This is a genomic window from Blastococcus saxobsidens DD2 (assembly GCF_000284015.1).
In the GTDB taxonomy this organism is placed as follows: domain Bacteria; phylum Actinomycetota; class Actinomycetes; order Mycobacteriales; family Geodermatophilaceae; genus Blastococcus; species Blastococcus saxobsidens_A.
Genome location: NC_016943.1, coordinates 630791 through 687847, shown reverse-complemented (window position 1 = coordinate 687847; position 57057 = coordinate 630791). Strand labels below are relative to the sequence as shown.

The following is a 57057-nucleotide window of genomic DNA, read 5'->3' as shown; positions in this document are numbered from 1 at the left end:
GACCTGGCGGGCGGGCAGGTGCACGCCGACCGGGCGCTGGTGCACCTGCTGCTGCTGGCCGGTGTGCTCCTGATCTCCGTGGTGGCGTGGCGGGGACGGCGGCCGCGCGGGCGGGCGGTCGTGGCCGTGAGCCGCCGGCGGGCCGCCGCGTGAGGCGGCTTCGGGCGCTGCTCGTCGCCCTCGTCGGCTGGTTGATGGCCGGTGTCGTCCTCGCTGGGCCGGCTGCGGCGCACGCCGAACTGGTGGCGACCACGCCGGGCGAGGGCGCGGTGCTCGAGACCGCGCCCGACGAGGTGACCCTCCGGTTCACCGAGGTGGTGTCGCTGGGCGCCGGTTACGCGCGGGTGCTCGACGCCGACGGTGAGCGGGTCGATACCGGAGCACCGTCTGTCGACGGGGCCACGGTGACCGTTCCGCTGCGCGGCGACCTTCCGGACGATGGCTATCTGGTCACCTACCGGGTCATCTCGGCTGACTCCCACCCGGTCAGCGGCGCGTTCGGGTTCGTGGTCGGCGACAGTGAGCCGGTCGACGAGGCGGTCGCCGACGCCGCCGACGACAGCGACTCGTTCGTCGCCGGCCTGCTGGTCGCCGCGCGGTGGCTGGGGTTCGCGGGGCTGGCACTGGGCCTCGGTGTTCCGGCTTTCCTGCTGCTGTGCTGGCCTTCGGGGTGGTCGGTGGGCCGGCTGCGGCGCCTGTCCGTCGTCGGCGCGGTCGCCGTCGCCGTCGGTGGGCTGCTGCTGTTCCTGCTGCAGGGTTCCTACGCCGCCGGGGCCGGCCTGGGCGCCGTCGCCGACCCGGACCTGCTGGCCACGACCGCGTCCACGGCGTACGGCGCGACGTTGCTGGCTCGGGTCGTCCTGGCCGTGGCGCTGCTGGCCGTGCTGCGCTTGGCGCCGGGCCGGGCCGCGGTCGTGGCGGGCACCGTGCTCGCGCTCGGCCTGGTGGTCACGACGGCGGCGGTCGGCCACCCGGTCGCCGGCTCGATGCCGGTCTTCGCGGTGTTCGTGACTTCGGTGCACGTCGCGGCGATGACGTTGTGGGTCGGCGGGCTGGTCGCGCTGCTGGCCGGCCTGCTGCGCCCGGGTGTGCCGGCCGCTGAGCTGGCCACCGCGCTGCCGCGGTTCAGTCGGCTGGCGTTCGGCTCGGTGGTCGCTCTGGTGCTCACCGGTGTGGTGCAGACCGTGCGTGAGGTCGGCACGCCGACGGCGCTGTTGAGCACGACGTACGGCTGGGTGCTGGTGGCCAAGGTCGCACTCGTGCTGCTGGTGCTCGGCGCGGCCGGCGTCTCCCGGGTCTGGGTGCAGCAGCACCTCGGCGCCTCCCGGCCGCGCCGGGGCAGCCCGCGGCGGGTGACCGCGCACGCCTTCTCCGCCGAGGCCGAGCCGTCGATGGCCGGGTCGCTCGAGGTGGCCGCCCGCGCCCGCGCCGCGGCGCAGGCCGATGGCGCCGTCGCCGACGTCGCCCCGTTCCGCCGCGCGGTGCTGCTCGAGGCCGTGGTCGTCGCCGTCGTCCTCGCGTTGTCGGCGGTGCTGGCCGGCACGCCGCCGGCGCGGTCGGCGCTGGCCCAGCCGGTCGACGCCACGCTGCCGCTCCAGGGTGCCGCCGGCACCGCCGGCAGCGTCCAGCTGTCGCTCGACCCGGGCCGGCCCGGCTCGAACACGTTGCACGTCTACCTGTTCGACGAGACCGGCCGGCTGACCCAGCCGCAGGACATCCGCGTGACCCTCACCGAGGCCCAGCAGCAGATCGGCCCGCTGGACGTCGATCTCGCACCGGCCGGGCCCGGCCACTACGTCGGCGACGGCATGTCCATCCCGACCGCCGGCACCTGGACCCTCGCCGTCACCGTCCGGCTCGACGAGTTCACCGCCACCACCGCGCGCACCACCTTCCCGGTGCGCTGACCCCTACCGAGAAAGAAACAGAGAAAAGAAGGAGAACCGTGTCCCGCACGATCCATCGGCTGGCCGTCATTCTGGCCGCCGCCCTCACCACCCTCATGGCGCTCGCCGGCGTCGCCGCCGCGCACGTCTCGGTCTCGTCGCAGGACGCGGAGCCCGGCGGTTACGGCAAGCTGACCTTCCGGGTGCCCAACGAGAGCGACACTGCCAGCACCGTCGGACTGCGCATGCAGATCCCGCAGGAGGCGGCCATGGCCTCCCTGCGGGCGATGCCCGTGCCCGGGTGGGACGTCACCATGACCACCGAGCAGCTCGACGAGCCGCTGCAGGCCCACGGCCGGGAGATCACCGAATACGTTTCGGTGGTCGAGTTCCGGGCCGAGGACGGCGCCGGCATCGCGCCCGGCGAGTTCGGCGAGTTCGCGTTGTCCGGCGGGCCGTTCCCCGACGCCGAGACGCTGAGCTACCCGACCGTGCAGACCTACAGCGACGGCAGCGAATCCGCCTGGATCGAGCCGACCATCGACGGCGCCGAACCGGACAAGCCCGCCCCGGTGCTCGCCCTGAACGGGGACGCCGGCGGCCACGACGCCGCCACCGGCGCGGAGGAGCCCGCCGGCGACGAGGCCGACGTCCAGGAGGCAGGCGTCCAGGAGGAAGGGGCCACGACCCAGGCCGCGGACGGCGGCTCGGCGACGGCCACGACCGCCCTCGTCCTGGCCATCATCGGACTAATCGCCGGGCTCGGCGGTCTCATCCTCGGCTGGACGGCGCGCCGCCGCACCGTGTCCTCGTGAGTCGCACAGGAACGGCCGCGGAACGATCGCTGTCGCAGCCCGAGACCAGCCCCATCAGTACGAAGGCCATCGACACGGCGAAGCTCGGCAGTGTGCGGCGCGACCGAGAAAACCAGACGACGTGGGAGTAGGAGTCCTTCCCGGCCCCCGCGGAGTTCCCCGCGACCTCTCCGGGGCCGGCACTCAGACACCGTCGGCGGGAACCCAGACCGTGCACGGAGCGACGAAAAGAACATGCATCCATCTACCGTCGACCGCGCCGGCCGGACCGTCCGCCGTCGTCGCTTCGGCGCCGCCGCAGCGCTCGTCGCGCTGCAGCAGGTGCAGGAGCGGACCCCGGTCGTGTTCATCACCCTCGACTCTGAGCGGGACACGCCTGGGGTGATGACCGACTGGCTTGCCCACTTCGACAGCGGCCTGGCCACTCCCTTCGTCGGGCTGACTGGGGCGCCGGGGCAGGTGACCGCGGTCGCCGAGTCGGTGGGTGTCTCGCTTTCCCCGCCCCAGGTCGCCCCGGACGGGACGGTGACCATCCAGCACGGCGTGCAGACGCTGGCGTCCATCGACGGCAGCGCCGGCCTGGTCTGGACGTCGGGCACCACGTCCGATGACTATCGCGCGTACCTGCAGCGACTGGTGGACGGCGCGTGAGCCGCCGCGCCGACGCCGCCGTCCTGCTCCTCGCCGCCGTGGCGGTCGCCGGCTGTGGCGAGGCCGCTGACGGGGACCCGGTGCTGCCGCAGGACGCCGCTGCCGCCGCCCAGGTGGAACTGGTCGACGTCCCCGGCCTCGGACCCGTGCTCGCCGACGGCGACGGCTTCGTGCTCTACATGTTTCCACCGGACGCCCGCGCGCGGGTCACCTGCACCGGGCCGTGCGCCGGCTCGTGGCCACCGCTGGCCGTAGCCGACGGAGTCACCCCCGTGGCCGGCGACGGGATCGACCCTGAACTGCTGAGCACGCTGCCCGATCCGAACACCGGCGGGCACGTCGTCACCTACGGCGGCTATCCGCTCTACCGCTACGCCAGCGATGTCGACCCTGGCACCGCGTACGGCCAGGCGCTGCTGCTCAACGGTGCCCCCTGGTACGTGCTCGACGCCGCCGGTCAGCCGCTGACCACCGATCCGGAGGCGACGCCGTGACCACCGACCCGGCCGCGCGGGCCGGACGCGGGCGGATCACTCGCCGGGGCCTGCTCACCGGCGCCGCCGGGCTGGCCGCCGGGGTGGGCGGCACACAGGCGGTGCACCTGCTCACCGACGCCGACCACGACACCGCACCCCGCCCGCCGTCGCCGGGTGAGGAGCTGATGACCGAGCACGGCGTCCTCAAGCGGATCCTGCTCGTCTACCGCGCCGCCGCCGACCAGCTCGCCGCCGACGCCGTCCCCCCGGTCGACGCGGTCATCGACGCCGCCCGCCTGGTCCACGACTACGTGGAGAGCTTCCACGAGGGACTGGAGGAGGCCTACGTCTTCCCGCGGGTCCGCGACGCCCATCCCGACCTGGTCCGCACCCTGCTGGTCCAGCACCACCGAGGCCGCCACCTGACCACCCAAATCTACCGTGCCGGCGACCTCGACCTGACCCGCCCCGACGCCCGTGAGCGGCTGCGCACCATGCTTGACCAGTTCGTGCGCATGTACGAGCCACACGAGGCCTGGGAAGACACCGTGATCTACCCGGCGCTGCGGCGCAGAACCCCCCAGCGGGACCTCGACCTGCTCGCCGAGCGCTTCGCCGACCTGGAGAACACCCACTACGGCGACGCCGCGCTACAGCAGGTGCTCGACCGGGTCGCCGGCATCGAGGAACAACTCGGAGTCGCTGACCTGGCCGCGTTCACCCCGGCGGGCGAGGACGGCTACTGATGATGAGCGACCACTTGCCGCCTCCGACAGTCCGCGATGTCCTGTTGCCATCTCTGGAGCCCCCATGTGGCCGGCCTGTGACGCCTGCGGCCTCTGGCTTGCCGGCTATCGAGGAGCGACGCCCCGATGACCGGTACAACGCTGGAACCTCACCGTGCCGCTTCTTAGCCAGGCCTGCCAGCGGACAGCGCACCAGCCAGAATGCCGCTCGGCCGGCTCAGTACGAATCAGAATCAGGAGCTAGTCAACCGATGACCCCATGCTTTTCCCGGTCCGGTCTTAGTCGGCTCAGGGCAGCTGTCCTGGGTCTCGCGGCCGTTTTGGCTCTCACGGCCTGTGGTTCGAGTCCAGAAGCAGATCTGGAGCCTCCGGAGAGTCTCTCCGAGCGAGAACTGTCGTCGGGGAGGTCCGCAGACGAGCAGGACGGCCAGGATGAGCCGGCCGCCGCTCCGACGCCCACCTCCGCACGCCCGTCGCCGACCGCTGCGCCCTCCCCGGCTCGGGCGGGACGAACGATCGAGGTCGCCTTCGCCGGCGGGGAGGTCTCCGGGGACACCGGCCGGGTCCCGGTCCCGCTGAACGAGACGGTCACGATCGTGGTGACCAGCGACGTCGCCGACGAGGTCCACCTGCACGGCTACGACGTATCGGCGCCCGTTGCCCCCGGCGAGCCGGCCACCCTGACCTTCGACGCCACGATCCCCGGGGTGTTCGAGCTGGAGCTGCACGAGGTCGGTGAGGAGCTGCTCAGCGTCCAGGTGTCATGACGACGCTGGCGCACGGGATCGGCACGCGCACCGACCTGCCCATCCCGCTGTCCCTGGCGTTGTTCGGAGCAGGGGCGGCCGTGCTGGTCAGCTTCGCCGCGCTGCTGGCGTTCTGGCGCCGGCCGGCGCTCGGCGGCCAGGGCTCGGGCCGGCCGGTGCCGGCCGCCGTCCAGCGGCTCCTCGACGCCGGCCGGTTCCGGACGGCCGCTCAGGCGGTCGCCCTGACCGCCTCGGCGTTCGTGGTGGTCGTCGCCTTTGCCGGTCCGCCCGGCGGCAACAACCTGGCCCCGTGGGTCCTCTATGTCACCTTCTGGGTCGGTCTGGTCCCCGCCAGCCTGCTGTTCGGGCCGGTCTGGCGGGTGGTCAACCCGCTGCGACTGCTGTACCGGCTGCTGAGCAGGGTCACCGGCCCGGCGCCGGGCGCCGGGCACGTGCAGGCGCTGGGCATGTGGCCGGCCGCGGTCTCGCTCCTCGCGTTCGTCTGGCTGGAGCTGGTGTTCCCGGAGCGGACCGAACCGCCGGTGGTCGGCGCCTTCCTGGTCCTGTACGCAGCCGTGCAGCTGCTCGCGGCGCTGTGGTTCGGGGAGGGCTGGTTCTCCCGCGGCGACGGCTTCGAGGTCTACTCCACCCTGATCGCCAAGCTATCTCCCTGGGGACGGCGCGATGACGGGCGGCTGGTGGCCCGCAACCCGCTGACCAACGCGATGACCGTCCGGCCGGTCGCGGGGCTGGCAGCCGTCGTCGTGGTCCTACTCGGCTCGACCGCCTTCGACGGGCTGACCCGGACCGAGTTCTGGGCGACCGGGCCGGGCGCGGAGAACGGCACCCTGTCGGGCACCCTCGGGCTGCTGGTCATGATCGGGCTCGTCGCAGCCTTCTACGTCGCCGCGACCGCGGCCACCGGCGTGCTCGGCGGCCTGCCCCCCGGACAGGAGCCCCGCCGGTACGCGCACTCGGTGATCCCGATCGTCATCGGCTACACGGTGGCGCACTACTTCTCGCTGTGGGTCTTCGACGGGCAGAAGGCCTGGATCCTGGCCAGCAACCCGCTGGGGACCCCCGGGGTGGACCTGTTCGGCGCCTCCGGCGACACGATCAACTACCAGCTCGTCGGCCCGGACACCATCTCCTACGTGCAGGTCGCCGCGGTGGTCCTCGGGCACGTCCTCGGGGTCGTCCTCGCCCACGAGCAGGCGCTGCGGGAGCAGGTGCTGCGGGCGACGGCCCGGACCCGGGCCGTCGAGCAGCTACCGCTGGTCGTGGTGATGGTGGGGCTCACCGTCACCGGCCTCGGGCTGCTGTTCGGCTTCTGACGGCCTCCGGCGCCGGCGCCCCCGGGTCAGAGTCGCCCCCGGGTCAGGGGAAGCCCCGGTCAGAGGCCGGGGTCCTCGGGCGGGCTTGAGCCGGCGCAGGCGATCGGGTCGTCCAGCGTGAACCCCTCGTGCACGACGACCGCCGGGCGTTCTCGTCAACGGTCAGGTCGTGCTCCGCGGTCATGAGACCGGTGCCGGCCGCGTCCGCCGTCCAGGCCAGGTGGATCTCGTTGGGCGGTGTCGTCCCTCCTCCCCGGCTGGAACTGGAAGTACGGGCCGCCGGCGCCCTCCCCGCACGGCGGGAGAGCGGCGGGACGGCAGTCGACGGCTGCCTCCGAACGAGGAGGATCGTTGTACCCGGCCAACGGTCGATCGACTCGGGCACCTCTCGCACAGCCCGGGGCGTTCGCGGTTGGTGCCGGTCAGTCCGTAGTCGACGTAGATCCCCAGGATCGACCCCGAGCGCGAGCAGCCCCTCGCGCTGGGCGGTGAGGTCATGGGCGTCGGTGGACACTCTTGCGTAGCCGATCAGCAGCGCCGTCATGGCGCATCTCCGTGAGCGAGGCCGTTGCTGGCGCTCCGCTGCGCCGGTCAGCGGCGACGGCCGCAGCCGTTGTTCGCGGACGGTCCGGATCGGGGCCGGTCAGCGACGGTACTGGGCCGCTACGTTCACCCGGTCGAGCGATGATCGAGGATCTGGCTGTTTCTCGGGCTCCGCCCTGGAGAGTCAGCCCAGCAGCTCCTTCCGCGCGTCTTACCCGAGGTGAGACACTTCAGAGGTGGCTGAGACGATCACCTTCCGCCCCGACGAAGACGCCCGCCGAGCGTTGGCGCTCCTGACGCAAGACGGCACCTCCGTCTCCACCGCGGTCCGAGCGGCGCTGATCGAAGCCGCCAAGACGGCCGCGCAGGACAGCCTGCGCGCCGAGGCCGCTGCGCTGGCCGCCGACGACGCCGACCGCGCCGAGGCGGCTCAGGTTCTCCGGGACATGGAGACGCTGCGTGCGTGGTGAGGTCTACCGACTGCACTCTCCCCGTGGCGCCCGGGGCCATGAGCAGGCCGGCGTCCGCTATGCCGTCGTCGTCCAGTCCGACCTGCTGCCCCTCTCGACCTGGCTAGTGGCGCCGACGTCCACCTCGGCACGCACGGCCACCTTCCGTCCTGAGGTGTCCATCGACGGTCGCCCGACCCGGGTGCTGGCCGAGCAGACCAGCGCCGTGGATCCACAGCGCTTGGGAGAGTCGGCCGGGCACCTCAGCTTCGATGAACTGCGCCAGGTCGACGCGGCCCTGCGCCTGGTCCTCGGCCTGTGACGAAACCCAGCACCTTCCCCGCCAGCGGCTCACCGCCGAGCACGAGCCCTCCATCAGCAGTGACTCCTTATGATCATCTTCCATGGCACCCGAGCGTTCCGAGACCGAGTGCCGGGACCGACTGTCACGCCGGGCGAGATGTCGACGACGGTGCTCGGGGCCTGGTACGCGACCGTCCTCCGGTGGCGCCGCCCGGCCGCGCTGCTGGTCAACGAGCTGACGCTGCTGCCTCTCGTCATGCCGCTGGCCCCCGCCAGGACGCTGCTGACCCGGTTTCCGGACGCGCTCGCCGAACTGCTATCCGCGCACCGAGTTCCGGCGCAACTGATCGAGGCCGAACGGGCACAGGCCCTGGAACACCGGCTGGCCGCTACGGCCAACCGCAGCCTGGTCGGCGTGATGAACGAGTTCACCCACCTCGCCGACCTCGACCGTGCCGAGCAACCCGACCTGATGCGCCTATCCATGCGGCTGGCCATGACCCCATGCGGTCCGCTCTATCAGCGACACATCAGCCCCGACCGGGAACTCGCGGCTCTCATCGCCGGACTTCCAGAGACTGGGCAACCCGGCTCCCGACCTGACAGCGCGCCCTGAGGTCCCACAAGGGATCCCCTTACGGACGGAGGTGAGATGGAGCCGTCAGCGGGTGATCGGTAGGCGCCCAACGTCATGGAAGCCGCGGAGGCCCAGGACAGAGGCCAGTCGTCCTCGTCGGACCCGACGACCACGATTGTGCTGCACTCACGGGCGAGCAAGTCGATGATCGCGGCGAGCACCGCGTCGCCGTAACCCGGTCGACGCCAGCCAGGAAAGACGTCGATTTCCTGTAGCCGAGCGCGCGGCCGGTTCGGCAGCCGAAACCGGCCCGACCGCTCCTACCAGCCGGTCCTCGTCACGGGCTAAGGAGAGGGCAAGCTCAGCCGGTCACCGCGCGCCCGGAGCGTGTCGACCATCGCTCGGGCGGTCGCCGCGTCGATCCCGAAGCCGGCCTCTACGGCGATCCGCTCATCGTCGTACTCACGCCAATCGTTGTCGGATTTGACCGGGTGCAGATGCACGGCGCGTGGCGCAGCCACCGAATCCACCGTGGAACGCACCAGCAGCGCCTTGCCACTTCCAGGCTCCTCATCGGAACCGAGGAAGCGCCTGGCGCCGAAGAGCAGCCGTTCGGTCGACAGCGCCCAAGCGGCCACGTCGTCTGGCCGCCCGAACATCCGCTGACGGTATCGGTTGCGGCGATGCGCTCGACGTCCCGCGAGCCGATCCGCTACCGGACAGCTCATCGGGTCGCTGAGTCCTGATGAGGCACTACGTCCAGTTGTTCGCCACGGTCGAGAGTACAAACGCCTTCTACCGCCTGCCCGAGCGGGAGACGTTCGAGAAGTGGCGCGAGCGCCACACCGGAGGTCCGCTGGGCGGTCAAGGGCAGCCGGTTCCTCGCCCACATCAGCGGGCCGCGGAAGCCGGTGGGCAGGTTGATGGACGGAGCGCGCCGCCGGGCTGGCCCAGAAGCTGGACACGATCCTGTTGCAGCTGCGCCGACGCCGAAGGCCGATCCCAACCTGCCGTGCGACTGTTTCATCCGGTTCCCGGGCGGCACGAGGATGGCCGTCGAGCCCCGCCACGAGAGCTGGTGAAGCGACCAGATCCGCCGCTACTGGAGCGGTACGGGGTGACGCTGTGCTAGGGCCGACCGCGACGAGCAGCTGGTCGCCCCGCTGTGGCCACCGCCGACTGGGGCTATCTGCGCTGCCACCAGGGTTTCGAGAAGTGGCGCTACCGGCAAGGAAGACGCTGGAGCTCTGGGCCGAGCGCCTGGCGGGCACCTGGACGGTCGGGGAGAGCGACCTCGTCTACTTCAACAACGACTGGTGTGGGGCCGCGACCATCAATACAGTCGTCTTCGCCGACGCAGCCGTTCGTACCGGCCGGACTACACCCGGGTACCCACGGTGGACGAGGCGTCCGGGTTGGCCTGGATCGTGCCCTAGCCCCACGGCAGCAGGGCCCCGCTCGGACGAGCGGGGCCCTGCTGGTGCGTCAGACGCCGTAGGTGTCAGTCGTCGTCCGAGTCGCTGGAGTCGTCGTCCCCACCGCCGGAGCCCGAGTTGGCCGAGCCGGGGCTGGAGTTGTCCGGCTTGGGCGCCATCTCGGCGGCCTCGCGGGCCTGCTCCTCAGCTTCCTCGGCGGCCTCGCGGGCCTGCTCCTCAGCTTCCTCGGCGGCCTCGCGGGCCTGCTCCTCGGCCTCCTCGGCGGCCTCGCGCGCCTGCTCCTCAGCCTCGCGAGCCTGCTCGGCAACCTCCTCGGCCGCCTCGCGGGCCTGCTCCTCGGCCTCCTCGGCGGCCTCGCGCGCCTCCTCCTCGGCCTCGGCAGCCAGCCGAGCCGGGTCGCCGGAGTCATCGGGGCCATCGCTCTCGTCGGTGTCGGGTGCGTCGGGCAGGTCGCCCGGCCCGTCAAGGCCCGAGTCGTCGGTCTCGAGGCTGTCATCCGAATCGGGAAGGTCGAACGGCGACACGGTCTCGACCGCGGCGGCCACCGGGTCCTGCAGCGAGGCCGGCAGGGCGCCGACGGCGCCCGCCCCGGTGACACCAGCCACGGCGATACCGAGGCCTGCGGTGGCCTGCGCGACTGCGCCGGCACCGGCGATCTTGGCCGCGACCGCGGCGAGGCCTTCGAGCAGCAACATGTGGGTGCTCCTCCGAGCATCTGGATCGCGCCTTCTGTCGATCCGTTGCCGTCCCATCGGTGCGCCGGGCGATCAACCTGAGCCGGGGTAACCCCGAAGGGTGGCTCCGCGCTATCCCCGCCGGCGTGCCGCCCGGTAGCGGCGCATCTTCATGATCGAGCCGCAGGAGTTCATGCTGCACCAACGGCGGCTGTGGTTCTTGCTGGTGTCCAGGAAGCCACCGACAGTGCCCGCACCGGGAGAGCTGGTGTGGCCGCCCTGAGCGCACCAGGTCCACCGCGTCGGCGGCGAGGGGCCATAGCGGCTGGTCGAGGGCGTGGCCGTCAGATCGCCAGGCCAGTCGTAGGGGCCGTCGGTTGGTTGGAGGGTTGCGTGGGTCAGCGCGGTGACGTACGCCTGCCGCACCAGGTCGAGGTCACCGCCGGAGGTCGGCTGGCCGGCGAGGCGGGCGCGCAGTACCCGGTCGAGGCTGCCGCGCAGCTGCAGTGCCCGGTCAAGGACGGCAAGAGCGGCCGGGGTTCTCGGTCGGCGGCCCGCCGCAGCTGGTCGGCCGTCGGCGAGCAGGCGGCCGCCCTCGATGAAGGTCACCAGGTCGGCGTAGCCGAACAGGTACTCGTCGTCGGGTGCCTCCGGAAGGCCGCCGAGGGTGTTGACGAAGTCGATCGCCGGATGTCCCCCGACGCGCTGGAAACGGGACAGATCGGCCCTCGTCGTTCCAGCGGTCGCTGGCGAAGCCGCCGGCCCGCAAGACACCGACCTCTGGCGGACGCTGCGCGCTCTCAATGCCCACGAGCTCCCCGCCCCCACCGGGGACCGAGCGGGCTGCTGTCTCTCTTGTGGGGAGCAGAGACTTCAGCGGCCGATCGCTTCTTCTGCACTACCGCCTCCGGGTTGCTGCTGCACGAAGTCGAGTAGCGCTGCAATGTCACTCGGTGCGTGGGCGATGAACTCGGCGTCGACGTCGGCCTGCGCGCGGACGACGGCGCTGCCGTCACGGCCGCGCACCAGAGGCACCTGGTCGCCGGGGGCGTACACGTCACAACCGTGTCGTGACCACGGTCCCTCGGTGATGGCCGAAAGTCGGGCGCGAATGGCAGCGACGTCGACCTCGCGCTGAGTCTTGATCTGCTCCATGGATGAGCGGCTACCCGAGTCGGACCGGCACAAGCGGCGCCTAGCCAAGCGATCCTGACGTTGCGTCGTAACAGGATCGGTAACAGGGCTGGTCAGCTTCATTAGGACCTCTGTGACCGTGCGGCCAGTCCGCTTACTCGCTGGCTGCCTTTTCCCACTGGGGTATTTACTGCGAGTCCCACTTTGTGGCCGTGAAGAGGACGACGCGGCTGCTCGACTTCTGGAGGTCCCGGCGGGGCGCCGGATCCGCGGTTGTCGGCGTGCTGCGGTGTCTGGCCGCGGCAGGATGCGGTCCTGCCGGTGGACAGTCGACGGAATCCTCCGCGGCCCACTCCTCGGCGTCCATGGCCTGGGGTTTGGGTGCCGGATCGTCGGTTGCGGGAGATGGTGCGGCTGGCGGCGCGATCGACTCGCCGTCGGCGGACGTCCCAACGGTATCGATCGGGTGCGGCCCGTCCTGACTGGGCGCCGGATGCGCCGGGGGGCTCGGAGGTGTGGGGACCAGTGCGGCGTCAGCGTTCTCCTCGTTGTCGGCGGGGGGCGTGCTGCCAGGCCCGGCGGCCTGTGGCGCGTTGCTTTGCTCCGCAGGTTCGGTACCGGAAGGAGCATCGAGCCGGCGAGGTCGCCCCAGCCATCGGAAGACGCCGATGGAGGCCACCGCGAGGCCCGCGGCTCCGACGATGACAACGGTCACGACACCCCCGAGGGCGGGACTCCGAGAACCGTCCGGCGCCGCCGTTGACTGTCCCCCCGCGTCCGCCACCGGCGATCGCCCGGCCAGGTCGAGCAGCGGCTGAAATCCGACCCGCGGCCACGAGATGGTGGAGGCGGCCTCAGGCAGCGACGGCACGGCCACGTCCCACGGTAGAAGATGCCTCGCACCAGGGTCTTCCGTTGACTCGGAGCTGGCTGGTTGGCTGGCCTGTACACCCGACGTCATGTTCGGCCGTCCGCCGCCCTCCTGTGCAGCCAGCAGGACGAGCACGGTGAGGATCGCTGCCAGAAGTATCGCGCGGCGGGCCCGCCGCAGCCGGAGAACCCACACCGGCTTGCGCTGTCGCCATCGATCGGCGCAGCGCTGGTGGAGTCGAATCGCTCGGCCGGTGAGCCACATCCCGGCAAGGTGGGCCACCGTGACCCGGCCTGGGTGCGTTCTCATGGCAGGGACCTACGCCTGCTGTTCGCGCCGTCGGTGGTTGCCGGGTGGTCGACGTGGCGTTGGGTGAGCCACCCTTCGAGTGCCGCGGGGTTCAAGGGTCGGCTGATCGCGTAGCCCTGCGCCTCGTCGCAGCCCAGCGCCGCGAGCCGGTCCAGAACGGCGTCGGTTTCCGGGCCTTCGGCGACGACGCTGAGACCGAGGCGGTGCGCGAGGTCGATGACCGCCTGGGTGACCGCCTCGTCCTCCGGGCAGTCGAGGATGTGAGTGACCAGGCTCCGGTCGATCTTCAGCGCGGCGACGGGCAGGATGCGGAGGAAGGCCAGGCTGGTGTATCCAGCGCCGAAGTCGTCGATGCTGACGTGGATGCCTCGGGCCCGCAGCTGGCTCAGCACGAAGGCTGCCCGCTCCGGGTTGGTCATGACCGCCGTCTCGGTGATCTCCAGCTCGAGCAGGGAGGCCGGCAGCTCCGCTCCAACGAGTGTGGCCAGCACCCGGGCGGAGAAGTCCGGCTCTAGCAAGCTGCGCGGGCCGATGTTCACGGCAACCTTCAGCGGCATGCCGGCCCGCCTCCAGCTGGCGGCCTGGTGCACAGCGTGGCGCAGCACCCGCTGGGTCAGCGGCTGCATCAGCCCACTCGCCTCCATCACCGGCAGAAACTCTCCGGGAGGCAACAGTCCGCGGGCGGGATGCTGCCAGCGCACCAGCGCCTCGACACCGACCACCCGCTGGTCGGCCAGTGAAATTTTGGGCTGGTAGTGCAGCACGAATTCGTCGTTGTCCAGAGCCCGGCGAAGCTCGGTCACCATCGCGAGCTGACCGATGGTGTGCCCGTCGGTGCTGGAGTCGTAGACCACGACGCCACGATGTGAGCGTTTGGCCTGGTACATGGCGACGTCGGCCCGCTGCAGCAGTTCCGGTGCCTGCCCGCCGTGCTCCGGGGCCAGGGCGACCCCGATGCTGGCGTCGACGCTGAGCTCGATGCCCTGCACGGTGAAGGTGGTGTCCTGCAACTTCCGCAGGAGCTGATCGGCGCGGGTCCGAGCGGTAGCCACCCCGCGCAGGTCGGTGAGCAGCACGGCGAACTCGTCCCCGCCCAGGCGAACCACGAGGTCACTACCGCGCACCGCACCCTTGATTTGCGCGGCGACCTGCTCCAGCAGTTGGTCGCCGGCGGTGTGCCCGAGGGTGTCGTTGACCGTCTTGAACTGGGCCAAGTCGATGATGCACAGGGCCACGGGAGCCTGGGGTGTCGCGTGAGCGAGCAGTGCCGGTGCGTCTTCCTGCAGCGCCCGGCGGTTGAGCAGGCCGGTCAGCGGATCCTGCCGGGCGTGCTTTTCCCGGCGTAGCACCCGGTATCGCGACCACACGACGGTGCTGACCATCAGGAGGAACAGCACCACGGTGGTGACCTGTTGGCGAAGCAGCTCGTGCTCTTCGGCCTGCGCCAGCGCACCGTGCGGAATGACCACGCCAGCCACAACCGCCGACGAGACCGCCGCCTCAACCCGAGGGTCCATCTCGATCGGAACGAACACGCGCAGCACAGTGCTCCCGTCCGCGGCGGCAGCATGCTCGCTCCAAGACTGTCCGGCGCCAGCACGGGCCAGGTCAGCCGCCGACACCCACTTCCCCAGCGAGACAGCTTCCACGTCAAGGAAAATCGGCGTGCCATCCAGCTGCCAGACGCCCAGGCCGTGCAGGTGTCCGTCGCGGCGCAGTTGCCCGACAGCCTCGCGCAGCGCCGCATCCTGGCCAGCCGCCAGTCGGACCTGCGCTGGCGGGTTCAAGACCAGATGCGGCCGCACCACACCGGCGGCGACGGCCTCGGCCACCTGCAGGCGTGCGGCGTCAGCCCGCTCCGCCCCGCGGTCGCCGATCACCTGCAACAGACCCACCATGGCCGCGAGCGCCCCGCCGACGACCACGACCAGGAACAGCTGTGACATGGCGAGACGCCGCAGGCGCCCCTTTCCGGCTGCTATCACAATTCACCAATCGGTCTAAGGCCCGTACCACTTGACCCGGTCCCTGACAATTCCGCTCCGAGGGTGAGTACCGCAAGGGGAACCACAACAGGGATCACCGCAGGACAGAGATGTGCCCCTCGGCCGCCGTCCCGTAGGACCCGCTCGATGAACCTTCCCGCACGGGGAGGACAACCGGGACCCTGCTGGCGTGGCAGAGCCGCGTCCTCCGCCAGCCGCTCGACACCCACGCCACCGTGTCGCAGGAGGCCGCTGTGTGGCGCGAACCAGTGCATCGCGGAGCTCATCGTCGTCAGCATCAGTGACCGAGAAGACGGCATCCTGCTTGCAGTCGACAATCGCCATGAACGACCAACGAGACGGCGACTTGCACGACTTTACGTCCGTAAAATCCAACCACTTCCATAAATGCTCGGGTCTTCACTAGAGAACGGCACGCATGCTACCTTCGGAGGTAGGTCGGGCCCCGCTTTGCGGGGCCCATCGGCGTCTATAGGGGTGACTTGTTGGTCATTGTCGGGTGGCGTTGAAAATGCACGGCGGGATGAAGATCTACGCCGGTGCGCCCGCGGCTGCCCGGCACTACGTGGAGACCGGCCGGGGCCGGCCCGATGACTACTACCTCACCGAGGGCACCGGGATCGCCCGCCGCTACGCCACCGGCAACGACAAGGGAGTGGAGGAGCTGGCGCCGCTGACCGGGCAGACGTACGAGGCTTGGGTGGCCGGCCGACACCCGGACACCGGTGAGCCGCGGGGATGGCTGCGCACCGACGCCCGAGCGGTGCGGTTCGTCGAGGTCGTGGTCAACGGCCCGAAGTCCTGGTCGCTGGCGGCCGCGCTACACCCGGACGTCGCCGCCGCCTATGACGCGGCCCAGGACCGCGCCGCCGGCCAGATCATCGGCTGGCTCGCCGAGCACGCCACCACCCGCGTCGGCCCGCGCGGCGGCCAGGTGCAGGTGCCGGTCGAGGTGCTGGAGGCGGTAACGGTCCAGCACTACACCTCCCGCGCCGGCGATCCGCACCGGCATCTCCACCTGCAGATCAACGCACGGGCGTACGCCGCCGGGAAATGGCGCGGACTGCACACCGTCGGCATCCGCGACTTCCTGGCCGCGATCAACGGGATCGGGCATGCCGCAGTCGCCTGCGACCCGCAATTCCGGGCCACGCTTGCCGCCCACGGATACACGTTTGACACCGATGGCGAAATACGGCAGCTATCGGATCTCGTCGGACCATTCAGCGCGCGTGCGGCGCAAATCGGCCGGAATGTGGACCGCTACGAACAGGAATGGACCGCCGCGCATCCCGGCGAATCGCCGGGGCCGGCGCTGCGCCGGGCCTGGGACGCCCGCGCCTGGGCCGAGGACCGCCCGGACAAGGTCACTCCCCAAGCCGGGGAGGACCTCACTGCACGGTGGGTCAGCGAACTCGCCACCCTCGGCTACCGCGACCGAGACCAACCGGTCGAGCTGACGACCACGCCGATCGGGGCGTTGGACCGGGACGGCGCGGCGGAGCGGGTACTGGCCCGGCTGGCCGCCGGTCGCTCAGCGTGGAACGCCGCCGACGTCCGCGGCGAAGTCGAGCAGCTGATCGCCGCCGCCGGGATCGTCGCCGATCCCGCCGTGCGGATCGAGCTCGCCGAAGACCTCACCGCCCGCGTCCTGACCCGCTGTGTTCCCCTGCTGCACCGGGACGGCGTGCCGGAGCACATCCGGACGTTGACCTGCCAGCAGGTGCTCGAGGTCGAGGCTGAGCTGACCACCCGGCTCGCCGACCGCGCCACCGGACCTGGCGTTGATCTGACGGGCCCCGACCTGATCCGGCCGGTCGACGGCCTGGCCCCGCACGGTGCGGAGCCGACCTCGTCGGCCCGGCTGGTCGCCGACGCCCATCGGATGGACGCAGGGCAGGCCGCGGCGGTCGCGGCGCTGGCCGGCGACCGAGCGCTGGTCGTCATCGAAGGCGCCGCCGGCGCCGGCAAGACCACCACCCTGACCGTCGCCGCCCAACTGCTGCAGACGCGGGGACAGCGGCTGGTGGTCGTCACCCCGACGCTGAAGGCCGCCCAGATCGCCGCCGCCGAGCTCGGATCGGCAGCCGGTTCGGCCGCCTGGCTGGTGCACCAGCACGGCTGGCGCTGGACCGACGACAGCGCCTGGAGTCGGCTCAGCTGCCACCAGACCGACCCGGTCACCGGTGGTATCTTCACCGGGCCCGAGGACGCCGCGCGCTTGGCCGCCGGGGACCTGCTGGTGGTGGACGAGGCCGGCATGCTCGACCAGGACACCGCCCGTGCCCTGCTCACCGTCGCCGACGAGCGCGGCGTGCGTCTGGCACTGCTCGGTGACCGCCGGCAGCTGGCCGCGGTCGGCCGCGGCGGCGTCCTGGACCTCGCCGCAGCACACGCCGACCCGGTCGCGGTGCTGACCTTGGACCGGGTACACCGTTTCACCCGCGCCGACGGCACCGGCCACACCGTGCCTGACACCGAGTACGCCGAGCTGACCTTGGCCATGCGCGTTGGCGCCGATCCAGCAGCGGTGTTCGACGCGCTGGTCGCCCGCGGCCAGCTCCGGCTGCATTCCGACAGTGCTGCGCTGCAGAAGTCGCTGGCCGCCGCGGCAGCCACCGCCTACGCCCAGGACCGACCGGTGGCGGTAGTGGTGGATACCCGCGAGAAGGCCGCGCAGCTCAACGCCGCCATCCGGGACCAACTCGTCGCCACCGGCCGCGTCGACGAGACGAATTGGTTGAGCACCCGCTCGGGACAGCGGATCGGCGTCGGAGAGCGGATCGCCACCCGCCGCAACGACCGGAACCTGGGCGTCGCAAACCGCGACACGTGGACCGTCACCGCGATCGACCCGCACGGAACCCTCACTGTCACCCCTGCCGGTCCTGTTCCGAAGAACGTCACCCCGGCCGGTGTCACCCCCGCTGGCCCGGCACAGCGGATGTTGCCCACCGATTACGTCGCCGAGCACGTCGAACTGGCCTACGCCACCACCGCACACGGCATACAGGGCGACACCGTTCCCACGGCGCACCTGGTCGTCAGCGAGTCCACCGGTGCCGCGGCCGCCTACGTGGGCATGACCCGCGGCCGGCAGTCCAACACCGCCCACCTGGTCGCCGCCGACCTGGCCGAGGCGCGGGAGCAGTGGATCGCCGTGTTCGCCCGCGACCGGGCCGACCTCGGCCCAGCCCGCGCCAGAGAATTCGCCGCCGCCGAGGCCGCCCGCTACGCCCAACCACGGCCGCTCGATCAGGTGCTCACCGACCTGCACGCCGCGTGGGCAGCCGAGCAGCGCTGCCTGGACGGCCTCACCCTCGCTGAGGTGCACCGCGACGTGCTGGGCGACCTCACCGCGCGCGAGGCGCGGCTCGCCGAGGAGCTTCCGGCGTTGGAGGCGACCTGTCAGACGGCGGCCGACGCAGCCAGCGGGACCAGGCGACTTGCCGAGGCCAGCGCGGCCACCATCGCCACCGAGTCCGGCCGGCTGCTCGAGCAGCTGATCACCGCCTGGGACGCCCAGCGTGAGCCCGCCACCAGGTCCGCCCGCATCGTCCTGGACGGCCCCGGCCTGTTCGGCCTGCGGCGCGCTGCCTGCGCCCGCGCCGGCGCACAGCTCACCGCCTGGGCCGACGCTTGGTGGCCCTACGTACCGACCATGCCCAGCGACCCACATCGGATCGCCACTACAGCCGTCGCGGCCGACGACCGTCCACGTCTCCTGGCCGGCTTCGCCGAGCATGCCCATCGCCACGCTGAGACCGCGCATCCCGAACACAGCCGACTGACCGCCGCAGCCGACGCCGCCCGGGCGGTGCACGACCGCGCCCTGCGCAGCCTCACCCAAGCCCGCCGCGAGCGCGAGGACCGCCTGGCCCGCGTGGACGCGACCGGCCCTGCCGGCGACCTGCAGGCCCAGCTGGACCATGCCGAACGGGATGCCGAGGCGATGCACCGGGAACTCACCGTCGCCCGGACACGAGTCGAGCAGCTGCTCGCCGAGCCGGCCCTCCTCAACCAACCGAGCGACCGGCTCGGGCGGGAGCGCGACCGCTGGCGTACGAGTCATGACCTCGAGGTCTCCCTGCGCCGGCCAACCAACGAGCCGGCGAAAGTGCGCTGCGGCATCCGACCTCCGAGACCGGAGGACGTCCGACTCCTCGCACCGCATCCCGGCAGGCCTTCAGGACCGCCGCGGTGAACCGGCCGCCGCGCAGCGAGCCGCCCTCGGCAGGCAACTTGTCCACACGGGGAGAGGCGTTCCACAGATGTGGCCCGACGGCTTCTCTTGCAGGTTGATCGAGGTAGACCAAGAGGTGGAGGTTGACAACCGATGGCCACGATCCAGGACCGCTGGCACCGGAAGAACCGCGAGACCGGGAAGCTTGAGCGAACCGCGCTCTATGGAAAAGGCAAGCGGTACCGGCCGCACTTCCGCGACCCCTCCGGCCGCGAGGTCACCAAGGCCTTCGACCGAAAGGTCGACGCGCAGCGGTGGCTCGACGAGCAGACCGTGGCCCTCGTGCACGGCAGCTACGTGCATCCGGAGCGCTCGCGTCTGACCGTCGGCCAGTGGGCTGAGACGTGGCTGGCCGGTCGAGCCCACCTCACGCCGAAGACGCTGGCCAGCTACCGCTCGCTGCTGTCCACCCGCGTCCTGCCGACGTGGGAAAGGGTGCCACTGTCCAAGGTGGCGCACTCCGACGTCGTCACGTGGGTCGCAGCCATGCGTGCGGAGGGCCTGTCGGCGAGCCGGACGCGACAGGCCTACCACATCCTGACCTCGATGCTGGACGCCGCCGTCCGGGATGGCCGGCTCGCCCGTAACCCGGCCGCCGGGGTGGACCTGCCCCGCCTCCCCACCACCGACCGGCGGTATCTGACCCACGCAGAGCTGGCGCACCTGGCCGAGCACTGCGGGCCGCACCGGCTGCTCGTCCTGGTGCTCGGCTACACCGGCCTGCGGTGGGGCGAGGCGGCAGCACTGCGCATGCGGCGGGTCGACCTGCTGCGGCGCCGGATCGAGGTGGCCGAGTCGGTGACCGACGTGAACGGCCGCATGGTCTTCGGGCCACCGAAGTCCCACGCGCGGCGGCGGGTGCCCGTGCCGCGGTTCCTGCGGGACGACCTCACCGGCCAGCTCGCCGGCCTGGGACCGGACGACCTGGTCTTCCCGTCACAGGCCGGGACGCCGCTGCGGGTGCAGAACTTCCGCCGAAGGCAGTTCGACCGCGCAGCGGCTGCGGCCGGCCTGGAGGGGCTGGTGCCCCACGAGCTACGTCACACGGCCGCATCGCTCGCCATCGCCTCCGGCGCCTCCATCAAGGGGGTGCAGTCGATGCTCGGGCACGCCTCGGCCGCCATGACGCTGGACCGGTACGGCCACCTGTTCGGCGACGAGCTGGACGCCGTCGCAGACCGGATGGACGCGGCTCGTGCGGACTGGTTGCGGACTGAAGGCGGATCGGCGCCCGTCCGACGCCTCGGCTGAGGCGCCGGGCGGAGCGCTGACCAGCGGCTTTACTGGTGCCCCCGGCAGGATTCGAACCTGCGACACACGGTTTAGGAAACCGATGCTCTATCCCCTGAGCTACGGGGGCGGGACGCATCCCAGGGATGCGGAAGACCGCCCGGCCTTCATCGTGGCATGCCCCGGATCACGGCCCTCGGTCCAGGTCCGGAGCGTCGCCTCGGCGGCGTCCCGGGGCGCCCGGCCGGCCCCGGGGGAGAACCCCACCGGCACACCCGATGTCGGTACGGATGAGCGACGGACTCCTTTCTACGGGTTACGGTGCTGAGACATACGTCGAGCTCTGGCAACGGCGCCGGAGGTCACGGAAGGTGGATGAAGACATGGAGACCACGGTGGTCGACGTCCCCGAGCGGGGCCGCTTCGAGGTCCGGCAGGGCGAACGCGTCGTCGGGCTGGCCAGTTACCACGTCGAGAACGGGCAGATGACGCTCCCGCACACCGAGGTGGACCCCTCTCTGGGCGGTCAGGGCATCGGGAAGGCGCTGGTCGCCGGCGTGCTCTCCGCCGCGCGCGAGCGCGGCCTCACCGTGCTCCCCTACTGCTCCTTCGTGCGGCACTACATCCAGCAGCACCCCGAGCTGGTCGACCTGGTCGCCGTCGGCGACCGCCCGCACTTCGGCCTGGAGACCGCCGACCGCTGACCGGGGCGCCGCGGGCGGGCACCTAGGCTGCGCGGATGCCCGAGGGCCACACCCTGTACCGCCTGGCGCGGGAGCAGCAGCTGCTGTTCGCCGGCCGGCCCGTGCACGTCACCAGCCCGCAGGGCCGGTTCGGGGCCGGTGCCGCACTGCTCGACGGCCGCGTCCTCGACGAGGCGTACTCCTACGGCAAGCACCTGTTCGCCCGCTTCGGGGGTGACAGCCTGCATGTGCACCTCGGGCTCTACGGCAGCTTCACCACCGGGACGGGTACGCCCCCGCCGGCGAAGGGCGCGCTCCGGATGCGCTGGGAAGCCGACGGTCCGGCCGGGGCCGGGGTGTGGACAGACCTGCGCGGCCCGACAACGTGCGAGGTGCTCAGCACGCCTGAGGTCGACCACATCCTCGGCCGGCTGGGGCCCGATCCGCTGCGGCCCCGGACCGACGGCACCCTCGCGCACCGACGGATCGCCGGCAGCCGCACGGCCGTCGGCACCCTGCTCATGGACCAGTCGGTGCTGGCCGGTATCGGCAATGTGTACCGGGCCGAACTGCTCTTCCGGCACCGGGTCTCCCCGTTCCGGCCGGGGCGGGAGATCGATGCGGACCTGTGGGCCCGGATGTGGCCGGACCTGGTCGCGCTCATGCGGTCCGGCGTCCGGATGGGCCGCATCGTCACCACCCGGCCGGAGAACCGGTCCCGGCGCAGCGGCGCCGCGCGGCCCGAGGACGCCCATTACGTGTACCGGCGCACCGGCCTGCCCTGCCGGATCTGCGGCACGGAGATCCGCACCCAGGTCATGGTCGGGCGCAACCTCTACTGGTGCCCGGTCTGCCAGGCCACCTGAGCAGCCGGACGTCGCACCGGAGCCGGGAGTACCGTCGATGGGAATGAGATCTGCCCTGGGATCCGTCGTCGTCACGACCAGCGCCGTGGTCGCGCTGCTCGGTGCACCGGCGACCGCGGGCGCCGCCGAGACCGGCACCCGACCGGAGGCAGGCAGCGAGCAGTCGAGCCAGACGGAGCGCGCGGAGCGAGCGCTCCCCACGGAGCGGGACACCCGATCGTCACGCGCCGAGGCCGAGCAGGACGACGCCGAGCAGGCCGACGCCGACCAGGCCGAGACCGAGCAGGCCGAGACCGAGGCCGACCAGGCCGAGACCGAGGCCGACCAGGACGAGGCCGAGGCAGAGACCGACGCCGACCAGGCCGAGGCCGACCGGACCCGGTCCGGCACCTCCCTCGGCTACGACGTCTCTCATCCGCAGTGCGGCACCGACCTCCCCGACGACCGGGCCTTCGCGATCGTGGGCGTCAACGGCGGGCTCTCCACCCGGGCCAACCCCTGCCTGTCCCACCAGCTGGCCTGGGCGCACGGATCCTCCGGCCGGGTGGACGACCAGCCCGCCGCACAGCTGTACCTGAACACCGCGAACCCGGGCCAGGTGCTCGACCTGGTCACCACGTGGCCCACCGACGGGGACACCCCGTACGGCGACTGCGACGGCGGCAACTCCCTGGCCTGCTCGTGGCAGTACGGGTGGGAGCGGGCGGAGAACAGTGCCCTCTCCTTCGTGCGGCCGGCCGCGCGGTCGGCGCGGGTGGACAGCCAGCCCTCGCGGTACACCTGGTGGCTCGACGTCGAGACGATGAACACCTGGCAGATCGGCTCCGACGACGCCCGCGACCGCAACCGCGCCACGCTCGAGGGCATGGCCGCCTACCTGCTGTCCGAGGATGCCGAGGTCGGCGTCTACTCGACCGGCTACCAGTGGGGCCGGATCGTCGGCGAGGTACCCAGGTACAGCAACCTGGCCGGCCTCGACAGCTGGCTGGCCGGCGCCGACGATCTCGAGGACGCCCGGGACACCTGCGACGACGACCCGCTGGTGCCCGGCGGCACGGTGACGCTGGTCCAGTACGTCGAGGACGACCTGGACCACAACCACGCCTGCCGCTGACACCCCCGGTCAGACCCGGGATCCGCGAGTGAGTGGCGGTCGGACGCGCGACGATCGTGCTGGCCACCCACCACTATCGCGACCCATTTCTGTCAGTGGCCGAACATATGATCGAACACATGGAGCAGGAGCCCACTGTCGCGGCCGGCACATCCGGCACATCCGGTGCACCCGTGGCCGGCTGGGCGTCGGGGCCGTTGGGCGCGGTGCAGGCGGCCGATCGGGAGATCGCCCGGCAGACGGCGGTGCGAGCGCGGGCGGTGGCGGAGTTCGCGGCGTCCCGGCCGGCGTCGGTGGACCGGCAGCCGGGTGAGCCGGGTGCCATGAGCGCCGAGCGGCGGGCGGCCCGGCCGCAGGTGCTCGCCGATGTCAGCGAGTGGGCGGCGCAGGAGCTCGCCGTCGCGCTGTCGCTCTCCACCGAGGCTGCGGAACAGCTGCTGACGCGGTCGTTGACACTCGTGCACCGGCTGCCCGGCACCCTGGCCGCGCTGGAGGCGGGCGTGCTGCACGTCGGGCACCTGTGGACGATGCTGGAACGGGTCGCGCCCATCACCGACGACGCCGTGCGCGCACGGACGGAGAAGGCCCTGCTGGACTGGGCCGCGGATCGGGTCACGACCCCCGCCCAGCTCGCTGCCAAGGCCCGCCGGCTGGGCCTGGCCCGTCAGGACGCCGAGCGGCTGCTCCAGGCCCTGCGCGAGCGCGGCGTCTCCGTCCGGCCCGACCGTCGGGACGGGATGGCGGTGGTCGAGTCGCTGCTGAGCGTGCCCGAGGCGCAGGCGGTGGTCGACGTGCTGGGCCGGTACGCCGACGCCCTCGACGACCCCGAGGACCGCCGCACCCGGGGGCAGAAGATGGCCGACGTGCTGCTCGACCTGGTGCTGCGCCCGGGTGAGAGCCGGCTGCCGCCGGTACAGGCGCAGCTCACCGTCGTGGCCGGGGTGCGGACCCTGGCCGGTGGCGAGGAACCCGGCGAGATCGGCGGTGAGCCGGTGCCGGCCGAGATGGTCCGGGCGCTGGCGCGCGGCCTCGGTCTGCTGGCGCCTGCGGCAGCAGGCCCGGCGGATACCGGGTCGACCGGCGAGGGCCCGCGCCCCGGCCACCTGCTCGCGCAGTGGGAGGTCGAGACGTCGCCGCCGGAGACCTGGCCGGACTGGCTGCGCGACGCCGATGAGCGGTGGTGGGCGGAGATGGAGGCCCGCGTCCTGGCCGGCGGATGGGGCGGTGAGGAGGATCCGCCACCGGAGGTGCGGCAGCGGCTCTGGGACGAGGATGTCCGAGGGGCCGCCCAGCTCCGGGCCGACGATGGCGGGCCGGGCGCAGCGCACGCAGCCGTCCCCACCCGGGAGGGCGAGCGGTGGGCGGCCACGGAGTCCGCGTCCTGCGGGGCCCCGGCCCCGGCCCCGGCCCCGGCGCCGGCCGGGCTGTGGCCGGCCGCGCATGCGGCCGTGGACGAGGCGAGCCTCGCCCTGCTGGCGCTGGACCGGGCGATGAACCGCGCCTCCGGGGCGGTCGACCGGGCGCGGCTGGCCGACCACGAGGACGAGGAGAGCTGGCGGCGCAGCCCGGCCGGCCGGATCGACGCGGCCGGATCGGACCTGGCAGCGTTGGTCGCGGCGACCGCCCCCCAACGCGCCGCGCTGGCCGAACTGCTCGACCGATCCGGTGGCGGCACGCTGGTCGACCGGCCACGCATCGCGGTCGTCGACGAGCTCACCGGCGCCCTGCTGGCACTCACCGACGCCCGCGAACTACGCCGCAGGGCGCACTGCGGCCGACCGGCCTGCACCCGCCGGCCCGAGACCTGCGAGCACGACCTCACCGGTCGGCCCGGCCTCGGCCCGCCACCACCCACCGACGGCTACCGACCCGGGGCGGCACTGGACCGGTACCTGCGCGCCCGCGACCGCCGCTGCCGCTTCGCCGGCTGCCGCCGCCGCGTCCCGCGGGGCGGGGAACTGGACCACAACACGCCCTACCCCGACGGGCCGACCAGTGCGGAGAACCTCACCGGCTTCTGCACCGGCCACCACCGCGGCAAACACCAGGCACCCGGCTGGACCTACGACCTCGACCCGACCGGCACCCTCACCGTCACCACACCCACCGGCCTGGTCGCTCAGACCGAACCGCCCCCGTTCTGACCCGGATCTGCGGCGATCGACAGCGTCGGGATGTGGACCGCGCTGCCGGCCCACGGCCGAGGGCCGACCCGGGCGCGATGCAACCGCCGCCGTGTGGCCACATCCCACCACTCATGGAGCTGGGTCAGACGGCGCCCTTGTCGGCGTCGCCGGCGGGCACGGCGGCCAGCCGGCGCACCTCCGGCGCAGCGGCCAGCTTGTCGGCCAGCGCGGCGCCCAGCGTCGTCAGGGCCTCGGCCTTGCCGTGGGTGCGGAGCGCCTCCGGGCTCTCCCACCGCTCCACCATGACGAAGATCCCGTCCCCCTCGTGCAGCGCGTAGAGCTCGCAGCCCGGCTCGGCATGCACCTTCGGCACGGCGGCCAGGATCGCCTCCCGGACGGCGTCCACCGCGTCGGGCTTGGGCGTGAGAGTGGCGACGACGACGACGGACACGGGGCCTCCTGGAGCGACTGTGATCAGGGAACCTGGGCGGTTGCTCTGGTGGAGCGGCCCCGGCCGGGTCAGGATGCCAGTCGTGGTCGATGACGGTTCCCCCGCTCCCCCGTCCGCCGGCCACCCCCTGCGGGTGGCCGTCGTCGGTGCCGGCCCCGCCGGCATCTTCGCCGCCGACGCCCTCACCCGGCAGAGCGAGGTGCCCGTCGCCGTCGACCTGGTCGACCGGCTGCCCACGCCGTTCGGCCTCGTGCGCCACGGGATCGCGCCGGACCACCCGAAGATGCGGGCCATCCGGGACACGCTGCACCGCAGCCTCGACCACCCGCTCGTGCGGTTCGTCGGCAACGTCGAGGTGGGCACCGACATCTCGCTGGCCGAGCTGCGCGAGCACGTCGATGCGGTGATCTACACCTACGGGGCCGCGCTCGACCGGCACCTGGGCATCGAGGGCGAGGAGCTGCCCGGCAGCCTGGCCGCCACCGACGTCGTCGCCTGGTACTGCGGGCACCCCGACGCGGACCGGGCCATGGTCGAGGCCGCGCTGGTCGGCGTCCGGTCGGCCGTGGTGATCGGCGTCGGCAACGTCGCCCTCGACGTCGGGCGCATCCTCGCCCGGACCGGCGAGGAGCTCGAGCCCACGGACATGCCGCAGCACGCCATCGACGCCCTCGCCGCCGCGCCGGTCGAGGAGGTCACCGTGCTGGGCCGGCGCGGCCCGGCGCAGGCCACCTTCACCACCCAGGAGCTCCGTGAGCTCGGCGAGCTGGCGGCGGCCACCGTGCTGGTCGACGCCGCCGACCTGGACCTCGATCCCGACGCCGAGGAGCGCGCCGCCGGCGACCGCAACGCCACCCGCAACCTCGCGGTCCTGCGCCAGTGGGCGGCGAACACCCCGGAGCCCGGGCGCACCCGGCTCCGGCTGCGCTTCTACTCCCGGCCGGTGCGACTGCTGGGCACCGACCGGGTGACCGGCGTGGAGGTGGAGCGCACCGCCGTCGACGGCGACGGCCGGGCGATCGGGACGGGCGAGTTCGAGGTCCTGCCGGCCGACCTGGTGGTGCGGTCGGTGGGCTACCGCGGCAGCGCGCTGCCCGGGCTCCCGGTCGACGAGCGCTCCGGCACGGTGCCGAACGAGACGGGGCGGGTGCTGCGGGAGGGCCGCCCCTCGCCCGGGGAGTACGTCGCCGGGTGGATCAAGCGCGGGCCCAGCGGGGTGGTGGGGCACAACAAGCACGACGCACGGGAGACCGTCGCCGCGCTCCTGGCCGACGCCACCGACGGTTCGCTGCGCGTGCACGGGGAGCGCGACGACCTGGTCCGCACGCTGCGGGCCCGCGGCGCGGAACCGGTGCTGCTCGACGACTGGCGGGCGATCGACGCCGCGGAGCAGGCGCTCGGCGCCACCCGCGGCCGCGCCCGCACCACGCTGCACGAGCGGGAAGCGCTGATGGCCGCCGTCCGGGCGGCCACGGCTCGCTAGCCCACCGCCCGGATGAGCTCCTCCGCCTCCGCCGCGGAGGAGGCCGCGACGAAGCGGATCTTCGTCGCGGTGTCCGGGTCCAGCCGCAGCGGGCGCCCGTCGCCGGTCAGGGCCACCCCGCCCGCGGCCAGCAGCACCGCCAGGCCGCCGGCGACGTCGTGCACGTGGGTCCCGCTGCGGTCCAGGTCGTGCCAGGCAGATGCCGACCCGTCGGCCACCAGGCACAGGTCGACGGCGGTGCAGCCGGTCACCCGCACCCGCCGCGCCGTCGACGGGACGGCGACGGCCCCGCCCCCCGGCCCGCTGGGGACGACGACAGTGCTGCCCGGCCGCGGCGCGATCGGCACGGCGTCCCGCTCGGCACCCACCCCGTGCACGCCGGTCCACCGCCGCCCCGACGCCAGGTCGGCCACCAGCCCCGCGACCGGCAGCCCGCCCTCCACCAGGCCCGCGGAGAACGCCCACGGCGGCAGCCCGGCGGAGAAGTTGCCGGTGCCGTCCAGCGGGTCGAGGACGATCCAGGGCTCCCCGGCGGTGACCGGGCGGTCGCGGCGCTCCTCGCTGAGCACGGTCACCCCCAGCCCGCCCAGCACCTCGACGGCGGCGGCGTGCGCGGCCTCGTCGGCGGCCAGCGACGGGCTGCCGTCCCGCTTGGTCCGCTCCTCACCGCTGTCGCGGGCCAGCGCGACGGCGACCTCCACCCGGGTGGCGGCCAGCGCGGCCAGGTGCCGGAAACGGTCGGCCAGCGGCGCCTCGGGGCCCGGCCCCGGCACGGCGACCCAGCGGTCGGTGCTGCCGTGCCGGGCGCGTTCGCAGCCCCACCCGGCGGCCAGCGCGCGCAGGGCCGGGTGGTCGAGGGGCACACCGGTACGCCGCAGGACGACGGCCTCGGCGAACCCGTCGGAGTGCCACTGCCGCCGGACCAGCGCCGCCTGTCCCCCGCCCAGCAGCACGCGCAGCCGGGGGTCGTGGACGGCGGGGGCGAGCGCGGCCGGCTGCAGGCCGAGGGTGAGCGCCGCCGCCCGCACGTCGGCCCCGCTGACCGCCACCCGCAGCTCCCCCTCGGGCGCCGGCCGCCGCAGGAACCAGCGTTCAGCCACTGTTGCGCAGTGCGGTCGCGATGCCGTTGATGGTGAGCTGGATGTTCCGGCTGGTCAGCTCGTCGTCGGGGTCCTCGCCAGAGACGGCACTGCGACGGCGCCGCAGCATCTCGACCTGCAGGTGGTGCAGCGGCTCCAGGTACGGGAACCGGTTCCGGATCGAGCGGGCCAGCGAGGGGTTGTCGGCCAGCAGGTCATCCTCACCGGTGATCGCCCGCGTCATCCGGCAGGTGCGCTCGTGCTCCTCGCGGATCCGGTCGAACACGCGGGCGCGCAGCTCCTCGTCGGGCACCAGCCCGGCGTACCGGGCGGCCAGGCCCAGGTCGGTCTTGGCCAGCACCATGCCCATGTTGGACAGGATCGTGCGGAAGAACGGCCAGCGCCGGTGCAGGTCCCGGAGCCGCTCCAGCCGTTCGGGCGATCCGTCGACGAACGACTCCAGCGCCGATCCGGTGCCGTACCAGCCGGGCAGCATGATCCGGGTCTGCGACCAGCTGAACACCCACGGGATCGCCCGCAGGTCGGCGATCGAGTCGCCGGCCTTGCGGGAGGGTGGCCGGCTGCCGATGTTGAGCTCGGCCAGCTCCCCGATCGGGGTGGCCGCCCGGAACCACTCGACGAACCCGGGCGTCTCGTGGACCAGCTCCCGGTAGGCCAGCTGCGCGCGGGCGGCGAGGTCGTCGAGCAGCGCGTAGGCCTCGTCGGCGTCCTGCCCCAGCCCCTCGACGTCCAGCAGCGTCGACTCCAGGGTGGCGGCGACCAGCGCCTCCAGGTTGCGGCGGGCGAGATCGGGATCGGCGTACTTGGCCGCGATCACCTCGCCCTGCTCGGTGATCCGCAGCGCCCCGGCCACCGCGCCGGGCGGCTGGGCCCGGACCGCCTCGTAGCTGGGACCACCGCCGCGACCGACGGTGCCGCCGCGACCGTGGAACAGCCGCAGCCGGATGCCCTCCCGGCGGGCCACCTCCACCAGGTCGAGCTCGGCCCGGTACAGCGCCCAGTTGGCGGCCAGGTAGCCGCCGTCCTTGTTGCTGTCGGAGTAGCCGAGCATGACCTCCTGGACGTCGCCCCGGTTCCCGAGCAGCGACCGGTACAGCGGCTGGTCGAGCACCGCACCGAGGGTGCTCGCAGCAGCCTGGAGGTCGCCGATCGTCTCGAACAGCGGCGAGATGCCGACCGGGCACGTGGGGCCGTCCACGCCGCCCGGGTCGAGCAGGCCGACCTCCTTGAGCAGGACGGCGACCTCGAGCACGTCGCTCACCGACTCGCACATGCTGACCACGTAGTTCGGGATGGTCCGCGGCCCCAGCAGGGCCACCTGGCCGGCGGCGGCGAGCAGGACGTCGAGCTCCTTCCGGGCGCCCTCGGAGAGCTGGGCGTCGGGCCGCACCAGCGGACGGCGCAGCGTCAGCTCCCCGGCCAGCAGCTCGACCCGGGCCACCTCGTCCAGTGCCGCGTAGTCCTCGCACACCCCCGCCCAGGCGAGCAGCTCCGCGACCACCTCCTCGTGCACCGCCGAGTTCTGCCGCAGGTCCAGCCCGCACAGGTGGAACCCGAAGACCTCGACCGCCTCCCGCAGCCGCCGCAGGCGGTCGTCGGCGAGCGCGCCGGCACCGTGGCTGCGCAGCGAGGCGTCGACGACGTCGAGGTCGGCCCGCAGCTCGTCGGGGACGGCGTAGGCCACCACGTCGGGACCGGCCACCCGGCCACCGGGCACGGTCCCCAGGACCCGCAGGGCGGTGGCGGCCAGACGCGCGGTGATGCCGGTCAGCGCCCGCCGGTAGGGCTCGTCGGCGCGGAAGGGCGAGTCGTCGCCCGAGGCGTCGGCCAGCGCGTAGAGCTCCGGGGTGGAGGTGATCAGCCGGTCGGACATGGACAGCTCGCTGCGCAGCTCCGCGAGCTCGGCCAGGTGGTGGCCCAGCGCCGTCTCCGCCTGCCGGGTGGTGGCCCGGCGCAGCGCGTCCGCGGTGACGAACGGGTTGCCGTCCCGGTCACCGCCGATCCAGGAGCCGGGCAGCAGCATCGGCCGGCGCAGCACCCCTGCCCCCGGCCACCGCTCCTCCACCGCCCGGCGCAGGTCGGCGTTGATGGCCGGCACCACGTCGAACAGCGACAGCTCGTAGTAGCGCAGCGCCTCGTCGATCTCGTCCTCGAGCCGGAGCCGCGACAGCCGCAGCAGCGCCGTCTGCCAGAGGGTGAGCACCGAGCGCGACATCCGCGCCGACCACTCGTCGTCGACGTCCCCGCCCCCTGCGCGGTCCCGTTGCCGGATCAGCTCGGCGATCTGGCGCTGCACCTGGAAGACGGTCTTGCGGCGCACCTCGGTGGGGTGGGCGGTGACCACCGGGCAGACGAGGGCGCCGGCCAGCTCGCGGGCGACGGTGTCCTCGGAGAGGCCGGCCCGGTCCAGCAGCTCGAAGGTGGCCGCCAGGCTGCCGCGCTGCGGCGGGGAGCCCGCCCGCCGGTGGTGCCGCCGGCGGCGCTCGTGGTGGATGTCCTCGGCCAGGTTCGCCAGCACGGAGAAGTGGCTGAAGGCCCGGATGATGTGGTTCGCCGAGCGGACGTCGAGACCGTCGAGCCGGGCGGCGAGCGCCACCCGGTCGACCTCGGACCGGCGGACTCCGAACGCCTCCAGCCGGGTGGACTCGACCAGCTCCAGGACGTCGGGCCCGGCGTGCTCGCCGATCACCTCGCCGAGGATGCGTCCCAGCAGCCGGATGTCCTCCCGCAGCGGCTCGTCGTCGGCGCGGCCGCCGGGGCCGGCAGATCCGTGGTGGCGGAGGTCGGCGACGTCGACGGTGGCTTCGGACACCGCCCGAGTATCTCGGACCGAGAGATCCGGGTCACACCCGCACCCGGGTCAGTCGCGCTCGAGCTCCCCCAGGCACTGCGCGGCCAGCTGGTCCCCCGCGGCGGCGCCGAGGCGGAACTGCTCCACCGCGCCCTCGAGGTCGCCCCGGTCGGCCAGCAGGACGCCGAGGTTCTGGTGGCAGTAGGGGTCACCGGCGGCGATCCCGCTGCGGTAGGCCTCCTCGGCGGCCTCCTCGTCACCGAGGTCCTCGCGGTACAGGTTGCCCAGCGGCAGCCAGGCCACCTGCTCGCCGAGCTTCGCCCCGCGCTCGAGCACCGAGCGGGCCTCGGCGGAGCGGCCGGTCTCGCGCAGCAGGTGGGCCAGATCGGCCCGTGCCGCCGGGAAGTGGTGCTGGCCGGCCCGCAAGTCCGCCTCCAGCGAGGGGTCGAGGCTGGAGCACCAGCGCCAGCAGGCGACGACGGCGGCGGCCTCCTCGTCGCCGGCGGCGGCGAACTCCTCCGCGACCACCAGCGCCTGGTCGCGCTCGCCCTGCTCGCGCAGCAGGAACGCCAGCTGCAGCCCGCCCTCCAGGTCGCCGGCGGCGGCGGCGCCCCGGTAGGCGCGCATCGCCCCGGCGAGGTCCCCGAGGTCCTCCAGCACCAGGCCCAGGTTGCGCCAGGCGTCGGCCTCGCCGCCGCGCAGCGCCACCTCGTAGGCGTCGACCGCCTCCGCCCACCGGTTCTGGGCGGCGAGGGAGTTGCCGAGGTTGAACGCGGCGACCGAGTCGCCGAGGTCGAAGGCCCGGCGGAAGCACGTCTCGGCGTCCTCCTGCCGACCGGCGTCGGCCAGGTCGCAGCCGAGGTCGATCAGCGCGTCGGCGTCGTCGGAGGCGAGCAGCCGCCGCAGCCGCACGTCCAGGTCCTCGGTCATGCCGCCGATGATCGCGGCGAGAGGGCGCGCAACGCGCCCCCTCGCGCCCGGACCTCACCCCAAGGGAGCGGCCCGCGGCCGACCGGTCACCCGATCAGCTGCCGAACGCCTCCCGCCAGGCCGGCATCAGCGAGCTGCGCACCCAGTCGAGGTAGGGCTGCTGCTGGTCGCCGCCGATCTGCACCAGGGCCAGGTGGGTGAAGCCCGCGTCGGCGTACTCCTTGGCGCCCTCGATCACGGCCTCGACGTCGTCGCCGCACGGGATGGACCCGGCGACGTCGTCGGGCGTGACGAACTGGCTGGCGGCGTCGAAGGCGGTCGGGCCGGGCAGCTCGGCGTTGACCTTCCAGCCGAGCCCGAACCAGCGGAAGAGGCTGTGCGCCCGCTGCACGGCGGCGTCCCGGTCGGTGCCGAAGCTGATCGGCATCTGCGCGACCTTGGACTTGCCGGCACCGCCGGCGGCCTCGAACTGCTCCACGAGCTCGCTCATCGGGTCGGTCGCGACGAGAACGTCCGCCAGCTCGCCGGCGATCGTGGCCGCCTGCTTCCCGCCCGCCGCGAACCCGATCGGCACCCGCTTCTCCGGCAGGTCCCAGAGCTTGGCCGACTCGACGTCGAAGTGCTTCCCGCGGAAGTTGGTGTAGCCCTCGCCGTCGAACAGGTCGCGGATGATCTGCAGCGCCTCGACGATCCGCTCGTGCCGGACGTCGGCACCGGGCCACCCGCCGCCGACCACGTGCTCGCTGAGGTTCTCCCCCGCACCGATGCCCAGGGTGAAGCGCCCCTCGGAGAGGATCTGCAGCGTCGCGGCCTGCTGCGCCACGATCGCCGGATGGTACCGGAAGGTCGGGCAGGTCACGTACGTCATCAGCGGGATCCGGCTGGTCGCCTGCGCCGCCGCCCCGAGGGTCACCCACGCGTTCGGCGAGTGGCCCATCTCGTCCAGCCACGGGAAGTAGTGGTCGCTGCTGACGGCGAAGTCGAACCCGACCTCTTCCGCGCCCACCACGTGGCCGACGAGGTCCTTCGGCCCGGCCTGCTCGGTCATCATCGTGTAGCCCAGTTGCATGCCCATGCGGCGCGGCTACCCCGGGCCGGTTGGGCCCAACCGGCTCAGCCGCGCTCGGCCCTGAGCGCCTCCCGCAGCGTGGTCTTCCCGCTGGTCCGCAGCAGCGCGCCGGCGTAGATGCGCCCGCCGATGCGGACCGCGGCCACGATCGCCACCAGCATGATCACGACGGCGACGGCGATCTCCCAGACCGCGACCTCGCCGGCGGCCTGCCGGACCGGCATGACCAGCGGCGAGAGGCCGGGCACGTAGGACGTGACCACGGCCATCGTGCCGGCCGGGTCCGAAGCGGCCTGGATGCCGACGAAGAAGCCGGCGACGAGCAGCAGGATCATCGGCGTCAGGACGCTGCCGAGGTCCTCCTGCCGGCTGACCAGGGACGCCGCCATGGCGAAGACCGCCGCGTAGAACGCGTAGCCCAGCACGAACCAGAGGACCACCGAGACCACGGTGCCGATCAGGTCACCCGGCACCGCGACCAGGTCGAAGGCCAGCGCCCCGGCGACGCTGATGACGCCGATCAGCACGATCTGCGCCAGCCCGAGCACGCCGAGGCCGATGATCTTCCCGGCGAGCAGTTGCCAGGGCCGCATCGTCGCCAGCAGCAGCTCGACGACCCGGCTGGACTTCTCCTCCACCACACCCTGGGCGATGAACTGGCCGAACATGATCAGCAGGCCGTAGAGCAGGACGACGCCGATGAGCGCGACGAGCACCTGCTCCTGCTCGCCACCGTCGTCACCGCTCAGCGGGGTGACCTGCAGCTCCGGCACGGCCGCGAGGTCGACGCCGGCCTCGGCCAGCTGCTCGGCGACCGCGATCCCGGCGACCGCGGCGTTCACCACCGCTTCCATCGTCGAGCTGCGGTCCTGGACGAGCAGCTCGGGCCCCGGCCCGGCGGCCAGCAGCGCGCCGTCGACCTCCTCGGCCTCCACCGCGGCACGCGCCGCCGCCTCGTCGTCCAGTGCCACGACCGTGACGTCGACGCCGACGGCCTCGCCCTGCGCCTCGACGGCCGGGCCGAGCGCGGAGCTGCCCCCCACGATCCCGAGCCGCCGCTCGTCGCCACCGGAGCTCATGACCATCTGGAAGGCCATGAGCCCGATCAGCAGCAGGACGGTGACGCCCAGGCCGATGATGAAGTTCCTGTCCCGCAGCCGGGTGGAGATCTCCCGGCCGGCGACCAGCCGGACGAGCTCGGTGCTGCCCGGGCCGCGCTCGGTCGTACTGCTGGGGGCGCTCACGCCGCCTCCTCGTCGGTGCCCGGGTCGGCGACCGCGCCGCGGAACAGCTCGACCAGGGTGGGGTCCCGCCAGGCGAAGTGGGTGACCCGGCCGGTGCGCAGCGCCGCGGCCAGCACCGCCTGGTCGTCGGCGTCGCCGGCGAGTTCGAGCAGCGTGTCGCCGGCCTGCTCCGAGACCACGCGGACACCGGGCAGCGCGGTGGCCCAGCCGGGGGCGGCGTCCGGGGCGACCACCCGCAGCAGCCGGCCGGCCTCCCGGCGGCGCAGCTCCTCGACCGTCCCGGTGGCGACCATGCGGCCACGGGCCAGGATGCCGACGGAGTCGCAGAGCCGCTCCACCAGGTCGAGCTGGTGGCTGGAGAAGACGACCGGGACGCCGGTGCGCACCTGGTCCAGCAGCGCCTCCGCCAGCGAGTCGACGCCCACCGGGTCGAGTCCGGAGAACGGCTCGTCGAGGATGAGCACCTCGGGCCGGCTGACCAGCGCGGCGGCCAGCTGGACGCGCTGCTGGTTGCCCAGCGACAGCTTCTCGACCGGATCGCCCTTCCGTGCGCCGAGGCCCAGCCGCTCCACCCACTCGGCCGACGCCCGCGCGGCGGCAGCGGCGTCCAGCCCGTGCAGCCGGGCGAAGTAGGTCACCTGCTCCCCGACCTTCATCTTCGGGTAGAGCCCGCGCTCCTCCGGCATGTAGCCGACCCGGCGGCGCGCCTGCTGGTCCAGCGGTCGGCCCAGCCAGCGGACCTCCCCGGCGTCGGGCACGACGAGGCCCATGGCGATCCGCATCGTCGTCGTCTTGCCGGCACCGTTGGCGCCGCAGAAGCCGAACATCGATCCCGGCCGGACCGTGAAGCCAACGCCGTCGAGCACCTGGTCGGCGCCGTAACTCTTGCGGAGCCCGTCGAACTCGAGCACCAGTCCTCCTGCCGTCGCCTGTTCCTGCCCCGGACCGTATCGGTCGGCTGCCCGGGCCAGGAGCCGGCTCGCGCCGGCACGCAGCGTGCGGTGTCATCAGGTCATGAGCGAGCGCAACGGGGTGGCCGAGCCGCCCACGGGTGTCGGCCTGGAGCAGCTGCGCACCGCGGCCGCGGGCTGCCGGGCGTGCGAGTTGTGGGAGGACACCACCCAGACCGTCTTCGGCGAGGGTCCCGAGACGGCCCGGATCGTGTTCGTGGGCGAGCAGCCCGGCGACCAGGAGGACCGGAAGGGCGAGCCGTTCGTCGGCCCGGCCGGCCGGCTGCTGGACAAGGCGCTCGACGAGGCCGGGATCGACCGGGCCGAGACCTACGTGACCAACGCCGTGAAGCACTTCGGGCACCTCACCAAGGGCAAGCGGCGCATCCACCAGACACCGGGTGCGGAGCACCTGCGCGCCTGCCGGCCGTGGCTGGCGGCGGAGTTCGCCGTCCTGCAACCCGAGGTGGTCGTGGCGCTCGGCGCGACGGCGGCCAAGTCGCTGATCTCGCCGTCGTTCCGCATCACCCGCGAGCACGGGCAGCTCCTGCCCTGGAGCCCGCCCGGCGCCAGCGGGCCGACGGAGGACGACGACGAGGACGCGCCGCACCAGACCTGGATCCTCGCGACCACCCACCCCTCGGCGATCCTGCGCACCCCCGACGAGGCCCGGGACGCCGCCTACGGCGCCCTGGTCGCCGACCTGAGGGTGGTGGCCGGCGCCCTGGCCTAGCGTGCCGCCGAGCGGGACGCGCGGAAGAACCAGAACGAGGGCACGAGCAGCGCGACGGCGACCATGGCCAGCACGACCACGACGCCGCCGGACGCCATGGCGAAGGTGACCCCGGCGGCACTGGCCAGCCCGCCGGCGCGCAGGTCGCCGAGCCGCGGACCGCCGGTGACCACGACGATGAAGACCCCCTGCATCCGGCCCCGCATCTCCTCCGGCGCCGCCAGCTGCAGCATGGACGACCGCAGCACCGCGCTCACCATGTCCCCCGCCCCCGCGACGGCCAGGCACAGGACGGCCAGCCACAGCGTCGGGGCGTAGCCGAAGCCGATGATCGCCACGCCCCAGACGGCGATCGAGACGATCACCACCGCGCCCTGCCGGTCGACCTTCGAGACCCAGCCGGAGGTCAGGCCCATCGCCAGCGCGCCGATCGAGATGCCGGCGAACAGCCAGCCCAGCGCGTTCGGCGATCCCTCGAACCGGGTCTCGGACAGCTCGGGGAACACCGCCTGCGGCCAGGCGAACATCATCGCGATGATGTCGACGACGAACGTCATGAGCAGCACCGGCTGGGTGCGCAGGAAGGCGAAGCCCTCCCACACCCCCTGCAGGGTCGCCCGCAGCCGCAGCGGGCCGGCCTCCCGCCCGGGCGGCAGCGGCGGCAGCCCCCGCAGCAGCAGCACGGCGACGAGGAACCCGACGGCGTCGATGGCGTAGGCGGTGAACAGCGAGCCGAGCCCGATCAGCAGGCCGGCCACCAGCGGGCCCACGATGACGCCGATCTGGCGGACGGTCATGGCCAGCGCGTTGGCCGCCGGCACGCCGGCCGGCCCCACCAGCGCCGGGATGACGGCGTAGCGCGCCGGGGAGTTGACGGCGGTGAAGGCGGAGACCGCGGCGGTCAGCACCCACAGCAGGGCGAGGTTCCCGCCCCCGGGCAGCAGCGCCTGCGCCGCGAGCAGGGCGCTGGTGACCGCGGCGCCGATCGAGGTGACCACCAGCAGCCGGCGACGGTCCATGGCGTCGGCGATCGCCCCGCCGAGCAGCCCGAAGACGATCAGCGGGACCAGCGCGACCATCGAGGTGATGCCGACCATGAACGAGGACCCGGTCAGCGCGTAGACCTGGAACGGGACGGCCACCAGCGTCATCTGCTGGCCGATGGTGGTGGTGGCGATGCCCCAGAACAGCCGCCGGTAGCCGGCATCGCGCAACGGCGTGGTGTCGAGAGTCCAGCCCCGCCGGCGCACCCGCTCCGGAACGGGCTCCTGGACCGGCGCGCCACCCTCCGCGGGGTCGACCGGCTGGGTCATGGCGTCACCGGTTCGCTCCCGCGGGCCGCTCCGCTCCTCGCTCGTTCCTCGCTGCGATGCTCACGCCCCTGTCCGCTCACGGCGCCAGCCGCTGGACGACCCAGCCCCCGCCCTCGGCCTCGTCGAGGACGAAGCGCAGCCGGTCGTGCAGCCGGTCGCCACCGCCCTGCCAGAACTCCACCCGCTCCGGGACGACGCGGTAACCGCCCCACGCCGGCGGCCGGGGCAGCGGTCCCTCGTCGCTCTGCTCGTCGAGCGACCGGACCCGCTCCGCCAGCTCGTCGCGGGAGTCGACGACGGTCGACTGGACCGACGCCGCGGCCGCCAGCTGGGCCCCCCGGGGACGCGGGTCCCACAGCGCGTCGGACGCCGCGTCGCCGACCCGCTCCACCCGGCCGGCCGCCCGCACCTGCCGCTGCATCGGGTGCCACGGGAAGACCAGCGCCACCCGGGGGTTCACCGCGAGCTGCGCGCCCTTGGCGGAGGCGTAGCTGGTCGCGAAGACGAAGCCGGAGGCGTCGTACCCCTTCATGAGCACGATCCGCGCATCGGGCGCGCCGTCGGCGTCGGCGGTCGCCACCACGACCGCGTTGGGCTCGGGCAGCTCCGCGGCGACGGCGTCGGCGAACCAGCGGTCGAACTGCTCGACCCACGTGGCGGCGAGGTCCTCCTCGCCGAGCCGGCCGGCGCGGTAGTCGGTCCGCATGCGGGAGACGTCGGGCACGGCGCCATGCTGACACCCCCCGGGACCGGCGGCTCGGGAGGGCCGCCGCACGGCCCCCCGTGTGCCGCGAGCGTGCCGACGGCCTAGGGTCGGCAGGAAATCGTGCGCCCCCACCCGGGCGTATGCAGGTCCGCGCGCAGAGGAGCATGCGAGATGGCCGACGACTTCGTACCCGGGCTGGAAGGCGTCATCGCCTTCGAGACCGAGATCGCCGAACCCGACAAGGACGGCGGTGCGCTCCGCTATCGCGGCGTCGACATCGAGGACCTCGTCGGCAAGGTGACCTTCGGCAACGTCTGGGCCCTGCTGGTCGACGGGAAGTTCGGCCCGGGCCTGCCCCCGGCCGAGCCGTTCCCGATCCCGGTGCACAGCGGCGACGTACGGGTCGACGTGCAGGCCGCGCTGGCGATGCTGGCGCCGTTCTGGGGCTACCGCCCGCTGCTGGACATCGACAGCGAGACGGCCCGGGAGCAGCTGGCCCGCGCCGCGGTCATGGCGCTGTCCTACGTCGCGCAGTCCGCCCGCGGCATCGGCACCCCTGCCGTGCCCCAGGCCCGGATCGACGAGGCCGACACCATCGTCGAGCGGTTCATGGTCCGCTGGCGCGGCGAACCCGACCCCCGCCACGTCGCCGCCGTCGACGCCTACTGGACGTCGGCCGCCGAGCACGGCATGAACGCCTCCACGTTCACCGCCCGCGTCATCGCCTCCACCGGGGCCGACGTCGCCGCCGCCATGTCCGGCGCAATCGGCGCGATGTCCGGCCCCCTGCACGGCGGCGCCCCCTCCCGGGTGCTGCACATGCTCGACGACGTCGAGAAGACCGGCGACGCCGAGAAGTACGTGAAGGACCTCCTCGACCGCAAGGAGCGGTTGATGGGCTTCGGCCACCGGGTCTACCGCGCCGAGGACCCCCGGGCCCGCGTGCTGCGCCGTTCGGCCGAGGAACTGGGCGCCCCGCGCTTCGAGGCCGCCCTCGCCCTGGAGAACGCCGCCCTCAAGGAGCTGCGCGAGCGGCGTCCCGACCGGCCGGTCGAGACCAACGTGGAGTTCTGGGCGGCGATCGTCCTCGACTTCGCCGAGGTCCCGAGCCACATGTTCACCTCGATGTTCACCTGCGCCCGCACCGCCGGCTGGTGCGCGCACATCCTCGAGCAGAAGAACACCGGCCGCCTCGTGCGCCCGTCGGCCCGCTACATCGGCCCCGAGCCCCGCAAGCCCGAGCACGTCGAGGGCTGGGACACCATCAACCACCAGGCCGCCGCGCTCTGAGAGCCCCCGTCCGGCGACGACGGCCCGGTCGCGATCCGCGGTCCGGGCCGTCGTCGTCGGACGCCCCGCCGCGACCCACGTGCACCGGAAGGCTTCCCACGGATGAGCATCACCATCCCCGCCCAGCTCCTGCCTGCCGACGGCCGGTTCGGGTGCGGTCCGTCCAAGGTGCGCCCCGAGGCGCTGCGGGCCCTGGCCGGTGAGGGCGTGGCGCTCATGGGGACCTCCCACCGCCAGGCGCCGGTGAAGCAGCTGGTCGGCCGGGTGCGCGCGGGCCTTCGGGAACTGTTCGACCTGCCGGACGGCTACGAGGTGGTGCTGGGCAACGGCGGCACGACGGCCTTCTGGGACGCCGCACTGTTCGGCCTGATCCGTGACCGTGCCGCCTTCGGCACCTACGGGGAGTTCTCCGCCAAGTTCGCCTCCGCCGCCAAGGAGGCCCCGTTCCTCCGGGACCCGGTGATCGTGACGGCCGAGCCGGGGTCGCTCGTCCTGCCTCCTCCCACCGACGGCGTCGACGCGTACGGCTGGGCGCACAACGAGACCTCCACGGGCGTGATGGCCCCCGTCATCCGGCCCTCGGGCACCGAGGACGCCCTCGTCCTCATCGACGCCACCAGCGGCGCCGGGGGCCTGCCGGTCGACGTCTCGCATACCGACGTCTACTACTTCGCGCCGCAGAAGTCCTTCGCCTCCGACGGCGGACTGTGGGTGGCCGTGATGAGCGCCGACGCCCTGCAGCGGATCGCCGAGATCAAGGCCTCGGGACGCTGGATCCCCGGTTTCCTCGACCTGTCGATCGCCGTCGACAACTCGGCCAAGGACCAGACCTACAACACCCCCGCCGTCGCCACCCTCTTCCTGCTCGCCGAGCAGATCGACTGGATGCTCTCGCTCGGTGGCCTGTCCGGCGCCGTCGGCCGCAGCCACGAGTCCTCGTCCCGGCTCTACGGCTGGGCGGAGAAGTCGCCCTACGCGACCCCGTTCGTGGCCGACCCCGACCACCGCAGCTACGTCGTGGGCACCGTCGACTTCGCCGACTCGGTGGACGCCGCCGCGCTGGCGACGACGCTGCGCGCCAACGGCGTGATCGACGTGGAGCCCTACCGCAAGCTGGGCCGCAACCAGCTGCGCGTGGGCATGTTCCCCGCCGTCGACCCCGACGACGTGACCGCGCTGACCGCCTGCGTCGACTACGTGGTGGAGCGCCTCTGACCCGCCTGCTCAGCTGTCGCACGCAACTGGTCGCTGGAGGTGGTCGTGGATCCTGGTCCGTCGTCGGGTCCCGGCGGCAGCGACCTGTTCGCGGCCGGTGGTGAGGTCGGCCGGATCATGGCCGCGTTCGACTGGGCGAAGACGCCGGTCGGTCCCGTGCAGGGGTGGCCGGCCAGTCTGCGCTTCGCCGTACGGACGGTCCTGGTCTCGAAGTTCCCCATGGTGCTCACCTGGGGGCCGGAGCACCTGCAGTTCTACAACGACGCCTACGCACCGCTGATCGGCGCGAAGCACCCGGCGATCGGCGAGGACATCCGGCAGACCCTCGCCGAGGGGTGGGATGCGCTCGGCCCACCCATCGAGCGCGCGATGGCCACCCTCGAGGCCTCCTGGCTGCCGGGCCTGCTCCTGCTCCTCGAGCGCGCCGGGTACCGCGAGGAGACCTACTTCACCGTCTCCCACGCCCCGGCGTTCGGCGACGACGGCCGGGTGGCCGGTATGCACGCCGTCTGCACGGAGGTCACCGGCGAGCTGCTCGCCGCCCGTCGCCAGCAGCTGCTGCACGAACTGTCCACCGTCGGTGCCCAGCTGGGTGACGAGGACGAGACGGTCACGGCGATGTGCTCGGCCCTGGCCGGCGACCTCCTCGACGTGCCCTTCGCCGCCGTCTACCTCTCGACCGAGAACGGGACGTACCGGCGGGTGGCGACCATGGGCGTCGACGCCGGCCTGCTCCCCGAGCAGACCGACGGCGCCACTCTCGTACCGGCGCCGGACTCCCTGGGGGTCACCGGGGGGCCCTGGGGCGATCCGGTCACCGAGGCGGTCGTCCTCCCGCTGACCGCCGGCCAGGACGGGGAGCCGGTGGGCCTGCTGGTCGCCGGCACGTCGCCGAACCGTGCCCTCGATGCGGAGTACCGCACCTTCCACGAGCTCGTGGCCGGGCAGTTCGCCGGGGCGGTGGTGAACATCCGGGCATTCCGCACCGAGCGGCAGCGGGCGGAGTCCCTGGCCGAGCTGGACCGCGCGAAGACCACCTTCTTCTCCGACGTCAGCCACGAGCTGCGCACGCCGCTGGCCCTGCTCCTGGGGCCGATCGGCGACGTCCTGGAGAACCGGGCCCAACCGCTGCCCGCCGACGTGCGCGACCAGCTGGAACTGGCCATGCGCAACGGGCAGCGCCTGCAGCGGCTGGTCAACGACCTGCTCGACTTCGCCAGCATCGAGGCCGGGCGGGCGACCCCGGTCCGGGTGGAGACCGACCTCGCCGCCTTCACCGCCGAGCTGGCGGGCGTCTTCCGCTCGGCCACGGAGCGGGCCGGGCTCCGGCTCACGGTCGACTGCCCTCCGCTGGACCGGCCGGCCTACGTCGATCCCCGCATGTGGGAGAAGGTCGTCGTCAACCTGCTCGCCAACGCGGTGAAGTACACCTTCGTCGGCTCCATCGACGTGGCCCTCCGGGCCGACGGGGACCGCCTCCTGCTCACCGTCGCCGATACCGGCGTGGGCATCGTGGCCGATGAGCTGCCGCACCTGTTCCAGCGGTTCCACCGCGTTCCCGGCTCCACCGCGCGCACCCGCGAGGGGGCCGGCATCGGCCTGGCGCTCGTGCAGGAACTCGTCGGGCTGCACGAGGGCACGGTCACGGTCACCAGCGAGCCCGGCTCGGGCAGCACGTTCGCCGTCGCCATCCCCTTCGGCCGGCCCGACGCCGCACCGACCGGCGCGGCCCTGGCACCGTCGGAGGCGGCGCGCGGTGAGGCGGCGAGCTGGGAGGAGGAGACCTCCCGGCCCGCCGGCGGGGCTCCCGGCGGCGCGGGCGCGGCGACCGTCCTGGTCGTCGACGACAACGCCGACATGCGCGCGTACCTCACCCGGCTGCTCGGCCCGCACTGGACCGTGCGGACCGCCGCCAACGGCGAGGAGGCGCTCGCCGCGGTGGCCGAGCGGGCGCCGGACCTGGTGCTGACCGATGTGATGATGCCGCGCATCGATGGCTTCGAGCTGCTCCGCCGGCTGCGCGCGGATCCGGCCACCCGGGGCATCCCGGTGATCATGCTCACCGCCCGCGCCGGGCAGGAAGCCTCCGTCGAGGGCCTCGAGGTGGGCGCCGACGACTACCTGGCCAAGCCGTTCCGGTCCGCAGAACTGCTCGCCCGGGTGCGCGTCGTCCTCGAGCGCTCGACCGGCCGCGCCGCGGCACCCACCGCGGCCCCCGCAGCCGCCGCAGCCGCCGCAGCCGCCGACCATGGCGAGACCCGGCGGCCGGAACCCACCGCGCCGCCGCCGGGCACGCCCGTCCAGCGTCCCGAGCCGATCCCGGCGCCGCGCACCTCCGTCCCGCCCGTCGGCCGGCCGGCGGACCGCCGCGACGAGCGCTGGCGGCTGCCCTCGGAGCTGTCCTCGATCCCGGCGGTGCGCCGCCGGCTGCGCCGGTTCCTCACCGACACCGGCATCGACGAGGACCAGGCCTACGACCTGCTGCTGGCCGCCTGCGAGGCCACCAGCAACGCCATCGAGCACGCCCAGGAACCCACCGAACCGTTCGTCGAGGTGACCGCCTGCGCCGGGGCCGGCCAGGTGGAGATCACCGTCCGGGACCACGGCCAGTGGCGGGAGCGGGTGCCCAGCATGGACCGCGGGCGGGGCTCGACGCTCATGAGCGCGTTCGCCGAGGTGACGGCCATCCCCAGCCCGGAGGGCACCACGGTCCGGATCCTGGCCACGATCTCCGCCGGCTGACCCGCCCCGGTCAGCGGAGCAGCCAGGTGTCCTTGCTGCCGCCCCCGGGCACGCCCACGCGGACCGGCGCCGCCTCGGGCGCCACCCGCGTCAGCGCCACCGGCAGCGTGGTCGTCGTCGTTCCCGCCACGGAGAACACCCGCAGGTCCACCGGCCGGGGCCGGAGCACGCCGTCGACCAGGGTGGGTGCGGTGGAGGGCTCCACCGGCTCCCGGGCCACGAACCGGTGCGGGGCCGCGGCGATCTCCTCGCGCAGGGCGGCCAGCTCGGCGGCGGAGCAGGCCGGGCCGTGGACGACGCCGCGCCCGCCGTACCCGGCGACCTCCTGCACTTCCAGCTCGTGCAGCCGGTCCCGGACGGCGGCCCACGCGGACGGGTCCGCCAGCACCCAGGTCCGCGCCGAGTCCAGCAGCGGCTCCTCCCCCAGGTAGAAGCGGATCATCGCCGGCACCCACGCGTAGCCGGCGGCGTCGTCGGCGATGCCGTTCCCGGGCACGTTGGCCAGCCCGAGCCGGCCGGCGCGGACCGCCTCGGTGAGCCCCGACTCGAGCGGGAGTCCGACGCCGGTCGGATAGGCGCCGAGCAGCGCGTCGTCGAAGCGGCGGTACAGCACGTCCACCGGCAGCCGCCCGCCGTCGACGGCCACCTCCACCCCCCCGTCGCCGCGCGGCCACAGGTCACCGGCCCGCACCAGCGGGGCACCGAGCGCCTCGGCCAGCACCTGGTGCTCGAACCACGCGCCGTCGCTCTCCCCCTGGGTGAGCACCGCGATCCGCGGGGCACCCGTGCACGCCGGGGGCGCGGCGGCGGCCAGCGCGCCGCGCAGCAGCGGCACGGCGTCCGCGGGGTCGACGAGCCGGCTGCCGAGCCCGGCGAACAGCTCCGGGGTGGCCGCCCGGGCGCTCTCCCGGTCGGCCAGCGCGTAGCCGATGCCCGACGGCACCTGCAGGGCGTCCCGCGTGACCAGCCACCGGCCGTCGGCGCCGCGTACGACGTCGGCGGCCGCGACGGTCGCCCGCGGCTGGCCGGGCCAGGCGCGGGGGACCGGACCCGGATCGCGACCGGGGCCGTGCGCGGCGGGCCAGTCGGGGACCATCCCGGCCCGGACGATCTCCGCCGCGCGGTCGGGGTCGCCGCGCCGCCGTCCGGCCGGCCGGTAGACGTCGGCGAGGAAGGCGTTGAGCGCGCGGTGCCGCTGCGCGACGCCGCCCGACAGCGCCGCCCACGTGCCGGCGTCCAGCACCCGGGGCACGGGATCCAGTGGGACCGGGCGCAGCTCCTGGCGGCCGTCCACCCAGGCGGAGACCGCGACACCGCGCTCCCGCCGCCGGGCGCCGAGATCCGCGGCGGCCGCGACCAGGCCGGCGGACCCCAGCCGCTCCAGGGCAGCGGCCATCCCCGCCCACCCGTTCCGCAGCCGGCCGTCCGGGCCGACGGCCTCGTCGACGCGGGTGGTGGGGTAGCCGGCGAACAGTTCCCCGTTCACAGCCACCGATCGAACCAGGCGGCGAGCCGCTCGCCCAGTTCCACCAGGTTGGCGCGCCCGACGATCGCGTGCCCCTCCCCGGGGAACAGCAGCAGGTCGGCGCGTGCGCCCCGGGCCTGCAGGGCCTGGTGGGCCTGCACGGATTCCGCGACGGGCACGTTGGTGTCGCGGTCCCCGTGGGCGAGGAGCACGGGGGCGGTGAGCCGGTCCAGCGCGGTCATCGGCGAGATCGCGGCCAGCAGGTCCCGGTCGGCGACGGGGTCGCCGTACTCGGTCACCGACGCCGCGGCCATCCACGGCTCGGTACCGGCGAAGAAGGTCCGCAGGTCGCTCATGCCCGCCAGGGAGGCACCGGCGGCGAACAGCTCCGGCCACCGGGTGAGCGCGACCAGCGCCAGGTAGCCGCCGTAGGACCAGCCGTGGGCACCGATCCGCCCGGGAGCCGCGATCCCGGCGGTCACCAGTTCGTCGACCGTCGTCCGGACGTCGGCGAAGGACGCCTCGCGCGCCGGGCCGTCGTCGGCGGTCATGAACGCGCGGCCGAACCCGCCCGAGCCCCGCACGTTGGGGGCGAAGACGGTGAGGCCCGCCGCCACCATGCACTGCACCATCGGTGTCCAGAGGGGGCGTTCCTGGCCCTCCGGTCCGCCGTGGAAGCTGACCACCGTCCGGTTGGGTCCGCGGGAACCAGGGGGGACGTAGAGCCAGCCCGACAGCCGGACGCCGTCAGGGGCGACGTAGTCGTGCCACGCCGGCTCGACCAGCCCCTGCGTCCCCGGCCGGGTCGGCGAGCACGCCAGCAGCTCGGGGACGCCGGCACCCTCCAGCGGCACCCGCCACAGCGCACGCGGCGCCCGCGGCCCGGTCAGCTCGGCGACCAGCGCCGCCCCGTCGGCCGTGGCGGCCCAGCCCGACAGCACCGGCTCCGGCAGCGGTACCCGCCGCACCACGGCGCCGTCGGAGAGCGCGTGTACCGACAGCTCGCTGACGCCGTCGACGGTCCAGACCGCCAGCACGGTCCCGTCGCCGCGCACCGCGTAGCCGTCCAGGTCGGCGTCGGCCCGGTACAGGGCCGTGCGCCCGCGCCCGGGGAGGCCGTCGCCGTCGACGGGTACGGCGACCAGGCCGGCGCGGTCCTCGCCGGGCCGGCCGGGCAGCGCGGCCCGCAGGTAGACCGTCCGCCCGTCGGCGGAGAACCGGCCGTCCTCCGAGGCGATGCCGCCCGGGACGTCCAGCGGGAGGACGCGTCGCTGCACGCCGGTGGGCACGTCGATCAGGACGACGTGCCGGTAGCCACGCGGGCCCCGCCGGGCCAGGACGGTACGGCGGTCGGCGGAGACGGCGGTGACCGAGAGGAACCCGCCGGACGCCAGGGTCCGGTGCGCACCGGAGACGACGTCGACGAGCACGACGTCCGCGTCGGGACCGTCGCCGGGCGCGATCGAGCAGGCGTAGTGGTGCGGGCCGGCCCAGGAGCCGGCGAAGACCGTGGTGCGCAGGTCCTGCCCGGCCAGCACCCGCCGGCCGGTGCCGTCCGGGCGGACGACGTGCAACTCGGCGCAGATGGAGCCACCGGGGCTGACCAGGTAGGCCAGCCAGGCGCCGTCGGGCGACCAGGAGACGGAGACGACCTCCTGGTCCGGGCCGGACAGCTCTGCAGGCGGCGTGCGGCCGTCGAGCGCGGCCACCTCCAGCCGCGGCAGCCCCGAGCGGTCGGTGACGTAGGCGATCCGGCGGCCGTCGGGCGACGGCGCGGGGCACCAGGCGGCTGCGGCGCCGGCGATCCCGGCGATGACCCGCCGGACGTGCGCCGGCAGCGCCTCCGGGGGCACGAGCGCATCCAGGGCGGAGAGCCCTGCGGGTGCCGTCCGCTGGTCGGTTCCGGGGCCGGCCATCGCACCTCCTCGGCTCGGTGGGTGCCTGTCGCGAGCCGTCCACCGTGGCGGGCGCGCGTTGCGGGCAGATGTCAGCGCTGTCATCGGCGGAGCACGGCCCCGACCGCACCCCTCGGCGGAGGGAGCCGGCGCATCCGGCCGCTCCGCGCCACGCCGGGTCGCCTGCGCGCGGGACCCCGTCGCCCCCGATAGCCTCGGGCACCGGACTCTCGTCCGGATCCGCCGCGCCGGTTGCAGGAGGTCGCCCCATGCGCACGCTGCGCCTCGTGGCGCTCTCCGACGACGGGAAGAGCCTCGTCCTCACCGCGGAGGGACCCGACACCGACGGCGGCGAGCGGTTCGAGCTGCCCATCGACGACCGCGTGCGTGCGGCCGCCCGGGGAGACGCCCGCCGGCTCACGCAGATCGACGTGGACCTCGGCACCGAACTGCCACCCCGGGTGATCCAGTCCCGCATCCGGTCCGGCGAGACCCCCGAGCAGGTCGCCGCCGCCACCGGCGCCCGGGTCGAGCGGATCATGCGGTTCGCCCACCCCGTGCTCCAGGAGCGCGAGCGCGTCGCGGGCCAGGCCCGCGAGGCCCGCGTGCGGCTCACCGAGGGCGCGCCCGGCGCGGTCCTGCAGCAGTTCATGGTCGAGCGGCTGCGGCTCATCGACACCGACATCGACGCGGTGCAGTGGGACGCGTTCCGTGGCGAGGACGGCGCCTGGGTGGTCACGGGAGCCTGGCGCGCGGGAGCCAAGTCCGGCATCGCCCGCTGGACCTACGACCTGCCCTCCCGCACGGTCACCCCGGCCGACGCCGCCACCGCGGACTTCGCCGAGGGCACCCGCCTGGTGCGGGTGGTCCCGGAGGTGCCGGCCGGCCCACCGGTCTCCCCCGCGCCCCGCAGCCGGCCGGTCTCGGTCGTCCGCACCCCGGAGCCCAGCCCCGTCCCGCCGCCGGTGCGCGTGGAGGACGAGCACGTCCGCGACGTGCACGCGCCCGACGGCTCGCCGGCGGACGAGGACGCGATCACCGCCCTCCTGGACGAGGTCGCCGACCACGACACCGTCGTCCTCGGCCGGAACGGCGACGGTCCGGACGACGAGGACCCGCGCGCCCGCATCCCGGCGTGGGAGGACATCGTCTTCGGGGTCCGCCGCAACCGCTGAGCAGGTCCCCCGCTGGCAGCCGGGGTGGAACATGGCGCCCGTCCGGGTAGTTGACCGGGCATGAGTGCTTCTGTGTCGATGCCGCTGGGCGGCGTCCAGGTGGGTTCCTACGACAGCTACGAGCAGGCGCAGGCCGCGGTCGACTACCTGTCCGACGAGAAGTTCGCGGTCGAGAACGTCACGATCATCGGTACCGACCTGCGGATGGTCGAGACCGTGACCGGCCGGATGACCATGGGCCGGGCGCTCGCCGCCGGCGCCGCCGCCGGTGCCTGGTGGGGTCTGTTCGTCGGGCTCCTGCTCGGCATCTTCGCTCCCGACGGCAGCAACTGGATCGGGTCGGTGGTGACCGGCCTGCTGATCGGTGTCGCCTTCGGTGCGGCCTTCGGCGGGATGGGCTACGCGGCCACCCGCGGCAAGCGGGACTTCACCAGCACCAGCAAGATCACGGCCAGCCGGTACGACATCATGTGCCACCCCGCGCACGCCGAGCAGGCCCGCGAGATGCTGGCCCGCTTCTCCCTGCGCAGCTAACCCGAGCGCAGGGCGGCGAAGGCGACCGCCGCGGCGGCGGCCACCCCGAGGGAGTCCACGCCCGCCCGCATCGGGATGCGGGCCCGCACCCGCGCGGTCCGCTGCGCCTCGGGAGTGAGCCCCGGCCCCTCCGCGCCGAGCAGCACGGCGGTGCGCGGGTGTGCGCGCGGATCGACGTCGGCCAGGCCGACGGCGTCGGCCGCGGGGGTGAGCGCGACGGTCAGGTAGCCGGCGTCGTGCAGCCGCTCGAGGCCGGCCGGCCACTCGGGCAGCACGGCGAACGGCAACGACAGCACGTGCCCCATCGAGACCCGGACCGACCGCCGGTAGAGCGGGTCGGCGCAGCGCGGGTCCAGCAGCAGGCCGTCGACTCCCAGCGCCACCGCCGAACGGGCGATCGAGCCCAGGTTCTCCGCGTCGTTGAGGGCCTCGAGGACGGCGAGCCGCCGGGGTGCCGCCGGCTCGGGGCCGGCCAGGAGCTCGTCCAGGTCCGCCGGCGGCCTGCGGTCGGCCGAGGCGACGACGCCGCGGGTGAGCCGGAACCCGATGACCTCCGAGAGCACCCACTTGTCGGCCTCGTAGGCCGGGACGTCGTCGGGCAGGCCGAGCGCCGCCACCCGGCCGGGGACGCCGAAGACCGCCCGCACCCGGTACGGGGAGGCGAGCAGCCGCTGCACCGCCGGCACGCCCTCCACGATCACCGGCCCGGTGCCGCGCTCCCGGCCCGGCGGGCGGTCACCGGCCGTGAGGTCGCGGAAGTCCTCGACCCGCGGGTCGGCAGGGTCGGTGATCAGGACGGGGAGGGGCACGCTGCCCGATTCTGCCCGCCGCCGAGGGCGGCGAACTCCGTTGACGGCGCTCGGCTAACTCACCTAGCGTTGAGTTCGTCGGCCGTCGAGTTCTGGAGGGCGCGTCATGGACGCCGTCACCGTCACCGCTCTCGTCGTCGACCGGGGGCGCCGCCGCGTGCTCCCCGGGCTGTCCTGCCGCGTCCCGGCGGGCCGGGTCACCGGCCTGCTCGGCCCCAGCGGCAGCGGGAAGACCACCCTGCTGCGGGCCGTCGTCGGCGTCCAGAAGGTGCGCTCCGGCACCGTCACGGTCCTCGGGGAGCCGGCCGGCTCCCCCGGTCTGCGCCGCCGCGTCGGGTACGTCACGCAGGCGCCGAGCGTCTACGCCGACCTCACCGTGCGCGAGAACGCCCGCTACTTCGCCGCCCTCCACGGGGCCGGCGCGCGGCAGGCGGACGCCGCCGTCGCCGACGTGGGGCTGGCCGACGCCGCCGGCCAGCTGGTCGCCGACCTCTCCGGGGGTCAGCGGGGCCGGGCCTCGCTGGCCTGCGCCCTGGTCGGCCGGCCGGAGCTGCTGGTCCTCGACGAGCCGACGGTCGGCCTGGACCCGGTGCTGCGGGCCGAGCTCTGGGCGAGGTTCCACGCCCTGGCCACCGCCGGGACCACGCTGATCGTGTCCAGCCACGTCATGGACGAGGCCGGTCGCTGCGACCGGCTGCTGCTGCTCCGCGACGGCGAACTGCTCGCCGACTCCACACCGGAGCAGCTGCGCGCCGACGGCCGCTCCGACGACCTCGAGCAGGCGTTCCTCACGCTCGTCCGCGCCCGTGAGGAGGTAGGCGTGAGCGGACAGGGACGTGGGCATCGCAGCGAGGAACGAGCGAGGAGCGGTGCGTTCCGCGGCAGCGAACAGGAGGCACGGGCGTGACCGCCGCGGTCAGCCCCCGCCTGACGGCCGTCACCGGGGGCCGCGTGCTCCGCCAGCTGCGGCACGACCACCGCACCCTCGCGATGCTGCTGGTGCTCCCGAGCCTGCTGCTGGGCCTGCTCCACCTGCTCTGGCAGGACGTGCCCACCGTCCCGGGTCAGCCTCCCGTGTTCGACCGGGTGGGCCTTCCCATGCTCGGCATCTTCCCGTTCGTGGTCATGTTCCTGGTGACCAGCATCGCCATGCTGCGGGAGCGCACCTCCGGCACGCTCGAACGGCTGCTCACCACGCCACTGGCCCGGCTGGACCTGCTGCTCGGCTACGGGCTGGCCTTCGGCCTGGCGGCGGCCCTGCAGGCGGGCATCACCGTGGGGGTGGCGACGACCCTCTACGACCTGGACGTCGCCGGGTCGGTCGGCCTGGTGGTGCTCATCGCCGTGGTCGACGCCGTGCTCGGGGTGGCCCTGGGGCTGCTGGCCAGCGCCTTCGCCCGCAGCGAGTTCCAGGCGGTGCAGTTCATGCCGGTGATCGTGCTGCCGCAGTTCTTCCTCTGCGGGCTGCTGGTCCCCCGCGAGCAGATGGCCGGCTGGCTGCAGGCGATCAGCGACGTGCTCCCCCTCACCTACGCGGTCGAGGCCCTGCAGGAGGTGGGGCGCTCCCCGGCGGCGACCGGCACGATGTGGGTCGACGTCGGCATCGTGGCCGGCGTCGCCCTGCTCGCCCTCGCCCTGGCGGCGGCGACCCTGCGGAGGAGGACCAGCTGAGCAGCCCGCGACCGGCTCGGCGTCCGGGACGGCGCCCGGGCAACCCCGGCACCCGGGACGCGGTCCTCGCCGCCGCACGGGAGGCGTTCGCCGCGCGGGGGTTCGACGGGGCCACGATCCGGCAGATCGCCGGCGCAGCCGAGGTCGATCCGGCGCTGGTGCACCACTACTTCGGCAGCAAGGACCAGCTGTTCCTGGCCGCGATCGAGGCACCGGCCGACCCGGCGGACTTCCTGCCCGAGGTGCTCGCGGGCGGCCGGGACCAGCTGGGCGAGAACGTCGTCCGGATGCTGCTGCGCGTCTGGGACGGTCCGGCCCGCAGCGCCGGATTGGCGCTGGTCCGCTCCGCCGTCGGCAACGAGTGGACGGCGAAGCTGCTGCGCGAGTTCCTGGTGACCCAGGTGCTGCGGCGGGTCGTCGGCACGCTGGACCTGCCGGCGCACGAGCGCGCCGCCCGCGGGGCCCTGGTCGCCGGCCAGCTGGTCGGGGTGGTCATCACCCGGTACGTCCTGCGCCTGGAGCCGCTCGCCTCGGCGTCCCCGGAGTCCCTGGTCGCCGCGGTCGGCCCCACCGTCCAGCACTACCTGACCGGCGAGGTGGACCTGCCCCGCCGGTGACTCAGCGGGGAGCGCGGGCCAGCTGACGGCTCTGCGCGACCAGCCGCCCGGTGGAGTCCCAGATCCGGTACTCCTCGTCGAGCCAGCCACCGGCGATCTCGGTGGCCCGCGCCTCGGCCAGGCACCACCCGGGAGCCGGCAGGGCCCGCACCAGCACCTGGAGCTGGACGGTCGGCGCCCAGCCCATCAGCCCCATCGACCAGCTCGTCGGGGGAAGCACGTCGGCGAAGAGCAGCAGCGCCAGCGGATCGGGGTCCCGGCCGTCGGCGAGCCGCAGATAGGCCCGCATGACCGGCTCACCCGACGGAGTGCCCAGCGCCCATCCGGCGGTCGCCGGGTCCAGTCGGGTCTCCACCCGGTGCCGCAGCCCCACCGCGGGGACGGGGTGGCCACCCATGTCGGCGCCGGGCTGCGCGCCGAGGCATTCCTCGACGGGGGGCACCTCGGGCGCGGGCGAGGAGTGCACCGGCGCCTCGCCGGAGAGCGTCGCCGTCGTCACCTGCACGCTCAGCGTCGGCCCCTCGGCGCCGCTGAGGACGACGGCCGTGTGCGCGAGGGTGCGCCCGGCCGGTCCCGGCGTGACGGCCAGGGTCGCCGGCCCGGGAGGCGTCGCGCGCAGATAGCTCGCCGACACCGCCACCGGGTGCGGATGCGGGCTGTCGGCGACGGCCACCCGCGCGGCGACGGCGAGCAGGTACCCACCGTTGAGGATCCCGCTGCCCACGTCCCAGCCCGGCTGGAGGTCGGCGACGTACCCGCCGGCCTCGGCGCGGTGGACCGTCGTCGCGCGGTCGAACTCGGAGTCGGCTGTGGTGAGCTGATCGTCCTGCGGCACGCCCCTCAGAGTGCCAGGGTGCATGTCGTGGAGTACACGCACCTGGGCCGCAGCGGCCTGTCCGTCTCTCGGCTCTGCCTGGGCACCATGAACTTCGGCTGGAAGACCGAGGAGGCCGACTCGCACACCCTGATGGATCGGGCGCTGGAGGAGGGCGTCAACTTCTTCGACACCGCGAACGTCTACGGGTTCGACGCCGGCAAGGGCCGGACCGAGGAGGTGCTCGGCACCTGGTTCGCGCAGGGCGGGGAGCGCCGGGAGAGGACCGTGCTGGCCACCAAGGTCTACGGCGGGATGTCCGACTGGCCCAACGACACCTTCCTGTCCGCCCGGAACATCGTGCGGGCCTGCGAGGGCTCGTTGCGCCGGATGGGCACCGACTGGATCGACCTCTACCAGTTCCACCACGTCGACCTGCGCACGCCGTGGGAGGAGATCTGGCAGGCCTGCGAGACGCTCGTGGCCCAGGGCAAGGTGCTCTACGTCGGCTCCTCCAACCACGCCGCGTGGCAGATCGTGCAGGGCAACGCGGTGGCGGCGAGCCGGAACTTCACCGGCCTGGTCAGCGAGCAGTCGCACTACAACCTGCTCACCCGGCACGTCGAGCTGGAGGTGCTGCCGGCCGCCCGGCACACCGGGGTCGGCATCCTGCCGTGGAGCCCGCTGGCCGGCGGGCTGCTCGCCGGCGTGCTGGAGACCGCCGAGGGCAGCCGCCGCACCGCGGAACGCCAGCAGCGGCGGATCGAGGAGCACCGTCCCGCACTCGAGGCGTACGAGGCGCTCTGCCGGGAGCTCGGCCACCCGCCGGCCGACGTCGGGCTGGCGTGGCTGCTGCACCAGCCGGCGGTGACCGCCCCGATCGTGGGTCCGCGCACGATGGCGCAGTTCCAGGGTGCCCTCCACGCCCTCGAGGTCCGGCTGGACGACGCCGCACTGGCCCGGCTGGACGGAATCTTCCCGGGCTACCGGCCGGCCCCGATGGAGTACGCCTGGTAGCTCAGCCGACCGGCCACGCGGAGAGGGTCACGTAGCGGGCGTCGGCGCCCAGCCGGCTCCGCTCCAGCCGCAGCTCGGCCACCGGCCAGTCGGGGCCCCGGTAACCGGCCAGCCGGTCGGTCAGCGTCCCGTCGGCCGGCCGGCCGGGTCGCCAGCGGCCGAGGGTGAGGTGCGGGCGGAACGGGCGGTCCTCGACCGGGAGCCCCAGTCCGCGGGCGGCGGCGGTCAGCCGGGCCGCGAGCCCGGTCAGTGGGCCGACGTCCCCGTCGACCCCCGCCCACGCCACCTGCGGCCGGCGGGCCGGGCCGAACCGCCCTCCCCCGGCCAGCCGCAGCGTCATGGCCGGGGTGTCCGCGGCGGCGGGCCCGGTCGCGGCCACGAGGTCGGGCACCACCGGGTCGGGCACCTGCCCGAGGAACAGCAGCGTCAGGTGCCACCGTCCGGGACGGTTCCACCGGGGTGCGCCGGGAACGTCGCGCAGCGGCGCCAGGGCGGCGTCCAGGTCGCGGCGGGCCTGCTCCGGCGGGACGACGGCGAAGAACAGCCGGCCGGCGCTCAGCCGTCCACCCGCAGCCCCGCCGCGCGCAGTGCGGAGATCACCCGGAGCCGCTCGACCTCCCGGGCCCGGCCCTCGGGGACGGCGGTCAACCCGCAGCCCACCCCCACCATGCCCGCGGCCTCGGCCAGCACGTCGTCGTAGGCGGCCAACAGCGCACGCCGCCGGACCATCGGCGACCCGGCCGGCACGAACGCCGTCTGGCGGGCGAGCCGGCGCAGGTCGGCGGCGACCACCTGCAGCGGCCGGGCCTGCGGGGCGGGATGACGGGCGGCGCGGCGGCGGGCGGCCCAGTCCTCCAGCCGGCGGGTCAGCGGCCCGGCGAAGGCCACCAGCGCGGCGAAGGCAGCGAGCAGCGCGATCAGCTGGATCAATGCGGTGGCCATGTCCGCCCCCTGGGCACGTGCGACGACCGGTGCGACCCGACGGTACGCGCGTCCGGGGCGGCGCGAGTCACACCGACTGCTGACCCGGCGCCTTCTCCGAGAGCTTCTCCTCGGCCGCCCGCACCTGTGCCGAGGGCACCCCGGCGGCGCCGTCACCGATGCGGAGGCGGGCCCGCAGCGGCGTCCGCTGCAGCTTCACCCGCACCGGCCGGTCATGCGCCAGCCAGACCGCCGCCCCGAGCCCCGCGACGACGCAGATCCCCCCGCCGAGGATCAGCCCCCAGGGCGCACCGAAGTGCTCGGAGATCCAGCCCACCAGCGGCGCCCCGACCGGCGTGCCGCCCATGAAGCACATGAAGTACAGGGCCATGACCCGGCCGCGCATCTGCGGGTCGACACCCAACTGCACGAAGCTGTTGGTCGCCACGCTGAACAGGAGCGCGGCCGCGCCGGTGGGCACGAGCAGCAGCGCGAAGCTCGCGTAGCTCGGCATCAGCCCGGAGACGACGGTGAGCACGCCGAACAGCACGGCCGAGCCGACCAGGAACCGCTGCCGGGGCCGGACGCTGCGCCGGGTGGACAGCAGCGCACCGGTCAGCGAGCCGACGGCGAAGGCCGTGGAGAGCAGCCCGAATGCCGCGGCGCCCAGCTCGAAGGTCTCCCGGGCCATCAGCGCGATGGTCACCTGGTAGTTGAAGCCGAAGGTGCCGATGACGAACGCCAGACCCATGGCCAGCAGCAGATCGGGGTGCGCCCACGTGTACGCCAGTCCGGCGCGCAGCTGCCCCTTGCCGCGGGCGACCGGTGGGCTGGGCAGCAGCTCGTCGGCGCGCATGCCCGCCAACGCCACGATGGTGAAGGCGAAGCTCGCCGCGTTGATGAAGAAGGTCGGCGCGGTGTCGCCCGACGCCGCCGCGATCAGCAGCCCGGCCAGCGCCGGCCCGACCAGCCGGGCGCCGTTGAAGATCGTCGAGTTGAGGCTGACGGCGTTGGTGAGCAGCGCGGGCCCGACCATCTCCGAGACGAACGCCTGCCGCACCGGCACGTCGACGGCCGACACCGACCCCAGCGCCCCGGCGAGCACGAACACGTGCCAGAGCTCGACCCTGCCGGTCGCGACCAGCACCCCGAGGACCAGGGAGAGCAACCCCATGAGGGCCTGGCTGACCAGCAGCAGCCGGCGCTTGGCGTAGCGGTCGGCCAGGACGCCGCCGTACATGCTCAGCAGCAGCGAGGGCCCGAACTGCAGCGCGGTGATCAGCCCGAGCGCGACGCCGTTGTCGTCGGACAGCTGCAGCACCAGCCAGTCCTGGCCGATGCGCTGGATCCAGGTGCCGGTGAGGCTGAGCAGGTTGGCCGAGGCGTAGCGGCGGAAGTTGCGCACCCGCAGCGCCCGGAACATGCCGCTCCCCTGCTCGGACGACGTCCGCTGGTCAGTGTTCGTGCAGGTCACCCACTGGCGAGCTTGTCCATGATCCCGGCGGCCTCGCGCAGCACCGCCCGCTCCTCGGCGGTGAGCTCCTGGAGCCGGCCGGCCAGCCAGGCCTCGCGTGCCTGGGCCTCGGCCGCCAGCATCTCTTCCGCCGCCGACGTCAGGCCGATGATCACCTGACGGCCGTCGGTGGGGTGCGGGGTGCGGGTGACCAGCCCGGCTGCCTCGAGCGCGACCACGACCCGCGTCATCGACGGCGGCTGCACCCGCTCGTGGCCGGCCAGCTCACCCGGGCTCATCGGACCGTGCCGCTTCAGCGTCGACAGGGCGGCGAGGTGGGTGAGCGTCACCGAGGTGTCCACCCGCTGGTTGCGCAGCCGCCGCGAGAACCGCATGACCGCCAGCCGCAGCTCGTGCGCGAGCGCAGCGGTGTCCAGCGTCGTCCGGCCCACGGTGATCAGCGTAACCACCCAGGTGTCCCCCGTTCGGCCCGTCCGCTGTCAGAACAGCTGCTGCAGCGGCTCCAGGGCGAAGTAGACGACGAAGAGGATCGCGATCACCCACATCAGCGGGTGCACGTCGCGACGCCGGCCGGTCGCCAGGCGCAGCAGCACGAAGCTGACCACGCCGGCCCCGATGCCGTTGGTGATCGAGTAGGTGAACGGCATCAGTGCGATGGTCAGGAACGCGGGGATGACCAGGGACATGTCGTCCCAGGCCAGGTGCCTGATCTGGCTGATCATCAGTGCCCCGACGATGACCAGGGCAGGGGCGGCCGCCTCCGTGGGCACGACGGCCACCAGCGGGGTGAAGAACACCGCGACCAGGAACAGCAGCCCGGTCACGATGCTGGCCAGGCCGGTCCGCGCGCCGTCGGCCACACCGGCGGTGCTCTCGATGTAGGTGGTGTTCGACGAGACGCTGCCCGCGCCGCCCGCGGCGGCGGCGAGCGAGTCGACGAGCAGGACCGGCTGCGACCGGGGCAGGTTGCGCTTCTCGTCGAGGAGGTCGCCCTCGGCGCCGACAGCGGTCACCGTGCCGACGGTGTCGAAGAAGTCGGCGATCATGATCGCGAAGACGACCAGCAGCGCGGCGATGACACCGATCCGCTCGAAGGCCCCGAAGAGCGAGAAGTTGCCGAGCAGTGAGAAGTCCGGGACGCCGACGATGTCGCCGGGCAGCGCGGGCACCTGCAGCGCCCAGCCGCGGTCGTTCACCGCGCCGTCAGCACCGAAGCGCGGACCGATCTCGGCGATGGCCTCGACGACGATCGCGATCACCGTCGTCACCACGATGCCGATGAGCAGCGCCCCCTTGACCCGGCGGACCACCAGCACGCTGGTCAGCAGCAGGCCGACGACGAAGACGAGCATCGGCCAGCCGGCGAGCTGGCCGCCGACGCCGAAGGTGATCAGCGGGGTCCCCGGCCGGATGATCCCGGCGTCGGCCAG

52 protein-coding genes and 1 tRNA gene (2 of these 53 only partly in view) are annotated in these 57057 nt (G+C 73.7%); 29 read left to right on the top strand and 24 right to left on the bottom strand.

Translation table 11 applies throughout. The features are described 5' to 3' along the window. The 11 genes from BLASA_RS03225 to BLASA_RS03175 all read left to right on the top strand — a co-directional run. Positions 1–153: the 3' end of a zf-HC2 domain-containing protein gene (locus BLASA_RS03225; protein ID WP_014374573.1), read on the top strand. Its footprint begins 498 nt before the window's first position; only the last 153 of its 651 coding nucleotides appear in the window; its start codon lies off the left edge, out of view; it ends in the stop codon at positions 151–153. Further along, positions 150–1907: a copper resistance CopC/CopD family protein gene (locus BLASA_RS03220; protein WP_014374572.1), complete on the top strand. Its 1758-nt coding sequence runs from the start codon at positions 150–152 to the stop codon at positions 1905–1907. Before BLASA_RS03225 ends, BLASA_RS03220 begins: the two co-directional genes overlap by 4 nt. Positions 1908–1945: 38 nt before the next feature. Beyond that, complete coding sequence (locus BLASA_RS03215) at positions 1946–2701, top strand: YcnI family protein (protein WP_014374571.1); 756 nt, start codon at positions 1946–1948, stop codon at positions 2699–2701. A 234-nt stretch (positions 2702–2935) separates the two neighbouring features. Then, positions 2936–3352 carry an SCO family protein gene (locus BLASA_RS03210; RefSeq protein WP_051004798.1) on the top strand — a complete coding sequence of 139 codons (417 nt, stop codon included), beginning with the start codon at positions 2936–2938 and terminating at the stop codon, positions 3350–3352. Then, the gene (locus BLASA_RS03205; RefSeq protein ID WP_014374570.1) at positions 3349–3846 is read left to right on the top strand and encodes a lipoprotein; all 498 of its coding nucleotides are present in this window, start codon (positions 3349–3351) and stop codon (positions 3844–3846) included. The genes BLASA_RS03210 and BLASA_RS03205 overlap by 4 nt, the downstream gene beginning before the upstream one ends. After that, entirely contained in the window at positions 3843–4574 is a 732-nt protein-coding gene (locus BLASA_RS03200; RefSeq protein WP_014374569.1) for a hemerythrin domain-containing protein, read from the top strand. The genes BLASA_RS03205 and BLASA_RS03200 overlap by 4 nt, the downstream gene beginning before the upstream one ends. 596 nt (positions 4575–5170) lie before the next feature. Continuing rightward, positions 5171–5341: a hypothetical protein gene (locus BLASA_RS25360; protein ID WP_193345672.1), complete on the top strand. Its 171-nt coding sequence runs from the start codon at positions 5171–5173 to the stop codon at positions 5339–5341. Further along, entirely contained in the window at positions 5338–6654 is a 1317-nt protein-coding gene (locus BLASA_RS03190; RefSeq protein WP_014374567.1) for a hypothetical protein, read from the top strand. The genes BLASA_RS25360 and BLASA_RS03190 overlap by 4 nt, the downstream gene beginning before the upstream one ends. A gap of 779 nt (positions 6655–7433) precedes the next feature. Then, positions 7434–7667 (top strand): hypothetical protein, encoded by a 234-nt coding sequence (locus BLASA_RS03185; protein ID WP_014374565.1) that lies wholly within the window; start codon positions 7434–7436, stop codon positions 7665–7667. Next, positions 7657–7968 (top strand): type II toxin-antitoxin system PemK/MazF family toxin, encoded by a 312-nt coding sequence (locus BLASA_RS03180; RefSeq protein ID WP_014374564.1) that lies wholly within the window; start codon positions 7657–7659, stop codon positions 7966–7968. Before BLASA_RS03185 ends, BLASA_RS03180 begins: the two co-directional genes overlap by 11 nt. 69 nt (positions 7969–8037) lie before the next feature. Next, the gene (locus BLASA_RS03175) at positions 8038–8565 is read left to right on the top strand and encodes a DUF6933 domain-containing protein (protein WP_051004797.1); all 528 of its coding nucleotides are present in this window, start codon (positions 8038–8040) and stop codon (positions 8563–8565) included. A gap of 305 nt (positions 8566–8870) precedes the next feature. Here BLASA_RS03175 and BLASA_RS03170 read toward each other — a convergent pair whose 3' ends face one another. Further along, positions 8871–9185, bottom strand: a complete 315-nt coding sequence (locus tag BLASA_RS03170; protein WP_014374562.1) for a hypothetical protein — start codon at positions 9183–9185, stop codon at positions 8871–8873. A gap of 86 nt (positions 9186–9271) precedes the next feature. Between BLASA_RS03170 and BLASA_RS26485 the strand changes: the two genes are divergently transcribed. After that, on the top strand, positions 9272–9658 hold the full coding sequence (locus BLASA_RS26485; protein WP_014374561.1) for a DUF72 domain-containing protein: 387 nt from the start codon (positions 9272–9274) through the stop codon (positions 9656–9658). A gap of 369 nt (positions 9659–10027) precedes the next feature. Here the strand turns inward: BLASA_RS26485 and BLASA_RS23260 are convergent, their stop codons facing one another. The 4 genes from BLASA_RS23260 to BLASA_RS23255 form a co-directional block, all read right to left on the bottom strand. Beyond that, positions 10028–10657: a hypothetical protein gene (locus tag BLASA_RS23260; protein ID WP_014374560.1), complete on the bottom strand. Its 630-nt coding sequence runs from the start codon at positions 10655–10657 to the stop codon at positions 10028–10030. Positions 10658–10768: 111 nt separating this feature from the next. After that, positions 10769–11410 carry a CGNR zinc finger domain-containing protein gene (locus BLASA_RS03160; RefSeq protein ID WP_014374559.1) on the bottom strand — a complete coding sequence of 214 codons (642 nt, stop codon included), beginning with the start codon at positions 11408–11410 and terminating at the stop codon, positions 10769–10771. Positions 11411–11509: 99 nt separating this feature from the next. Further along, positions 11510–11791, bottom strand: coding sequence for a hypothetical protein (locus BLASA_RS24790; RefSeq protein WP_166486461.1), 282 nt, complete (start codon positions 11789–11791; stop codon positions 11510–11512). A gap of 1155 nt (positions 11792–12946) precedes the next feature. Further along, positions 12947–14896, bottom strand: coding sequence for a putative bifunctional diguanylate cyclase/phosphodiesterase (locus tag BLASA_RS23255; RefSeq protein ID WP_014374557.1), 1950 nt, complete (start codon positions 14894–14896; stop codon positions 12947–12949). A 583-nt stretch (positions 14897–15479) separates the two neighbouring features. Here BLASA_RS23255 and mobF point away from each other — a divergent pair. Then, a complete protein-coding gene (gene mobF, locus BLASA_RS03145) occupies positions 15480–19160 on the top strand; it encodes a MobF family relaxase (protein WP_041776057.1) in 3681 nt (1226 codons plus the stop codon). Between the two features lie 132 nt (positions 19161–19292). Next, entirely contained in the window at positions 19293–20450 is a 1158-nt protein-coding gene (locus tag BLASA_RS03140) for a tyrosine-type recombinase/integrase (protein ID WP_014374555.1), read from the top strand. A 33-nt stretch (positions 20451–20483) separates the two neighbouring features. On the opposite strand, the gene BLASA_RS03135 is transcribed toward BLASA_RS03140, so the two are convergent. Further along, positions 20484–20559 (bottom strand) — tRNA-Arg (locus tag BLASA_RS03135). A gap of 253 nt (positions 20560–20812) precedes the next feature. Between BLASA_RS03135 and BLASA_RS03130 the strand changes: the two genes are divergently transcribed. The 4 genes from BLASA_RS03130 to BLASA_RS03115 all read left to right on the top strand — a co-directional run bounded on the left by BLASA_RS03130 (position 20813) and on the right by BLASA_RS03115 (position 25236). Next, positions 20813–21133: a GNAT family N-acetyltransferase gene (locus tag BLASA_RS03130; protein ID WP_014374554.1), complete on the top strand. Its 321-nt coding sequence runs from the start codon at positions 20813–20815 to the stop codon at positions 21131–21133. Between the two features lie 35 nt (positions 21134–21168). Beyond that, on the top strand, positions 21169–21978 hold the full coding sequence (locus BLASA_RS03125; RefSeq protein ID WP_014374553.1) for an Fpg/Nei family DNA glycosylase: 810 nt from the start codon (positions 21169–21171) through the stop codon (positions 21976–21978). Positions 21979–22021: 43 nt separating this feature from the next. Then, positions 22022–23092 (top strand): hypothetical protein, encoded by a 1071-nt coding sequence (locus tag BLASA_RS03120; RefSeq protein ID WP_166486460.1) that lies wholly within the window; start codon positions 22022–22024, stop codon positions 23090–23092. A gap of 119 nt (positions 23093–23211) precedes the next feature. Further along, positions 23212–25236, top strand: coding sequence for an HNH endonuclease signature motif containing protein (locus tag BLASA_RS03115; RefSeq protein WP_231839541.1), 2025 nt, complete (start codon positions 23212–23214; stop codon positions 25234–25236). Between the two features lie 124 nt (positions 25237–25360). On the opposite strand, the gene BLASA_RS03110 is transcribed toward BLASA_RS03115, so the two are convergent. Then, positions 25361–25669, bottom strand: a complete 309-nt coding sequence (locus BLASA_RS03110) for a putative quinol monooxygenase (RefSeq protein WP_014374550.1) — start codon at positions 25667–25669, stop codon at positions 25361–25363. An 82-nt stretch (positions 25670–25751) separates the two neighbouring features. Here BLASA_RS03110 and BLASA_RS03105 point away from each other — a divergent pair, with 82 nt between their 5' ends. After that, on the top strand, positions 25752–27152 hold the full coding sequence (locus BLASA_RS03105; RefSeq protein ID WP_014374549.1) for an NADP oxidoreductase: 1401 nt from the start codon (positions 25752–25754) through the stop codon (positions 27150–27152). On the opposite strand, the gene BLASA_RS03100 is transcribed toward BLASA_RS03105, so the two are convergent. The 6 genes from BLASA_RS03100 to BLASA_RS03075 form a co-directional block, all read right to left on the bottom strand. After that, entirely contained in the window at positions 27149–28252 is a 1104-nt protein-coding gene (locus BLASA_RS03100) for an inositol monophosphatase family protein (protein ID WP_014374548.1), read from the bottom strand. The genes BLASA_RS03105 and BLASA_RS03100 overlap by 4 nt on opposite strands. Further along, positions 28245–31064: a phosphoenolpyruvate carboxylase gene (ppc, locus tag BLASA_RS03095; RefSeq protein WP_014374547.1), complete on the bottom strand. Its 2820-nt coding sequence runs from the start codon at positions 31062–31064 to the stop codon at positions 28245–28247. Before ppc ends, BLASA_RS03100 begins: the two co-directional genes overlap by 8 nt. A 48-nt stretch (positions 31065–31112) precedes the next feature. After that, a complete protein-coding gene (locus BLASA_RS03090) occupies positions 31113–31973 on the bottom strand; it encodes a tetratricopeptide repeat protein (RefSeq protein ID WP_014374546.1) in 861 nt (286 codons plus the stop codon). 94 nt (positions 31974–32067) lie between these two features. Continuing rightward, complete coding sequence (locus tag BLASA_RS03085; RefSeq protein WP_014374545.1) at positions 32068–33048, bottom strand: TIGR03557 family F420-dependent LLM class oxidoreductase; 981 nt, start codon at positions 33046–33048, stop codon at positions 32068–32070. A 38-nt stretch (positions 33049–33086) separates the two neighbouring features. Then, the gene (locus BLASA_RS03080; protein WP_014374544.1) at positions 33087–34286 is read right to left on the bottom strand and encodes an ABC transporter permease; all 1200 of its coding nucleotides are present in this window, start codon (positions 34284–34286) and stop codon (positions 33087–33089) included. Beyond that, positions 34283–35197: an ABC transporter ATP-binding protein gene (locus BLASA_RS03075; RefSeq protein ID WP_014374543.1), complete on the bottom strand. Its 915-nt coding sequence runs from the start codon at positions 35195–35197 to the stop codon at positions 34283–34285. Before BLASA_RS03075 ends, BLASA_RS03080 begins: the two co-directional genes overlap by 4 nt. Positions 35198–35300: 103 nt before the next feature. On the opposite strand from BLASA_RS03075, the gene BLASA_RS03070 reads away from it, so the two are divergent. Continuing rightward, positions 35301–35969, top strand: a complete 669-nt coding sequence (locus tag BLASA_RS03070; RefSeq protein WP_014374542.1) for a UdgX family uracil-DNA binding protein — start codon at positions 35301–35303, stop codon at positions 35967–35969. Here BLASA_RS03070 and BLASA_RS03065 read toward each other — a convergent pair. Both BLASA_RS03065 and pdxH read right to left on the bottom strand, forming a co-directional pair. Then, complete coding sequence (locus BLASA_RS03065) at positions 35966–37282, bottom strand: MFS transporter (RefSeq protein ID WP_014374541.1); 1317 nt, start codon at positions 37280–37282, stop codon at positions 35966–35968. The genes BLASA_RS03070 and BLASA_RS03065 overlap by 4 nt on opposite strands. Positions 37283–37358: 76 nt before the next feature. Beyond that, on the bottom strand, positions 37359–38006 hold the full coding sequence (gene pdxH, locus BLASA_RS03060; protein WP_014374540.1) for a pyridoxamine 5'-phosphate oxidase: 648 nt from the start codon (positions 38004–38006) through the stop codon (positions 37359–37361). Between the two features lie 153 nt (positions 38007–38159). Here pdxH and BLASA_RS03055 point away from each other — a divergent pair, with 153 nt between their 5' ends. From BLASA_RS03055 to BLASA_RS03045, 3 genes are all read left to right on the top strand, one after another. Further along, complete coding sequence (locus BLASA_RS03055; RefSeq protein ID WP_014374539.1) at positions 38160–39278, top strand: citrate synthase 2; 1119 nt, start codon at positions 38160–38162, stop codon at positions 39276–39278. Positions 39279–39380: 102 nt separating this feature from the next. Continuing rightward, positions 39381–40493: a phosphoserine transaminase gene (gene serC / locus BLASA_RS03050; RefSeq protein ID WP_014374538.1), complete on the top strand. Its 1113-nt coding sequence runs from the start codon at positions 39381–39383 to the stop codon at positions 40491–40493. Positions 40494–40538: 45 nt separating this feature from the next. Then, a complete protein-coding gene (locus BLASA_RS03045) occupies positions 40539–43235 on the top strand; it encodes an ATP-binding protein (RefSeq protein WP_231839540.1) in 2697 nt (898 codons plus the stop codon). Positions 43236–43245: 10 nt separating this feature from the next. Here BLASA_RS03045 and BLASA_RS03040 read toward each other — a convergent pair whose 3' ends face one another. Next, the gene (locus BLASA_RS03040; RefSeq protein ID WP_231839539.1) at positions 43246–44727 is read right to left on the bottom strand and encodes a circularly permuted type 2 ATP-grasp protein; all 1482 of its coding nucleotides are present in this window, start codon (positions 44725–44727) and stop codon (positions 43246–43248) included. Then, positions 44718–46616 carry a prolyl oligopeptidase family serine peptidase gene (locus BLASA_RS03035; RefSeq protein WP_014374535.1) on the bottom strand — a complete coding sequence of 633 codons (1899 nt, stop codon included), beginning with the start codon at positions 46614–46616 and terminating at the stop codon, positions 44718–44720. Before BLASA_RS03035 ends, BLASA_RS03040 begins: the two co-directional genes overlap by 10 nt. A gap of 248 nt (positions 46617–46864) precedes the next feature. Between BLASA_RS03035 and sepH the strand changes: the two genes are divergently transcribed. Further along, positions 46865–47770 (top strand): septation protein SepH, encoded by a 906-nt coding sequence (gene sepH / locus BLASA_RS03030; protein ID WP_014374534.1) that lies wholly within the window; start codon positions 46865–46867, stop codon positions 47768–47770. 60 nt (positions 47771–47830) lie between these two features. Continuing rightward, positions 47831–48304 (top strand): general stress protein, encoded by a 474-nt coding sequence (locus BLASA_RS03025; protein ID WP_041775577.1) that lies wholly within the window; start codon positions 47831–47833, stop codon positions 48302–48304. Here BLASA_RS03025 and BLASA_RS03020 read toward each other — a convergent pair. Next, positions 48301–49113, bottom strand: a complete 813-nt coding sequence (locus tag BLASA_RS03020) for a TrmH family RNA methyltransferase (protein ID WP_014374532.1) — start codon at positions 49111–49113, stop codon at positions 48301–48303. The two genes, BLASA_RS03025 and BLASA_RS03020, sit on opposite strands and share 4 nt — an antisense overlap. A gap of 106 nt (positions 49114–49219) precedes the next feature. Here BLASA_RS03020 and BLASA_RS03015 point away from each other — a divergent pair, with 106 nt between their 5' ends. Genes BLASA_RS03015 through BLASA_RS03005 form a run of 3 tightly spaced genes read left to right on the top strand, consistent with a single transcriptional unit; the run spans position 49220 to position 51401 of the window. Beyond that, complete coding sequence (locus BLASA_RS03015; protein ID WP_014374531.1) at positions 49220–50020, top strand: ABC transporter ATP-binding protein; 801 nt, start codon at positions 49220–49222, stop codon at positions 50018–50020. Continuing rightward, positions 50017–50784 (top strand): ABC transporter permease, encoded by a 768-nt coding sequence (locus tag BLASA_RS03010; protein ID WP_014374530.1) that lies wholly within the window; start codon positions 50017–50019, stop codon positions 50782–50784. Before BLASA_RS03015 ends, BLASA_RS03010 begins: the two co-directional genes overlap by 4 nt. Beyond that, positions 50700–51401 (top strand): TetR family transcriptional regulator, encoded by a 702-nt coding sequence (locus tag BLASA_RS03005; RefSeq protein WP_269446687.1) that lies wholly within the window; start codon positions 50700–50702, stop codon positions 51399–51401. The genes BLASA_RS03010 and BLASA_RS03005 overlap by 85 nt, the downstream gene beginning before the upstream one ends. A 1-nt stretch (position 51402) precedes the next feature. Here the strand turns inward: BLASA_RS03005 and BLASA_RS03000 are convergent, their stop codons facing one another. Next, positions 51403–52236 carry an acyl-CoA thioesterase gene (locus BLASA_RS03000; protein ID WP_014374529.1) on the bottom strand — a complete coding sequence of 278 codons (834 nt, stop codon included), beginning with the start codon at positions 52234–52236 and terminating at the stop codon, positions 51403–51405. Between the two features lie 27 nt (positions 52237–52263). On the opposite strand from BLASA_RS03000, the gene BLASA_RS02995 reads away from it, so the two are divergent. After that, positions 52264–53232 carry an aldo/keto reductase gene (locus BLASA_RS02995; protein ID WP_014374528.1) on the top strand — a complete coding sequence of 323 codons (969 nt, stop codon included), beginning with the start codon at positions 52264–52266 and terminating at the stop codon, positions 53230–53232. Position 53233: 1 nt separating this feature from the next. Here the strand turns inward: BLASA_RS02995 and thpR are convergent, their stop codons facing one another. The 5 genes from thpR to BLASA_RS02970 all read right to left on the bottom strand — a co-directional run. Then, positions 53234–53776, bottom strand: a complete 543-nt coding sequence (gene thpR, locus BLASA_RS02990; RefSeq protein WP_085972499.1) for an RNA 2',3'-cyclic phosphodiesterase — start codon at positions 53774–53776, stop codon at positions 53234–53236. Between the two features lie 11 nt (positions 53777–53787). Then, positions 53788–54174: a hypothetical protein gene (locus tag BLASA_RS02985; protein ID WP_014374526.1), complete on the bottom strand. Its 387-nt coding sequence runs from the start codon at positions 54172–54174 to the stop codon at positions 53788–53790. Between the two features lie 67 nt (positions 54175–54241). Continuing rightward, on the bottom strand, positions 54242–55576 hold the full coding sequence (locus tag BLASA_RS02980) for an MFS transporter (RefSeq protein WP_014374525.1): 1335 nt from the start codon (positions 55574–55576) through the stop codon (positions 54242–54244). A 47-nt stretch (positions 55577–55623) separates the two neighbouring features. Continuing rightward, positions 55624–56058: a MarR family winged helix-turn-helix transcriptional regulator gene (locus tag BLASA_RS02975; RefSeq protein WP_014374524.1), complete on the bottom strand. Its 435-nt coding sequence runs from the start codon at positions 56056–56058 to the stop codon at positions 55624–55626. Between the two features lie 48 nt (positions 56059–56106). Further along, positions 56107–57057 carry the 3' portion of an NCS2 family permease gene (locus BLASA_RS02970; protein WP_014374523.1) on the bottom strand. 609 nt of this gene lie beyond the right edge of the window, so only the last 951 of its 1560 coding nucleotides appear in the window; its start codon lies beyond the right edge, outside the window; it ends in the stop codon at positions 56107–56109.

Excerpts from the sequence above, each read along its gene's own strand:
- BLASA_RS03210 (WP_051004798.1), top strand. The coding sequence starts at position 2,936 with ATGCATCCATCTACCGTCGACCGCGCCGGCCGGACCGTCCGCCGTCGT.
- BLASA_RS03190 (WP_014374567.1), top strand. The coding sequence starts at position 5,338 with ATGACGACGCTGGCGCACGGGATCGGCACGCGCACCGACCTGCCCATC.
- BLASA_RS03175 (WP_051004797.1), top strand. The coding sequence starts at position 8,038 with ATGATCATCTTCCATGGCACCCGAGCGTTCCGAGACCGAGTGCCGGGA.
- BLASA_RS03170 (WP_014374562.1), bottom strand. The coding sequence starts at position 9,185 with ATGTTCGGGCGGCCAGACGACGTGGCCGCTTGGGCGCTGTCGACCGAA.
- BLASA_RS26485 (WP_014374561.1), top strand. The coding sequence starts at position 9,272 with ATGAGGCACTACGTCCAGTTGTTCGCCACGGTCGAGAGTACAAACGCC.
- BLASA_RS23260 (WP_014374560.1), bottom strand. The coding sequence starts at position 10,657 with ATGTTGCTGCTCGAAGGCCTCGCCGCGGTCGCGGCCAAGATCGCCGGT.
- BLASA_RS24790 (WP_166486461.1), bottom strand. The coding sequence starts at position 11,791 with ATGGAGCAGATCAAGACTCAGCGCGAGGTCGACGTCGCTGCCATTCGC.
- BLASA_RS23255 (WP_014374557.1), bottom strand. The coding sequence starts at position 14,896 with ATGTCACAGCTGTTCCTGGTCGTGGTCGTCGGCGGGGCGCTCGCGGCC.
- mobF (WP_041776057.1), top strand. The coding sequence starts at position 15,480 with ATGAAGATCTACGCCGGTGCGCCCGCGGCTGCCCGGCACTACGTGGAG.
- BLASA_RS03140 (WP_014374555.1), top strand. The coding sequence starts at position 19,293 with ATGGCCACGATCCAGGACCGCTGGCACCGGAAGAACCGCGAGACCGGG.
- BLASA_RS03130 (WP_014374554.1), top strand. The coding sequence starts at position 20,813 with ATGGAGACCACGGTGGTCGACGTCCCCGAGCGGGGCCGCTTCGAGGTC.
- BLASA_RS03125 (WP_014374553.1), top strand. The coding sequence starts at position 21,169 with ATGCCCGAGGGCCACACCCTGTACCGCCTGGCGCGGGAGCAGCAGCTG.
- BLASA_RS03120 (WP_166486460.1), top strand. The coding sequence starts at position 22,022 with ATGAGATCTGCCCTGGGATCCGTCGTCGTCACGACCAGCGCCGTGGTC.
- BLASA_RS03115 (WP_231839541.1), top strand. The coding sequence starts at position 23,212 with ATGGAGCAGGAGCCCACTGTCGCGGCCGGCACATCCGGCACATCCGGT.
- BLASA_RS03090 (WP_014374546.1), bottom strand. The coding sequence starts at position 31,973 with ATGACCGAGGACCTGGACGTGCGGCTGCGGCGGCTGCTCGCCTCCGAC.
- BLASA_RS03085 (WP_014374545.1), bottom strand. The coding sequence starts at position 33,048 with ATGGGCATGCAACTGGGCTACACGATGATGACCGAGCAGGCCGGGCCG.
- BLASA_RS03070 (WP_014374542.1), top strand. The coding sequence starts at position 35,301 with ATGAGCGAGCGCAACGGGGTGGCCGAGCCGCCCACGGGTGTCGGCCTG.
- BLASA_RS03065 (WP_014374541.1), bottom strand. The coding sequence starts at position 37,282 with ATGACCCAGCCGGTCGACCCCGCGGAGGGTGGCGCGCCGGTCCAGGAG.
- BLASA_RS03055 (WP_014374539.1), top strand. The coding sequence starts at position 38,160 with ATGGCCGACGACTTCGTACCCGGGCTGGAAGGCGTCATCGCCTTCGAG.
- serC (WP_014374538.1), top strand. The coding sequence starts at position 39,381 with ATGAGCATCACCATCCCCGCCCAGCTCCTGCCTGCCGACGGCCGGTTC.
- BLASA_RS03035 (WP_014374535.1), bottom strand. The coding sequence starts at position 46,616 with ATGGCCGGCCCCGGAACCGACCAGCGGACGGCACCCGCAGGGCTCTCC.
- sepH (WP_014374534.1), top strand. The coding sequence starts at position 46,865 with ATGCGCACGCTGCGCCTCGTGGCGCTCTCCGACGACGGGAAGAGCCTC.
- BLASA_RS03025 (WP_041775577.1), top strand. The coding sequence starts at position 47,831 with ATGAGTGCTTCTGTGTCGATGCCGCTGGGCGGCGTCCAGGTGGGTTCC.
- BLASA_RS03015 (WP_014374531.1), top strand. The coding sequence starts at position 49,220 with ATGGACGCCGTCACCGTCACCGCTCTCGTCGTCGACCGGGGGCGCCGC.
- BLASA_RS02985 (WP_014374526.1), bottom strand. The coding sequence starts at position 54,174 with ATGGCCACCGCATTGATCCAGCTGATCGCGCTGCTCGCTGCCTTCGCC.
- BLASA_RS02980 (WP_014374525.1), bottom strand. The coding sequence starts at position 55,576 with ATGTTCCGGGCGCTGCGGGTGCGCAACTTCCGCCGCTACGCCTCGGCC.